The organism is Microbulbifer maximicatervae (SeqCode) (assembly GCF_056232625.1).
Window position 1 is genome coordinate 5,106,972 of record NZ_CP174324.1, and the last position, 57,671, is coordinate 5,164,642.

Annotated in this window: 48 protein-coding genes (2 of these 48 cut by a window edge); 29 read left to right on the top strand and 19 right to left on the bottom strand. The window is 49.0% G+C overall.

What is annotated here, in order from left to right; all coding sequences use genetic code 11:
• Both ACJJI6_RS22230 and imuA read right to left on the bottom strand, forming a co-directional pair.
• Window positions 1-1,065 carry the 5' portion of a Y-family DNA polymerase gene (locus tag ACJJI6_RS22230; RefSeq protein WP_475712078.1) on the bottom strand. Its footprint begins 441 nt before the window's first position, so 1,065 of the gene's 1,506 nt are visible here — the first part of the coding sequence; it begins with the start codon at window positions 1,063-1,065; its stop codon lies off the left edge, out of view.
• A gap of 21 nt (window positions 1,066-1,086) precedes the next feature.
• On the bottom strand, window positions 1,087-1,794 hold the full coding sequence (gene imuA, locus ACJJI6_RS22235) for a translesion DNA synthesis-associated protein ImuA (protein WP_475712079.1): 708 nt from the start codon (window positions 1,792-1,794) through the stop codon (window positions 1,087-1,089).
• Window positions 1,795-2,000: 206 nt separating this feature from the next.
• On the opposite strand from imuA, the gene dcd reads away from it, so the two are divergent.
• The 3 genes from dcd to ACJJI6_RS22250 are packed head-to-tail and all read left to right on the top strand — an operon-like array spanning window position 2,001 to window position 3,997.
• Window positions 2,001-2,570, top strand: a complete 570-nt coding sequence (gene dcd, locus ACJJI6_RS22240; RefSeq protein ID WP_282933840.1) for a dCTP deaminase — start codon at window positions 2,001-2,003, stop codon at window positions 2,568-2,570.
• A gap of 33 nt (window positions 2,571-2,603) precedes the next feature.
• The gene (locus ACJJI6_RS22245) at window positions 2,604-3,812 is read left to right on the top strand and encodes a BaiN/RdsA family NAD(P)/FAD-dependent oxidoreductase (protein WP_475712080.1); all 1,209 of its coding nucleotides are present in this window, start codon (window positions 2,604-2,606) and stop codon (window positions 3,810-3,812) included.
• Window positions 3,812-3,997: a hypothetical protein gene (locus ACJJI6_RS22250; protein ID WP_413662993.1), complete on the top strand. Its 186-nt coding sequence runs from the start codon at window positions 3,812-3,814 to the stop codon at window positions 3,995-3,997. The genes ACJJI6_RS22245 and ACJJI6_RS22250 overlap by 1 nt, the downstream gene beginning before the upstream one ends.
• A 197-nt stretch (window positions 3,998-4,194) precedes the next feature.
• Here ACJJI6_RS22250 and ACJJI6_RS22255 read toward each other — a convergent pair whose 3' ends face one another.
• Window positions 4,195-6,477, bottom strand: coding sequence for a nitric-oxide reductase large subunit (locus ACJJI6_RS22255; protein ID WP_475712081.1), 2,283 nt, complete (start codon window positions 6,475-6,477; stop codon window positions 4,195-4,197).
• Between the two features lie 767 nt (window positions 6,478-7,244).
• Here ACJJI6_RS22255 and ACJJI6_RS22260 point away from each other — a divergent pair.
• On the top strand, window positions 7,245-7,712 hold the full coding sequence (locus ACJJI6_RS22260) for an RrF2 family transcriptional regulator (protein ID WP_475712082.1): 468 nt from the start codon (window positions 7,245-7,247) through the stop codon (window positions 7,710-7,712).
• 446 nt (window positions 7,713-8,158) lie between these two features.
• Here ACJJI6_RS22260 and ACJJI6_RS22265 read toward each other — a convergent pair whose 3' ends face one another.
• The gene (locus ACJJI6_RS22265; RefSeq protein ID WP_108734168.1) at window positions 8,159-8,428 is read right to left on the bottom strand and encodes a YMGG-like glycine zipper-containing protein; all 270 of its coding nucleotides are present in this window, start codon (window positions 8,426-8,428) and stop codon (window positions 8,159-8,161) included.
• A gap of 148 nt (window positions 8,429-8,576) precedes the next feature.
• On the opposite strand from ACJJI6_RS22265, the gene ACJJI6_RS22270 reads away from it, so the two are divergent.
• On the top strand, window positions 8,577-8,786 hold the full coding sequence (locus ACJJI6_RS22270) for a DUF3820 family protein (RefSeq protein WP_282933831.1): 210 nt from the start codon (window positions 8,577-8,579) through the stop codon (window positions 8,784-8,786).
• Window positions 8,787-9,154: 368 nt separating this feature from the next.
• On the opposite strand, the gene ACJJI6_RS22275 is transcribed toward ACJJI6_RS22270, so the two are convergent.
• The 5 genes from ACJJI6_RS22275 to gltA form a co-directional block, all read right to left on the bottom strand.
• Window positions 9,155-9,703 carry a Tll0287-like domain-containing protein gene (locus ACJJI6_RS22275; RefSeq protein ID WP_282933830.1) on the bottom strand — a complete coding sequence of 183 codons (549 nt, stop codon included), beginning with the start codon at window positions 9,701-9,703 and terminating at the stop codon, window positions 9,155-9,157.
• A gap of 11 nt (window positions 9,704-9,714) precedes the next feature.
• On the bottom strand, window positions 9,715-11,067 hold the full coding sequence (locus ACJJI6_RS22280) for a cytochrome c3 family protein (protein ID WP_444911362.1): 1,353 nt from the start codon (window positions 11,065-11,067) through the stop codon (window positions 9,715-9,717).
• Entirely contained in the window at window positions 11,068-13,095 is a 2,028-nt protein-coding gene (locus tag ACJJI6_RS22285) for an FAD-dependent oxidoreductase (RefSeq protein ID WP_444917966.1), read from the bottom strand.
• A gap of 489 nt (window positions 13,096-13,584) precedes the next feature.
• The gene (locus tag ACJJI6_RS22290; RefSeq protein WP_413662988.1) at window positions 13,585-14,121 is read right to left on the bottom strand and encodes a hemerythrin domain-containing protein; all 537 of its coding nucleotides are present in this window, start codon (window positions 14,119-14,121) and stop codon (window positions 13,585-13,587) included.
• 317 nt (window positions 14,122-14,438) lie between these two features.
• A complete protein-coding gene (gene gltA, locus ACJJI6_RS22295; protein WP_413662987.1) occupies window positions 14,439-15,728 on the bottom strand; it encodes a citrate synthase in 1,290 nt (429 codons plus the stop codon).
• A gap of 439 nt (window positions 15,729-16,167) precedes the next feature.
• On the opposite strand from gltA, the gene sdhC reads away from it, so the two are divergent.
• From sdhC to ACJJI6_RS22345, 10 genes are all read left to right on the top strand, one after another.
• Complete coding sequence (sdhC, locus tag ACJJI6_RS22300; RefSeq protein WP_282933825.1) at window positions 16,168-16,542, top strand: succinate dehydrogenase, cytochrome b556 subunit; 375 nt, start codon at window positions 16,168-16,170, stop codon at window positions 16,540-16,542.
• Window positions 16,536-16,904: a succinate dehydrogenase, hydrophobic membrane anchor protein gene (gene sdhD / locus ACJJI6_RS22305; RefSeq protein ID WP_282933824.1), complete on the top strand. Its 369-nt coding sequence runs from the start codon at window positions 16,536-16,538 to the stop codon at window positions 16,902-16,904. The genes sdhC and sdhD overlap by 7 nt, the downstream gene beginning before the upstream one ends.
• Before the next feature lie 3 nt (window positions 16,905-16,907).
• Window positions 16,908-18,680 carry a succinate dehydrogenase flavoprotein subunit gene (sdhA, locus tag ACJJI6_RS22310; protein ID WP_282933823.1) on the top strand — a complete coding sequence of 591 codons (1,773 nt, stop codon included), beginning with the start codon at window positions 16,908-16,910 and terminating at the stop codon, window positions 18,678-18,680.
• A gap of 19 nt (window positions 18,681-18,699) precedes the next feature.
• On the top strand, window positions 18,700-19,404 hold the full coding sequence (locus tag ACJJI6_RS22315) for a succinate dehydrogenase iron-sulfur subunit (RefSeq protein WP_282933822.1): 705 nt from the start codon (window positions 18,700-18,702) through the stop codon (window positions 19,402-19,404).
• A gap of 211 nt (window positions 19,405-19,615) precedes the next feature.
• A complete protein-coding gene (locus ACJJI6_RS22320; RefSeq protein WP_282933821.1) occupies window positions 19,616-22,447 on the top strand; it encodes a 2-oxoglutarate dehydrogenase E1 component in 2,832 nt (943 codons plus the stop codon).
• A 46-nt stretch (window positions 22,448-22,493) separates the two neighbouring features.
• Window positions 22,494-23,693, top strand: a complete 1,200-nt coding sequence (odhB, locus tag ACJJI6_RS22325; protein ID WP_282933820.1) for a 2-oxoglutarate dehydrogenase complex dihydrolipoyllysine-residue succinyltransferase — start codon at window positions 22,494-22,496, stop codon at window positions 23,691-23,693.
• A gap of 65 nt (window positions 23,694-23,758) precedes the next feature.
• Window positions 23,759-25,201, top strand: coding sequence for a dihydrolipoyl dehydrogenase (lpdA, locus tag ACJJI6_RS22330; RefSeq protein ID WP_020412682.1), 1,443 nt, complete (start codon window positions 23,759-23,761; stop codon window positions 25,199-25,201).
• Window positions 25,202-25,362: 161 nt separating this feature from the next.
• Window positions 25,363-26,529, top strand: coding sequence for an ADP-forming succinate--CoA ligase subunit beta (gene sucC, locus ACJJI6_RS22335; protein WP_282933818.1), 1,167 nt, complete (start codon window positions 25,363-25,365; stop codon window positions 26,527-26,529).
• A 2-nt stretch (window positions 26,530-26,531) separates the two neighbouring features.
• On the top strand, window positions 26,532-27,404 hold the full coding sequence (gene sucD / locus ACJJI6_RS22340) for a succinate--CoA ligase subunit alpha (protein ID WP_108734154.1): 873 nt from the start codon (window positions 26,532-26,534) through the stop codon (window positions 27,402-27,404).
• A 472-nt stretch (window positions 27,405-27,876) separates the two neighbouring features.
• Entirely contained in the window at window positions 27,877-28,596 is a 720-nt protein-coding gene (locus ACJJI6_RS22345; protein ID WP_475712083.1) for a M12 family metallopeptidase, read from the top strand.
• A 113-nt stretch (window positions 28,597-28,709) separates the two neighbouring features.
• On the opposite strand, the gene ACJJI6_RS22350 is transcribed toward ACJJI6_RS22345, so the two are convergent.
• Both ACJJI6_RS22350 and ACJJI6_RS22355 read right to left on the bottom strand, forming a co-directional pair.
• The gene (locus tag ACJJI6_RS22350; RefSeq protein ID WP_475712084.1) at window positions 28,710-30,095 is read right to left on the bottom strand and encodes an MATE family efflux transporter; all 1,386 of its coding nucleotides are present in this window, start codon (window positions 30,093-30,095) and stop codon (window positions 28,710-28,712) included.
• 12 nt (window positions 30,096-30,107) lie between these two features.
• Window positions 30,108-30,674 (bottom strand): DUF2239 family protein, encoded by a 567-nt coding sequence (locus ACJJI6_RS22355; protein WP_413662983.1) that lies wholly within the window; start codon window positions 30,672-30,674, stop codon window positions 30,108-30,110.
• A 246-nt stretch (window positions 30,675-30,920) separates the two neighbouring features.
• Between ACJJI6_RS22355 and mtnP the strand changes: the two genes are divergently transcribed.
• Genes mtnP through ACJJI6_RS22385 form a run of 6 tightly spaced genes read left to right on the top strand, consistent with a single transcriptional unit; the run spans window position 30,921 to window position 36,292 of the window.
• On the top strand, window positions 30,921-31,820 hold the full coding sequence (gene mtnP / locus ACJJI6_RS22360; protein ID WP_444896422.1) for an S-methyl-5'-thioadenosine phosphorylase: 900 nt from the start codon (window positions 30,921-30,923) through the stop codon (window positions 31,818-31,820).
• A 5-nt stretch (window positions 31,821-31,825) separates the two neighbouring features.
• Window positions 31,826-32,773, top strand: coding sequence for an arsenosugar biosynthesis radical SAM (seleno)protein ArsS (gene arsS / locus ACJJI6_RS22365; protein ID WP_475712085.1), 948 nt, complete (start codon window positions 31,826-31,828; stop codon window positions 32,771-32,773).
• Window positions 32,774-32,805: 32 nt separating this feature from the next.
• Complete coding sequence (locus ACJJI6_RS22370; protein ID WP_282933814.1) at window positions 32,806-33,489, top strand: TVP38/TMEM64 family protein; 684 nt, start codon at window positions 32,806-32,808, stop codon at window positions 33,487-33,489.
• A gap of 7 nt (window positions 33,490-33,496) precedes the next feature.
• Window positions 33,497-34,972, top strand: coding sequence for a dihydrolipoyl dehydrogenase family protein (locus tag ACJJI6_RS22375; RefSeq protein ID WP_475712086.1), 1,476 nt, complete (start codon window positions 33,497-33,499; stop codon window positions 34,970-34,972).
• Window positions 34,972-35,646 carry a TIGR04283 family arsenosugar biosynthesis glycosyltransferase gene (locus ACJJI6_RS22380; protein WP_444907532.1) on the top strand — a complete coding sequence of 225 codons (675 nt, stop codon included), beginning with the start codon at window positions 34,972-34,974 and terminating at the stop codon, window positions 35,644-35,646. The genes ACJJI6_RS22375 and ACJJI6_RS22380 overlap by 1 nt, the downstream gene beginning before the upstream one ends.
• Window positions 35,639-36,292: a TIGR04282 family arsenosugar biosynthesis glycosyltransferase gene (locus ACJJI6_RS22385; protein ID WP_444907533.1), complete on the top strand. Its 654-nt coding sequence runs from the start codon at window positions 35,639-35,641 to the stop codon at window positions 36,290-36,292. Before ACJJI6_RS22380 ends, ACJJI6_RS22385 begins: the two co-directional genes overlap by 8 nt.
• 25 nt (window positions 36,293-36,317) lie before the next feature.
• Here the strand turns inward: ACJJI6_RS22385 and ACJJI6_RS22390 are convergent, their stop codons facing one another.
• Together ACJJI6_RS22390 and mltF are read right to left on the bottom strand one after the other, a co-directional pair.
• Complete coding sequence (locus ACJJI6_RS22390) at window positions 36,318-36,722, bottom strand: hypothetical protein (RefSeq protein ID WP_475712087.1); 405 nt, start codon at window positions 36,720-36,722, stop codon at window positions 36,318-36,320.
• Between the two features lie 94 nt (window positions 36,723-36,816).
• Complete coding sequence (gene mltF / locus ACJJI6_RS22395; protein WP_413662975.1) at window positions 36,817-38,295, bottom strand: membrane-bound lytic murein transglycosylase MltF; 1,479 nt, start codon at window positions 38,293-38,295, stop codon at window positions 36,817-36,819.
• A gap of 413 nt (window positions 38,296-38,708) precedes the next feature.
• Between mltF and purL the strand changes: the two genes are divergently transcribed.
• From purL to ACJJI6_RS22410, 3 genes are all read left to right on the top strand, one after another.
• Entirely contained in the window at window positions 38,709-42,575 is a 3,867-nt protein-coding gene (gene purL, locus ACJJI6_RS22400) for a phosphoribosylformylglycinamidine synthase (protein WP_475712088.1), read from the top strand.
• A 394-nt stretch (window positions 42,576-42,969) separates the two neighbouring features.
• Window positions 42,970-43,293 (top strand): TfoX/Sxy family protein, encoded by a 324-nt coding sequence (locus ACJJI6_RS22405; protein ID WP_282933807.1) that lies wholly within the window; start codon window positions 42,970-42,972, stop codon window positions 43,291-43,293.
• 203 nt (window positions 43,294-43,496) lie between these two features.
• Window positions 43,497-44,381, top strand: a complete 885-nt coding sequence (locus ACJJI6_RS22410; RefSeq protein WP_444917952.1) for an aldo/keto reductase — start codon at window positions 43,497-43,499, stop codon at window positions 44,379-44,381.
• Here the strand turns inward: ACJJI6_RS22410 and ACJJI6_RS22415 are convergent.
• The 3 genes from ACJJI6_RS22415 to ACJJI6_RS22425 form a co-directional block, all read right to left on the bottom strand.
• Window positions 44,378-44,878: a TrmH family RNA methyltransferase gene (locus ACJJI6_RS22415; RefSeq protein WP_282933805.1), complete on the bottom strand. Its 501-nt coding sequence runs from the start codon at window positions 44,876-44,878 to the stop codon at window positions 44,378-44,380. The two genes, ACJJI6_RS22410 and ACJJI6_RS22415, sit on opposite strands and share 4 nt — an antisense overlap.
• 74 nt (window positions 44,879-44,952) lie before the next feature.
• On the bottom strand, window positions 44,953-45,549 hold the full coding sequence (locus ACJJI6_RS22420; RefSeq protein ID WP_282933804.1) for an SLATT domain-containing protein: 597 nt from the start codon (window positions 45,547-45,549) through the stop codon (window positions 44,953-44,955).
• A gap of 192 nt (window positions 45,550-45,741) precedes the next feature.
• Window positions 45,742-46,419 (bottom strand): outer membrane beta-barrel protein, encoded by a 678-nt coding sequence (locus tag ACJJI6_RS22425; RefSeq protein WP_475712089.1) that lies wholly within the window; start codon window positions 46,417-46,419, stop codon window positions 45,742-45,744.
• 431 nt (window positions 46,420-46,850) lie between these two features.
• Here ACJJI6_RS22425 and ACJJI6_RS22430 point away from each other — a divergent pair, with 431 nt between their 5' ends.
• The 3 genes from ACJJI6_RS22430 to ACJJI6_RS22440 all read left to right on the top strand — a co-directional run bounded on the left by ACJJI6_RS22430 (window position 46,851) and on the right by ACJJI6_RS22440 (window position 51,472).
• Window positions 46,851-48,230: an SLC13 family permease gene (locus ACJJI6_RS22430; RefSeq protein WP_475712090.1), complete on the top strand. Its 1,380-nt coding sequence runs from the start codon at window positions 46,851-46,853 to the stop codon at window positions 48,228-48,230.
• Between the two features lie 84 nt (window positions 48,231-48,314).
• Entirely contained in the window at window positions 48,315-50,498 is a 2,184-nt protein-coding gene (locus ACJJI6_RS22435; RefSeq protein WP_475712091.1) for a S9 family peptidase, read from the top strand.
• Between the two features lie 305 nt (window positions 50,499-50,803).
• On the top strand, window positions 50,804-51,472 hold the full coding sequence (locus tag ACJJI6_RS22440) for a DNA-3-methyladenine glycosylase I (RefSeq protein WP_444896436.1): 669 nt from the start codon (window positions 50,804-50,806) through the stop codon (window positions 51,470-51,472).
• Window positions 51,473-51,540: 68 nt separating this feature from the next.
• Here ACJJI6_RS22440 and ACJJI6_RS22445 read toward each other — a convergent pair whose 3' ends face one another.
• Complete coding sequence (locus ACJJI6_RS22445) at window positions 51,541-52,329, bottom strand: SIMPL domain-containing protein (protein ID WP_475712092.1); 789 nt, start codon at window positions 52,327-52,329, stop codon at window positions 51,541-51,543.
• Between the two features lie 373 nt (window positions 52,330-52,702).
• Here ACJJI6_RS22445 and ACJJI6_RS22450 point away from each other — a divergent pair, with 373 nt between their 5' ends.
• Entirely contained in the window at window positions 52,703-54,925 is a 2,223-nt protein-coding gene (locus ACJJI6_RS22450; protein ID WP_475712093.1) for a hypothetical protein, read from the top strand.
• Window positions 54,926-55,061: 136 nt separating this feature from the next.
• Here ACJJI6_RS22450 and ACJJI6_RS22455 read toward each other — a convergent pair whose 3' ends face one another.
• Entirely contained in the window at window positions 55,062-55,670 is a 609-nt protein-coding gene (locus ACJJI6_RS22455; protein ID WP_444896439.1) for a class I SAM-dependent methyltransferase, read from the bottom strand.
• A gap of 639 nt (window positions 55,671-56,309) precedes the next feature.
• On the opposite strand from ACJJI6_RS22455, the gene ACJJI6_RS22460 reads away from it, so the two are divergent.
• Window positions 56,310-57,527, top strand: coding sequence for a hypothetical protein (locus ACJJI6_RS22460; protein WP_444907544.1), 1,218 nt, complete (start codon window positions 56,310-56,312; stop codon window positions 57,525-57,527).
• An 87-nt stretch (window positions 57,528-57,614) separates the two neighbouring features.
• Here the strand turns inward: ACJJI6_RS22460 and ACJJI6_RS22465 are convergent, their stop codons facing one another.
• A protein-coding gene (locus tag ACJJI6_RS22465; RefSeq protein ID WP_475712094.1) for an alpha/beta hydrolase crosses the window boundary here: on the bottom strand, window positions 57,615-57,671 show its 3' end. 876 nt of this gene lie beyond the right edge of the window; only the last 57 of its 933 coding nucleotides appear in the window; the start codon falls outside the window, past its right edge; its stop codon occupies window positions 57,615-57,617.

The following is a 57,671-nucleotide window of genomic DNA, read 5'->3' on the forward strand; positions in this document are numbered from 1 at the left end:
TGATCCCTGCTCCAAGGGGAGTAAATGCTTACAATTTAAGCTGATGGACTGCACTGGCTGATCAAGAGTTACTCTTTCCATTTGCAGCTTGGTTAGTGCTATTAAGCGTTGAGGGTCCAACTGCGGAGTGGAGAGTTCTACGGTTATTTCCTGAGATTTATTTTGGCCGAAATCCATATGCCAATTTAACTGTTGTGTGTAGAGCTGGCGTCGATGCAACTGGGAGCATAATTCCCTTAGTAGGCGACCGATAGGAAATAGCAGCTGTTCGCTATTATCCAAGGGGCTGGGGAAAAATAGCTCGCTGCGGAATTGTGCTGGGGGCTGATAACTACAGACTGGATCTTGGCGAGTCCCGTTCAGGCGTGCCAGGTAGTCCACAAATGGGCGACCAAAACGAGAGCCTACCTCAGAGAGTGGAATAGCGAGCAGTTGGCTTACCCGCTTGATACCACATGCGTAGAGCTTGGAAATAGTTTTGTTGTCGCAATTAAGGAGCTTGGATGGGGCAAAGCTAATCCACTGTCTCCACTGCTGAGGGCTGGGTGGAGAATCTGATCGCGCAAGCCAGTGCCGGTGTTCGGTCAGTTGGCTTAGCATATGAGCTGCACTGGGGCTGTGGCCGAGGCCCATCAGGCTGTGGATTCCCATCTGCTCAAGCTCTTCGCTCAGTTGCTTTATCAATGCTTTGAAGCCACCGTTGGCCTTTAGGCAGCCGCTCAGCTCCAGGAAGAGATGGGCGGGAGTGCTCTCACCATTGCTCAAAGGCCCTGCGGACTGAGGTGATACAAGTGGTGTAAAGCTGTATGCCCACTGGCCCAGTTGCTGTAACTCTTGTTGTTCCCGCTGGGAATCGCGTTGTAGCAGCTGTAAGTCTGCACAGAGAGCAAACGCAGTGGCAATACTGAGCCCGGTCTCAACGCCGCATTGAGATGCCGCTGGGTTTCTATTAATCACCAACTGTTTTTCAACCACAACTTGGGGTAGAGCCTCTTCTCCTTGTTGCTGAGCGCGGGTCAGAACCTCTAACGGAAGCCTGGGGAATTGAATACAAAGCCAGAGCATGGAGCTATCCCTCGAAACCGTTCAGTGCATTGGTTGGTCCCGTCGGACCAGTTTTGCTGCTCTTGCCAAATAGAGGTTTTGGCCAGAGTTTCCGCCCAATTGTTTTAAAAGCCTTAGCGCCAGCTCTCCTTCCCTGGGTGTGAGCTGTAGGCGCAAGCTCGCGGGTGAGGGGTTTGCTGTTTCACACTGAGGGCGAAAATGGAAGTGCAGACAGTCCCCATTGCGGGCAGCGAGCTGCAGGCGACGAAGATCTTTATGGTTCAGGGATTGCCGCCCCTGCCAGCTGAGTAAGGCACCACAGCTTCCGGATTGTAGGGATTGCTCGATCGCCCAGAGAGTATCCTTGGGGCCTCGGGGGTGCAGGATCAGCAGGTTCTCAAGGCGGATACCGCTGTTGGCTAATGAGGGCGCATAGGGGATATGGGGTGGATTGACCAGTATGACCATTTGCCCCCTCTGAGTGAGATTTGCCAAGGCCGGTAGTATTAGGGTGAGTTCACCGATACCCATCTGGTCCATGAGTAGCTCAGTAGTGGCCCCTCTTGGCCAGCCGTGGTTCGCTAGGAGGGCATCGAGGCTTGGATAACCACTGGCGATGCCGTTTCGCTGCCGTCGGGGTTCATTTGCTGCTTGCCAGATATCGGCTCTGGTGAGTAGCTGTGCCAGTTTCTGGTGTTTTTCCTGGCTGTCTAACTGATTGTTTTCTATGAAGTTTTCTGCGCTGCCCACGATTCCACCACTGAATTTTAGTCCGATCCGGCCACTATCTTCGTCTTGAGCTGTATGTGTATACAGTGATACTGTTAATTTATACAGTATCTATCCAGTGGCAACAAGTGAGAATTCATTGGATAGGCACTTTTTTGCACAGCCTAAACCGGCTATGATTCCGCCTCTTTAATTGAGCACTAATTATTCTATTCAGGGGGGACGGAGTGAGTATCAAGTCCGACAAGTGGATTCGCCGCATGGCAGAGCAGCACGGTATGATTGAGCCTTTTGAGGCCGGTCAGGTGCGTCATAACGATAATGGCGATCGACTCATCTCCTATGGCACCTCCAGCTATGGCTACGATGTTCGCTGTGCTCGTGAATTTAAGATTTTCACCAATGTTCACTCAGCGACAGTTGACCCCAAGACCTTCGATGAAAACAGCTTTGTGGATGTTGAAGGCGATCACTGCATTATTCCGCCAAACTCCTTTGCCTTGGCGCGTACAGTGGAGTATTTCCGTATCCCGCGCTCTGTATTGACGGTTTGCTTGGGTAAATCCACTTATGCCCGTTGCGGTATTATCGTCAATGTGACGCCACTGGAGCCGGAGTGGGAAGGTCATGTGACTTTGGAGTTCTCCAATACCACTAACTTGCCTGCGAAGATCTATGCCAACGAGGGTGTGGCACAGATGCTGTTCTTCGAATCCGATGAAGTTTGTGATGTGTCCTATGCAGATCGTGGTGGCAAATACCAGGGCCAGCGCGGCGTTACCCTGCCTCGCACCTGATCACCGGTCTTACTGCAGTACTATTTCCTACCTATGACAGAGGTTTCTACCAGCCAGCTACCTGAAAGCGTCGATGTATTGGTCATTGGCGCTGGGGCAGCTGGACTAATGTGCGCGGCTACAGCGGGCCAGCGCGGGCGCAACGTGTTGGTCCTGGACCACGCCAACAAAGTCGGAAAGAAAATCCTGATGTCTGGTGGTGGCCGTTGCAACTTTACCAATCTCTACACCAGTGCAGAGAACTTCTACAGTAATAACCCCCATTTCTGTAAGTCCGCCTTGGCTCGCTATAGCCAGTGGGACTTTATTGCATTGGTGGAAAAGCACGGGGTTGCCTATCACGAGAAAACTCTCGGTCAGCTCTTTTGCGACAATAAATCAAGGGATATTGTCGACTTGTTACTAGCGGAATGCCGTGCGGCCAAGGCACAGATCCGCACGCGCTGTAGCATTACTCAAATTCGAGCTTTGGGGCAGGGGTATAAGGTCGAAACCAGTATGGGGACGGTTACCTGTGAATCCTTGGTCGTGGCTACCGGAGGCCTTTCTATCCCCACCATGGGGGCGAGCGGGTTTGGCTATGAGATCGCTAAGCAGTTTGGGCTTGATGTAGTCCCAACTCGAGCAGCGCTAGTGCCATTCACTCAGCATAAACGGCAATTAGAGCGTCAGGGTACCCTGCCCGGCACCTCTCTATCCGTGACCGCTTCTTGCGCTGAAGGTAGTTTCCAGGAGCAGATGCTGTTCACTCACAGGGGACTGAGTGGGCCAGCGGTTTTGCAAATTTCCAGCCACTGGCGAGAAGGTCAAACGGTAATATTTGACTTGGCTCCAGAGAAAAATCTGGCAGAGTGGTTACCGCTGCGCCGACAACAGAGCCCGGATAGCCACTTACACAGCGTTTTGGCTGAGGTTTGGAGCAAAAAGTTAGTACAGTTTTTCCTGCAGCGAGCGCAAATTGTTAGCCGCCCTCTAAAACAGTTTGGGGAGGGGGAATTACAGCAAGCTGGGGAAAAGTTACAAAGCTGGAAATTGGTACCGGCGGGCACTGAGGGATATCGCACTGCTGAGGTAACATTAGGTGGAGTCGATACTGCACAGGTCTCTTCCCGTACTATGGAATGTAAAACCCGGCAGGGGCTTTATTTTATTGGTGAGGTTCTCGATGTAACCGGCTGGCTCGGCGGGTTTAATTTCCAATGGGCTTGGGCTTCAGGTCATGCTGCAGGAGAGGTGGCTTAATGGGAGATGTTATTCCTTTCAAAAGAAAAACCGCTTGGCAAAAGCACAAGGGCAGCACCCTGTGCAGGGAAGGTTTTCATAAATGGAAAGTGGTCACTGAGCGCAAGTTTGACGTAAAGCAGGGAAAGTTGGTTACTGAATATCGTTGTGAACGCTGTGGAAAAACGAAAATTAAACACTTGTAAATTTTCTCTCTCCAAATCCGATATTCATGGGGCAGTTCAATTAATAGTTAGGTAATTTACTCTCCCCTGTTAAGAAAATTGTCAAAACTCAGTGTCTTTAATACGGGTGATTACTGAGAAAAGATATTTTGGGGGCAGCAAATAATGCAACGTTACTGTTGAGTTACGCAGTAACGTTGCATAGGTTTATAAGTAGATTAAGAGACTGATTTGGTTTGCCCTGATAGATAGTCTACTGAACTGTGCCTCTTTAGGTTCAGCACGCCTTGTGTTACTTGCCATGTGATAGCCAGTGCACCGACGATAAACACCACATCACCAATAGTTCGTATCCATCTTAGAGTAACTAGCGTTCCACTTTGCATTAGGGTTTCACTGCGGGCATACCAAAGGCCTTCTGAAGCGCTCGCCATAAACTGGATAATACCGACCGGCAAAAGGCTGGTGAACAACATTAAAGCCAAACCTATATTCATCCACCAGAATGCCGTTTTCATCAATTTCTCGCTAAATATAAACTGGGGACGAATATATCTAAGAACGAGTAAACTAAAGCCCAATGCCAAGAACCCATATACTCCAAACAATGCACCATGGGCATGTGTGGCTGTGGTATTTAAGCCCTGAAGATAATATAACGCTATCGGTGGGTTAATGGTAAAGCCAAGTACGCCTGCTCCTAACATATTCCAGAAAGCAACAGCTACAAAAAACATCAAAGGCCATTTGATTTTCACCATCCAGGGTGCACGATTTTTTAAGCTATAATGATCCCAGGCTTCATAACCCAACAAGATAAGTGGGACCACTTCGAGTGCACTAAATGTGGCCCCTACCGCCATAACGGGTGTTGTCGTCCCTGAGAAATATAGGTGGTGAAAAGTTCCCGGTACACCCCCTAGTAAAAATAATGACGCTGAAGCTAGAGAAGTCACAGTCGCCATGCGTTTAGATACAAGGCCCATGTTGAAGAAGATAAATGCAAGCGCAGTTGTAGCAAAAACTTCAAAGAAACCTTCTACCCATAAGTGCACTATCCACCAGCGCCAAAACTCCATAACCGATATGTGTGTGCGCTCGCCATAAAAGAAGCCTGCACCATAAAATAATCCTATGGCAATTACGGAGGCGGCAAACAGGGCTAGCAGGTTTTTATCACCCTTTTGCTTTAATGCTGGAACAATACCGCGCAGCATTAATGCCAACCATAGTACGATGCCGGTAAATTTACCGATTTGCCATAGTCTACCAAGATCTACAAATTCATATCCTTGATGGCCCAGCCAAAAGCTGAGCTCTGGTGGCAGAGTTTGTGCAATGGCTAGATAATTGCCGACAAATGATCCAATAACGACTGCTATCAATGCCCAAAACAATATATCAACACCAAGTTTTTGGAACTTAGGATCTTTACCACCGTTGATGATTGGAGCAAGAAATAGCCCGGCAGCTAAAAATCCTGTAGCTATCCAAAATAGAGCAGCCTGTATATGCCAGGTGCGTACCAGGCTGTATGGAAACCACTCCGATGTCTCTATCCCATAGAATCCTTGTCCTTCGACAGTATAGTGGGCAGTAAAACCACCTAAAAAAACTTGGAAAGTAAATAGTCCTACTATAGCTAGTAAGTATTTTCCAAGAGCTTTCTGTGAGGGAGTTAATTTGAAGGTGCTGATTGGATCTTGCTTGGGGGCAGTAGGGTGTTTGTCTTCAGTGCGTAGGAACGCCCATGCCCAAACTAGGGCGCCAATGCCGGCAATCAATAAGACCACGCTAATAATAGACCAAATAATATTTTCGCTAGTTGGCTTATTATCAATTAATGGTTCGTGGGGCCAATTGTTAGTGTAGGTTGCGCCACCTGTTGAACGCTCGGTTGAAGCTACCCAAGAAGTCCAAAAGAAGAACTCAGTAAGTCGTGCTCGGCGATCAGCATCGGGCAGTGTAACCTCTTTCATTGCGTAATTTGCGCGGGTTGGCTGTAAAGCGGGATCACCTCCAAAAAGTGCATTATAATATTTTGCAGTTTTCTCTATAGCTGTGATTCTTCGCTTAGATAAAGTGGCAATTCCAGATTCTCTGTTATAGGTGTTGGTTCTATAATCTAATTTAAGGTCATACAGAAGTTTGTGTTTTTCTCTTTTGGATAAAGATTCATATGGGAGACCAAATTCCTCTTTTGCCGCTATTGATAACCAATTAATTAGCTCTCGATGTAACCAGTCAGCGGTCCAGTCTGGGGCTTGATAGGCACCATGCCCCCAAATAGATCCCAGTTGCATTCCTCCAACGGATTGCCAAGAAGTTTGACCATCTAAAATTTTATCTTTAGTGGTCAGTATTTTGCCATTTTCTGAGACAAAGGCGTCAGGTATCGGAGGTGCCTTCCGATATATTTCACTGCCAAAATATCCGAGTATTGAAAAGGTTACAGTTAAAACGCCGATCAATGTCCACCAAAGAGATTTGTAAGTTCTCATCAGAGTTATCCTTGCCAATATAAATTGGCTTTTTTAGCAATATGCTATTTAAACTATTAATTTTCGTATATCTCCCTAGGCTGCTTGTAAAACAAAACATCGTAAACATCGGGTATCTCTAATTTTTTGGAGTGGATCTATGATGCCTGATTGAGTGTTAATAGGTTTTAAGCCTGACTTTTCGCGTTCTTGCTTAGCTGCGTTGATCTCATGAGATTGGCCTCCAGTAGAGGCGTTAACTTGCAACAGAAAAAACATAAACTCTCCTTTTTCTTGCGTTGCTTGAATAAATCAAATTGAGAATGGGCTTCTCAAAATAATGTTTGGTCTTGTAAGACATTGAATTTTTAGGTGACCGATACCTTGTATTTGGGTAGTGAAAAATGGCCAATAATCGTTGTTAACCTGCCGCCCCTGGGTAGAGTTTGTGTAAGCGAATATATCGAAGTTCACTTCTTGGCCTCCTGAATTAATTAGCGGCCTTAAATTCAGGAAAGCAGCCCCTGACTTCAGAGCGCTTTCGCTCGAAATTCCTCTAATAGCTTTTGGGGCAGTCATAAATAGCACATTCGGCTGTAACCGTAGCCTAAGGGCTAGGTTGAACGAGCATTTGAGACTGAGCATTCTCTACCCCTTTATCTATACATGTATATGAGATACATCTTTTGCGCAGCAATTTACACCTAAATTCCAATGATGTAAACTAGATGCATCTTTAAATTTTCAAGGGATGAAAATTCTTGGCTTCACAATGAGGGACTTTGCCAATGAAGATCACGCAATTTACCGACTACTCTTTGCGAGTGTTGATGTACCTTGCTATACAGGATCGAGAGTTAGTAACCATCAGAGAAGTTGCTGAGCGCTACCAAATATCTAAAAACCACCTAATGAAGGTGGTACAAGAGTTGAATCTCAAAGGCTACTTGATTGCAACCCGGGGTAAGTATGGTGGCATTCGGCTAAGCCGAGCTCCTGAAGACATTAATGTTGGAGAGCTAGTTCGATTATTGGAGCAAGATACCGTGTTAGTAGAATGCTTTGGGACAAATAATCAATGTGTCATAACTCCTGCGTGTAGGTTAAAGAAAATGTTCGCCGAGGCTATGGAAAATTTTTTTATTTGTTTGGAGCAATACACCTTGGAAGACCTAGTATCAGGCCCGAGTCAGACTGACCTTATCAATATACTAGCTTTTCCTGCGAAAATTGAGAGGGCGCAGCAAGGTCCCTAGGTTAGGCTTATCTTATATTTGCTTGAGGGAGAAAAAGTACAGTTTTCCATTCAAAGCCTGGAAGATTCATACTCTAGGGCCTTTATTACATAAGGGGCTTTGTATCCCGCCAGATGAAAAGCCTATCTTCAATTTCCTCTCACCCTATATCAGGTAGCCACTCAATGCACGTTGGTCTGAGGGGGGATTGGGAGTGCTTCTTGGAGTAGGGAAATACTCAGCACAAATTTATTGCTCCTGCTCAAGCGTAATGCCTTTATCTGGGAGATGGTTGCTGAATATCGTTATGAGTGCCGTAGTAAAACGAAAGCGAGGATTGTGCCAATTTTGTCTTATAGGAACCAGTTTAATTGGGAGTCGGCTTCCCTGCCTGCCTCAGTAGTGCGAGTATCGAAGTGCAATGACACCCGCACTATACTGATTAGCAACTAAAAATAAGCAGCGAATTAATAACGATAGTAGCGACCGCGATAACGATAGTAATCTCTGCGCTTTCTTTCCCTATCATAGAGGTAGCCTGCACCGGCACCAATAACCGCACCTGCGGCAGTGCCACCAGGGCGCCCGCCACTGATCAAGGCACCTGTTACTGCGCCTATACCGACACCGGTGCCGATTCGGCGGTCAGTATCACTCATATTGGCGCAGCCCGTACCTCCAAGGCTTGCAGTCAATACTGCGGCCAAGCTGAGATATTTGATAGCTTTGATACGCATAGACACCTCTGTTACTGGAAGGTTGAGGTATAAAGAATCGGCGCAGGCCGACTATTTCGGAGCCAGTGTAGAGTCCGCATGCACTGGCAACAAATCCAAATTGGGAGTTTCATTCCCTTTTTTTGTCGATATTTAGGTGGTTGTTAAGGTGTTCGAAAAACAAGACTTGGTAGAACTGGCTCGACTCAAAATGCCATTTGGAAAATACTCGGGCCGGGTTTTAATAGATTTGCCTGAGGAGTACCTGCTTTGGTTCGCAAAAAAGGGGTTTCCAGAGGGGCGTCTAGGACAGTTAATGGCATTAGCCTTGGAGATAAAAGTAGAGGGGTTGCAGGGGCTTATTGATCCTCTGCGCTGATCTTTTAGTAGGTTTTCTCAGTATTGCAGTCACCTTGGTCGGTTTGCTCTGCGGGACTTTGACATTAATATAGTAATGCCTAGGTGTGCTTTGCGGAGCGAAGCCCAAGAAAAAGCGGGCCGTAATGGAGACTGGACTGACCCGGAAATAGGCCCACAGCGGGTAACCACTGGTCTGAATGATTTCAGCGAGGTAGTAGCGGGAGTAGAGCCAGTCAGCTTAAAAGAGGGAGCGGTCGAAACGAATTCGGCCGCCACTCTTTTAAATTATTCTAAACTCAGTTCTCACCGACTAATATCCGCCGGCAATATTTTGTGAGAGAGTTGCCCGACTCGAAAGTCGGACGCAGCTATCTATTGACTAACTGATTAGAGTGGGATTCGGATAACAACACCACCCATAGTGTGGCCCAGCTCAAAGTCAGTGCGCGGGCTGTCTACGTGATCGTTGTGACAGCTCACACAAGCAGGTGAAACACCTACATCCGCATATACTGCAGTGAAGTACTCGGTATCACCTAGTTTTTCGCGGCCGTAAAAGTTTTTCCCTGGGTTGTCGATTACGTACTGCAAGCCCTCTTTTTCCATCTCAGTGCGCGGTTTGTTTTGCTTGTTGATTGGCCACAGGGAGAGCAGGGCATAGTTAAAGCCAGACTCATTTTCGGCAACACGCTCAGCTCCCATACGCATCATCTGCGCGGGGAGTGGTAGCAATTTCTTATCTTGCCAGTGCTCATCAGCGTCAAGGATTTTCTCCTCGTTCTGCAGGCGGTTTACAACCTTGTTGGTGTAGTTGGCCCTGTCTGCTTCGATAACGGCAAAGATGGCATCCGCCATTCGCTCCGGAGCAACTCCCTGGTTTTTCTCACAGCCGGTGAGCAGTGCCAGTCCAGCGATAATACAAGCGGCAATACGCATATTTTCCCCTCCTATTGGGATTGATTTTGCTTGTTTTTGCTTTTGGTAATCCTTGCAATACGCTCGCGGATCAGCTCGAATGTTTCATGCTTCTCTGCGGGTTTATGCTTGAAATTATTGTTAATCAGAGTTTTGTCAGCCAGGGCAGCAAGGGAGAATTCGGCTCCATGGCAGCTCAGGCAAACGGGCATCATTTTTTCATTGGGGCGAAGGTTATGATTTTGATTATGGTTAACTACAACCTGTTCGCCATGGGTTTCCCGTGGTAAATGGCAGCTGGCACAGCTTACGCCACCCTCTGGGTTTGAATTCCAGGTATCGAAGTGAGGGGACTCTTTGTAAGAGAGACTGTGCTCATCACTGTGGCAACCCAGGCAAGCCTCTACAGCGGCAAATTGCAGATTTACTTCATGGGGCCCGTGACAACTGACACAGCTCAATTCATCCGTTGCGCTGGTATTCATGGGAAGGCGGGCCTGTTGCGGGGAGATGGCGCCGACCTGCTGGATAAAGCCCTCTTCCAGCTTGTTGGACATGCGCATTCCATGTTTTCCTTGAGTGAAGGATTCTTTTTGATCGCTGTGGCAACTAGCGCATTGCTCGACAATCTCAACGCTACTGAATTGCATTTGCCCATCGACGTGACAGCTGCTGCAGTTCACCTCTGTTTGTGCGTGAATACTCTGTGCCCAGACTGTTGCGATTTCTGCAGTCTGGCTAGAGCTGCTAATGTCTGCTTCGCTAACTTTTAAAGGGGCTTTATCTGAATGCTCATTTAGCCAGGACTGAACTGCTGTACGAGCAGGTAGCTTGGCAGTTTCCAATAGATCAGGTTGATCAACATGGGCGATAAGGAAGTCTTCATAGAGGGAGCCATTATCGTGATAGTTGTGGCAGCCCGCACTCGCGCAGGTTTCAAATCCCAGGTCTTTGTGACTACTGCGCTCTTCGGCAATATCGCTATGGCAGTGAAAGCAAAAGTCGCCCGCCAGGGTTACGCCCATCTCTCCTGTGATCTGTGGTTTGTGTTCAGTGTGACAACTTACACATAGCCGTGCGTCAAGAGTTTCCAGAAGTACAGCATTGCGCGGATCTAAAAATTTCTGCCGGGGGTGTGAGTCGTCTACAAGCTCCAGTTCTTCCGCATGGCAATTCAGGCAAGCTTGCTGAACAGCATCCTCACCGGCAAAGCCATCGGTATGGCAGGAAGTACAAGCCAGCTCAATTTGATGGTGACCGTGCGTGGCATCTCCACTGATAAATAGAGATTTATCGTCAACGTTAAGGTTGTATGCCACCGCAGAGCCGATAGCCAGCGTTAGCAATACACCGTAATGCCAGAATTTAAATTGATATGATTTCATCTAGAAGTAATAAACCGCAAAAATATGGTAGGCGAGAAGGACCGGTAAGGCCCAGAGCAGGGCATAGTGAACTCGGGACCACCATTTTCGGTGTTCGCGAAGTTTCAGGTCAGTCCAATGGTGGTTGCGCGCCATAAAAACGCCGACGAGAGAACCAGTTGCGGTTGCAGTTAGAAATACCAGCATCAATGCTAAATTCAGGTTTTCACCAAGGCGGAAGCCTGAATGTACAGCGAGTGCAAGTAGAGCGATTAAACCTGTAACGCTGTGTGCATAGCGCCAGTGATCGACATGCCCAAGGCTAAGTTTATTCCAACGTTTCCTGATACTGAGAGCGGCAGTAAACAGGCACATAGCGAGAATGGTATAGCCCGTAACCTGCTTCCAAAAATTGTCGTACCAGAGCTTTTCCCAAAAAAGTGCAGTCTGTACTGAGGGGGAAACTGGAGCTGGCGGCATCAGGAAAGCCAGGGCTATCAGGATTAATGACAGAACAGAAGTTATCAATATCCCCTTGGAGTGCCGCATTACCAAGTTGGGAGCTGGCACATCCAGAAGCTCAGCCATTAGTGGGCGGCAACTACCACAAACAGATCCGGCTGTTGTCGCTTGTTGCAGCTCATTTAAATTGCGCTTCCCAGCGGAAATAGCCTTGCATAATTCCCCTTTGGTGACAGAGTTACACTGGCAGACTAGATAACTATCGGGAAAATCTTTAATGCTATTGCCGCTTTTTTTGGCAAACACTCGCCCTTCGCTTTCAAAGTCTTTCAGTGTGCGCAGAGAGATTTTTTGCTCCTGTGCTACGGTCTGGCGCAATTCATTGGCTTCATCCCAGCTGCCAATATAAATGGCCCCAACGATGTATTCACCTTTGATAAATAAGCGTCTATAGATCCCCTTAAAACGATTGCGATAGACATGGCTCTCAACGCCCTCTTGCTGATTGAGGTTTTCCGGGGTTACCTCTCCCATTATTCCGCAGGGAATATGGGCAATTTTCAGCTGAATATCGGTATAAGTGCCGGAGTAGGGCTGCGAGAGAGATTTACCGCTATGGTTGCGACGAATATGTGAGCAGCAGCTTTCAGCTTGTTCGTAGCCCGGTCGGACCAATTGGTAGACTTTCTTGTCAAACTCAGCGCACTCGCCTACGGCGTAAATATCCGGGTCGGAAGTTTGCATCCATTCATTGACTACGATTCCGCGTTTAGTTGAAAGTCCGCTCTGTTCGGCCAGGCTAATTTCCGGCTTAATCCCAGTGCACAACACGATAGCGTCGACGGGAATTTTTTCGCCACTTTCAAAAGTGAGTAGGCGCTTGCTATCGCTCTCTTCAATGGATGTTAGGGAGTCCGAAATTTTTAACTCTACACCCAGTGCAGTGAGTGCGGACTTTAGGAACTCCTCTCCTTCTTCACCCAGGAGCCCGCTGAGCAAGTGTCCTCTGGATTGTAAAGTGATGTTGTTTTTAGGTGTTTTTAACGCGGTTGCAGCTTCAAGGCCCAGAGCACCAGCACCGATAACACAGATGTCTGCATTCTGCTCCCTTAACTCCAGTAAATCATTGGTGTTACGCAGACTTCGAAAAGGGTAAACACCAGGTAGATCCGCACCCGGAATCTTCGGAATAATAGGATTTGATCCAGTCGCTATTATTAGCTTGGAATAAGGTTGTATATTCCCTGCAGCATCGGTGACTGTTTTTTTGGAGCGATCAATAGAGACTATTTTACGGTCAATATATTCTGCTAGGCGGTGGTCACTTTGACTGAGAATAGGGTTATCAAGCTCCTCCAACTCTACATGGCTTGATAGATATTGAGAAAGTTTAACCCGGTTGTAGGGAGACTCTGTTTCTGCTCCATAGATAACAATTTGAGCTTCATCACAGAACTCTAATAATTTTTGTGCACAACGCACACCCACCGGACCAGTACCGATAATTACATAAATTGGGTAACTGTTATCATTAGTATGGATGCCGCTTGGTAATTGCTCGACAAGTGTGTCGTCTAGCTCAGTCATACCTCCCCCCGACTGCTTTGATTTTCTATTAGTCTTTGTATTTTTAATTTGTCTGCCAGATGGCCTGCTATTTTTCTTAGACTAATATCCCACTCTTTGGTGTTTTTTTGAATTCTAATCCCTATATGTTTAAACAAAATTAAATAAACGTCTAGTACCGATTAGAACATGACGATAGAGAATTGGGTGTAAAGTAAGGTCAGGTCGGAAAATAAGGCTGGATTTAACTGATGCGCACAGTTTTTTTGGGGAGCTAAATGTATCTTGCCCAAATTCGGTGCTTAAATTTAATTTGGCTGTGAAAAATTGGCGGGGTAAGGGGAGTGCTTTCCAGTTACTTTGTGACCGCTGAGCGGCCAAAAAATATGCGGCCCCGTCCTTGTGGGCTGCGGACTGTAAAATAGTATGCCTATTGTAAAGATTTGTTTCTTATCGGCATTCCTAGGTTAAATATCTCACTACTCCTGATAAAAAAACTAAACGTTGCTTTTAGGAGGGTTGGTAAAGGACGTAGAGTTCTTTTTCTTCTAGGGCAGTACGGCGAGTTAGCGCTTCACCGATTTTCTGATAATCCATTTTGAAGTCGCGAACCATTTCAGGAGTGAAGGCTTCGTGGTTATAGCGCTTGCAAAATTGCACAACAGCATTTGCAATTTCATTCATATCGGTGCGGAAATCTTTAACTACTTGCAGTGTGTGGGCATCGCCAGCCAGTGCTTGCTCCAGGTATACGTAAAAACGTACATTTTCTTTGATTAGATGGGCCTGGAAGCCAGATTTAAATTGGGTCAGTAGCTGCGACAGCTGGCGGTAGTTCTGCTTCTCATAACCCTCTGACCACATGCGCTGAAAAATACTGATCAGGGTGCGGTGATCGTCTTCAAGGGCTTTAATTAGAGTGGGATCGTAAGAGATTGTGCGGGCACCTTTAGCTCCTGCATAAGAGCTGCGAGTATATTTTTCCTCAAGGTCCGCCGCGTCTTCTGTTTTGTTACTTCGGAACATTCCAGAAATAAAACTAAGCATGAATTTAGTCTCAGTAAATTTAAAGGTTTGTTATTAGGTCTGATAGCGCCGCGAAGTTGGGGGTAACTTAAAGAAAGCAAAGCTATTTGGGTCCCGGCGGGCGTGGCGGATTTTACATTGGATGACAGTTGGTTTAACTGTTATGGAAGGGGCGAGTAAAGCAAAATTTTCAAAGTGGGACTTGTGTCACATTTTAGACCTTTGCTTTTTAATTTTTATCGAAATGCAGTTGATTATTGCCGGTAGAATCAAAATAAATTTAAATATCTAATTAATAAAAAAACCCGGCATAGCCGGGTTTTTTTAATTGCTTGAGCTTAGCGTTGCTCGAGCGGTACATAATCGCGCTGCGGGTAGCCGGTATACAGCTGGCGAGGACGACCAATTTTGTACGGATTGGAAATCATTTCATTCCAGTGTGCAATCCAGCCTGAAGTACGGCCGGTGGCGAAAATTACGGTGAACATATCGGTGGGGATACCGATAGCCTTCATAATAATGCCGGAGTAGAAATCTACGTTCGGGTAGAGTTTCTTCTCTACGAAGTAATCGTCCTCAAGGGCGATTTTCTCCAGCTTCTTGGCGATCTTCAGCAGAGGATCATTTTCTGCACCCATGGCGCCCAAAACTTCATCACAGATGCCCTGCATTACGCGGGAGCGAGGATCGAAGTTCTTGTAGACGCGGTGACCAAAACCCATCAGGCGGAAGGGGTCATTCTTATCTTTGGCGCGCTTCACGAATTCGTCGATACGGCTTTCGTCGCCAATTTCCTGCAGCATGTTCAATACCGCTTCGTTGGCACCGCCGTGAGCGGGTCCCCACAAAGTGGCAATGCCGGAAGAAATACAGGCGAACGGATTGGCACCAGAAGAGCCAGCCAGGCGAACAGTGGAGGTGGACGCATTCTGCTCGTGGTCTGCGTGCAGCAGGAAGATGATGTCCATTGCCTTGGCGACAACCGGGTCTATCTTGCTGGGCTCGCAGGGGTTGCCAAACATCATGTGCAGGAAGTTCTCGGAATAGCTGCGGCTATTGTCCGGGTACATGAAGGGCATGCCCTGGGAGTGCTTGTAGCACATCGCTGCCAGGGTTGGCATCTTGGCAATCAGGCGGTGGGCGGAAATCTCGCGGTGCTCTGGATTGGTGATATCCAGGGAGTCGTGATAGAAGGAAGCGAGGGCGCCGACTACGCCACACATCATCGCCATTGGGTGGGCATCGTAACGGAAGCCTTTAAAGAAGCTCACCAGGGATTCGTGAACCATGGTGTGAGACATAATGGTGTCTACATACTTCTTCTTTTCTTCTGCGTTGGGCAGTTCGCCATTCATCAGCAGGTAGCAGGTTTCCAGGTAATCGGATTTTTCTGCCAGTTGCTCGATGGGGTAGCCGCGGTGCAGCAGTTGGCCCTTGCCGCCATCAATAAAGGTGATCTTGGAATCACATGAGGCGGTAGATACGAAGCCCGGGTCGTAAGTAAATAAGCCTTTACTGGTCAGACCGCCGACATCAATAACATCGGGGCCGAGGGTGCCGGAGCGAACTGGCATCTCAAGGGCGCCGTCGATACCATCGACTGTGAGGTGCGCTTTTTTATCGGACATTGCGGACTCCTAAAAATGTTCTTATGCCGGCCTTTTCCCGCTGTTTTCGGGAGCTAGCGGCCTTTTGAGCGGGGCCAAACTTAAGTGCCGCGCCGCAAATTGTCAAACCAAAAGGAATGGACGACCAGTCTATTGGCGACAGGATATCCGGTTCCGCTCCATACTCGTAGAGTATTTGTCTAGATAATGCACAGGAAAGTCTGAGGAAATCCCGCGATTCCCGATTTACTACGCGATACTGGTGGGAACCCGGCGTAATCGCAGGCGTTCGTTGTGTTTTGACTAGTGAATGCCTATAATCCGCGCGGCTTGCGCCATGGTACGGCTACTTTGTATAAGGCTTCATCAGGTCGAGTGCAAAGTAATCAGCAAGCAGCTCGTCCCTCCATTGAAAAGCTAACGGGCGCCCGGTCGTTCAGGGCAACAAGGTGTTTTTCCTGTGAACAAAAACAGACCTGTCAATTTAGACATTTCCACTATAAAGCTTCCCGCTACCGCTGTGGTTTCCATTTTGCATCGTATTTCCGGTGTAGTGCTCTTCGTTGTTGTTGCACTACTACTGTGGATGCTCGATGTCAGTTTGGAATCCGAGCAGGGATTCGCCGAAATTGCAGCGGTATTTAACAGTATCCCTGCCAAGCTCATTCTCTGGGCATCGCTGGCGGCACTTATTTACCACATTCTGGCAGGTGTTCGTCATCTGTTTATGGATATGGGAGTAGGTGAAAGTCTCGAAGGCGGCCGTCGCAGCGCTGTGTCAGTGCTGGTGCTGGCTGTAATCCTTATTCTTCTGGCGGGAGTATGGTTGTGGTAAAAACAGTAACAAGCTTTGGCCGTAGCGGTACTTTCGATTGGCTCTACCAGAGAGTCACTGCGGTAATATTGCTCGCCTATACCCTCTTTATAGTGGGTTTTATCTTTTTTAGTAAAGACTTCGGCTACCAGGCCTGGTCCGAACTGTTCGCCCAGCGCTGGATGCGTGTTTTCAGCCTGGTTGCCTTGCTGTCCACCATTATTCACGCCTGGATTGGCCTCTGGTCCGTGGTAACTGACTACATCACCAACCGGATGATGGGCGGTAAAGCCACTGTTCTGCGCTTGTTCGTAGAAGTGATTCTGGCTGCCGTTGCCGTGTTGTACGCGGTGTGGGGCATTGAAATTCTTTGGGGTGTATAAGCAATGGCGAACATGCGTACTATTTCATTTGACGGGATTGTAATTGGTGGAGGCGGTGCCGGTATGCGCGCTGCCCTGCAGATGGCCCAGTCCGGCTATAAAACTGCGGTTATTACCAAGGTATTCCCGACTCGTTCTCACACAGTATCTGCCCAGGGTGGCATTACCTGTGCAATTGCCAGTTCAGATCCCAACGATGATTGGCGCTGGCATATGTACGATACCGTTAAGGGTTCCGACTATATCGGTGACCAGGACGCTATTGAATATATGTGTTCCGTAGGTCCAGAAGCGGTATTTGAGCTGGAGCACATGGGCCTGCCTTTCTCCCGTACTGAGGAAGGTCGTATTTATCAGCGCCCCTTCGGCGGTCAGTCTAAAGATTTCGGCCGCGGTGGCCAGGCTGCACGTACTTGTGCCGCTGCTGACCGTACCGGCCATGCACTGCTGCATACCCTCTATCAAAACAACGTTAAGCACAAAACCGAATTCCTGAACGAATGGTTTGCGATTGACCTGGTGAAGAACCAGGACGGTGCTGTTGTGGGTGTGATCGCCATGTGCATCGAAGATGGCGAAGTGGTTTATATCAAATCCAAAGCGACTGTATTCGCTACCGGCGGTGCCGGTCGTATCTTCGCTTCCACCACCAACGCACACATCAATACCGGTGACGGTGTCGGTATGGCCCTGCGTGCCGGTATGCCGGTCCAGGATATTGAGATGTGGCAGTTCCACCCCACTGGTATTTACGGTGCCGGTGTACTCGTGACCGAAGGTTGTCGCGGTGAGGGTGGCTACCTGATCAATAAAGATGGTGAGCGTTTTATGGAGCGCTATGCGCCCAACGCCAAAGACCTCGCTTCCCGCGACGTTGTGGCTCGCTCTATGGTTCTCGAGATTCTCGACGGCCGCGGCTGTGGCCCGGAAGGCGATCACGTATTCCTGAAGCTTGATCACCTGGGTGAAGAGCTGCTCAACAGCCGTCTGCCCGGTATCTGTGAGCTGTCCAAGACCTTCGCCCACGCCGACCCGGTTAAGGTGCCGATCCCGGTAGTACCTACCTGTCACTATATGATGGGTGGTATTCCCACCAACGTTCACGGTCAGGCTCTGACCCAGGACGCTGCGGGTAACGATCAGATTGTTGATGGCTTCTACGCCTGTGGCGAAGTTGCCTGTGTGTCCGTACACGGAGCCAACCGCTTAGGCGGTAACTCCCTGCTGGACCTGGTGGTATTCGGTCGCGCTTCCGGCCTGTTTATTGAGAAGTCCCTGCGCGAAGGTATCGAGCACCGCGAAGCTTCCGAGTCTGATCTCGAAGCCGCTATGGCTCGCTTGAATCACCTGGAAACCAATGAGAAGGGTGAGAAGGCTGCCGACCTGCGCAAAGAGCTGCAGGGCGTGATGCAGAACCACTTCGGCGTATTCCGTCGCGGCGACTTTATGGCCGAAGGTGTGAAGAAGCTTGCAGATCTGCGCGAGCGTATTGAAAATGTGCGCCTCGAAGACAAGAGCCGCGCGTTTAACACCGCCCGTGTTGAAGCGCTGGAGCTGCAAAACTTACTGGAAGTTGCCGAGGCCACTGCAGTTGCTGCAGAGACCCGCACTGAGAGCCGCGGTGCTCACGCCCGTGAGGACTTCCAGGAGCGCGATGATGAAAACTGGCTGTGCCACTCTATGTATTTCCCCACGGAAAAACGTGTTGGCAAGCGTGCAGTAAACTTCGCGCCTAACACTATGGAAGCCTTTGAACCGAAAGCTCGGACTTACTGATTCGGGAGCGGAATAGAGTATGTTGAAAGTAAGCATTTACCGTTACAACCCGGAAACCGACAAAGCGCCTTATATGCAGGACTATGAACTGGACACCAAGGGCAAGGACCTGATGGTGTTGGACGTTCTGGAACTGCTGAAAGCCGAAGATCAGACCTTGTCTTTCCGTCGTTCCTGCCGTGAGGGCGTTTGTGGCTCTGACGGTATGAACATTTCCGGTCGCAATGGTCTGGCGTGCACTACGCCACTGTCTGAAGCTGCCCCCAAGGGTAAACTGGTTCTGCGTCCGCTGCCGGGCCTGCCTGTTATCCGCGACTTGGTTGTGGATATGGAGCAGTTCTACGAGCAGTACAAGAAGATTGAACCGTACCTGCAAAACGATACCCCGGCTCCGGCCATCGAGCGTCTGCAGTCTCCGGAAGATCGCGAAAAGCTTGACGGTCTGTACGAGTGTATCCTGTGCGCCTGCTGTTCCACTTCCTGTCCGTCTTTCTGGTGGAATCCGGACAAGTTTATCGGCCCAGCTGGTTTGTTGCAGGCTTACCGCTTCCTGGCAGATAGCCGCGACCTGGCTACTGATGAGCGCCTGTCAAATCTGGATGACCCCTTCAGCGTATTCCGTTGTCACGGTATTCAAAACTGTGTCAATGTTTGCCCGAAAGGACTGAATCCGACGCGCGCGATCGGCCATATCCGCAATATGCTGCTGACCCGCGCCGTGTAGGGGATGCTGCGGCCGGTTATCGGCCCGCTGGGGTTCGCGCTCTGCGAACCCGGTGCCAGGTAGGGTGCCAAGCAAACGACAAAAAGCCGGTTCTAACCGGTAAAAAACTGAAAAGGGGAGGTGGCTTTGTGCGCCTCCCCTTTTGTGAGTGAAAGGAAAGCGCAGTGGCTCAAGAGAAGATAAGCACACTGCAATTGAGGTAGGCATCAACATGCACGAAAGTACCATGGAGCAGCTGTGGCGTAGCTCCCATATCTCCGGGGGCAATGCTGCCTACGTGGAGGAGCTTTACGAGACCTATCTGCACGACCCCAACGGTGTCCCCGAGGAGTGGCGCAATTATTTCGATAGCCTCCCCCGCGTTGAGGGCAGCAGCGATGTTTCCCACGCCGCTGTTCGCCAGCACTTTGAGCTGCTCAGCAAACACCGCGCGCGCCCGGTGGCCGCTCCCGGTGCGGCCGGCTCTGCCAATATTGAGCACGAGCGTAAGCAGATTAAAGTTCTGCAACTGATCGATTCCTACCGCCATCGCGGCCATAAAAAAGCGACCCTCGACCCCCTGGGCTTGATGGCTCGTGAACAAGTGCCCGACCTGCAACTGAGCTACCACGGCCTGACTGAGGGTGATTTCGATACCACCTTCAATACCGGTAGCCTGTTCCTCGGTAAAGAAGAGGCGACCCTGCGTGAAATCGTCGAGGGTTTGGAGAATACCTACTGTGGCAACCTGGGTGCGGAGATCATGCATCTCTCCAACCTGGAAGAGCAGCAGTGGTTCCAGCAGCGCCTTGAGCGCAGCCAGTCTAAAGCCAACTTCGGCACCGACATCCAGATTGAAATCCTGCAGCGCCTTTCCGCCGCTGAAGGCCTGGAGCGCCACCTGGACTCCAAGTACCCTGGCACCAAGCGCTTTGGTGTAGAGGGTGGTGAGAGCCTGATCCCGATGATGGACGCTCTGATCCGTCGCTCCGGCACCTACGGGGTGAAGGAAGTGGTGATCGGTATGGCCCACCGCGGTCGTCTGAATACCCTGGTCAATATCCTCGGTAAAAACCCTGCGGATCTGTTCCAGGAGTTTGAAGGCAAGAAGACCCTCGATACTTCCGGTGACGTGAAGTACCACCAGGGCTTCTCTTCCAACGTGATGACTCCCGGTGGTGAAGTGCACTTGGCCCTGGCCTTTAACCCGTCGCACCTGGAAATCAGTGCGCCCGTGGTAGTGGGTTCCGTACGCGCCCGCCAGGATCGCCGCAAAGATGCGACCGGTGAGAAAGTAATGCCGATCAACATCCATGGCGACGCGGCTTTTGCCGGCCAGGGTGTGGTGCAGGAAACCCTGCAGATGTCCCAGACCCGCGGTTACTACACCGGCGGTACTGTGCACATCGTACTGAACAACCAGGTGGGCTTTACCACCAGCAAGCGTGAAGATGCCCGCTCCACTGAGTACTCCACCGATCCCGCTAAGATGATCGATGCGCCGGTGCTGCACGTAAATGGCGACGACCCGGAAATGGTCGTATTGGCCGCGCTGTTGGCGGTGGACTACCGCTACGAATTTAAGAAAGATATCGTTATCGACCTGGTCTGCTACCGTCGTCGCGGCCACAACGAGACCGATGATCCCTCTGGTACCCAGCCGCTGATGTACCAGACTATCCGCAAGCACAAGACTACCCGCACGCTCTATTCCGAGAAGCTGGTGGGCGAGGGCATCCTGGACAAGGTTGCCGCAGACAAGCTGGCCAACGATTACCGCGACAAGCTGGATGCCGGTGAAGACGTTGCTACCGGTCTTGTGAAGAAGCCGGACTCCTCCATGTTTGTGGACTGGAGCCCCTACCTGGGCCACGACTGGCAGGTGCCTGCAGATACCGGCTACGCGCTGCCGAAGCTGCAGGATGTCGCCACTCGCATGACCAACGTGCCCGATGGTGTGGTAATGCAGCGCCAGGTCTCCAAAATTTATGAAGACCGCCGCAAAATGGCCGGTGGCGCCCTGCCTCTGAACTGGGGCATGGCGGAAACCCTGGCTTACGGTACTCTGCTGGAAGAGGGCTTTATGGTCCGCTTTACCGGTGAAGACGTGGGTCGCGGTACCTTCTCCCACCGCCACGCGGTGGTTCACAGCCAGAAAGACGGTCAGAGCTACGTGCCTTTGCAGCACATGTTTGAAGACCAGCCGCCTTTCTATATCTACGACTCGCTGCTGTCCGAAGAGGCGGTGTTGGCGTTTGAATACGGCTACGCCACCACGACACCAAAGTCCCTGGTGGTGTGGGAAGCCCAGTTTGGTGACTTCGCCAACGGTGCCCAGGTTGTAATCGACCAGTTCATCACTTCCGGTGAGCACAAGTGGGGCCGTATGTGCGGCCTGGTAATGCTGTTGCCGCACGGCTACGAAGGCCAGGGCCCAGAGCACTCCTCTGCACGCCTTGAGCGTTTTATGCAGCTGTGTGCGGAGCACAATATCCAGGTGTGTAACGCCACTACCCCAGCGCAGATCTTCCACCTGCTGCGTCGCCAGGCGGTGCGCCCAATGCGTCGTCCTCTGGTGATTATGAGTCCAAAGTGGATTCTGCGTCACAAGCTGGCCACTTCCAGCCTGGAAGAGCTGGCAGAAGGTCGCTTCCACAACGTGATCCAGGACCAGGGCGTAGATCCAGACAAAGTGAAGCGTGTGGTTCTGTGTTCCGGCAAGGTTTACTACCACCTGCTGGAAGCCCGTATGGAGCGCGAACAGGAAGATGTGGCGTTCGTACGAATCGAGCAGCTGTACCCATTCCCGGACGAAGAGTTTGTGGAAGCGGTTTCCGCATTCAAGAAGATCAAGAGTGTTGCCTGGTGTCAGGAAGAGCCCATGAACCAGGGCGCCTGGTACTCCAGCCAGCACCACTTGCGTCGCCTGTTGTCGGAAACCCATCCGAAGCTGGATCTGGAATATGTGGGCCGCGCCCCATCCGCAGCACCTGCGGCGGGCTATATGTCCACGCACCTTGAAGAACAGAATAAGTTCATCAACGAGGCGCTGACCGTCAAATAACCGGCGGCAGTAATAAGTGAAGAGTCAATCTCAGGAAACAGAAAAAATGACGATCGAGATTAAAGCGCCAACTTTCCCTGAATCAGTTCAGGACGGAACTGTCGCCACCTGGCATAAACAACCTGGTGAAGCTGTGTCCCGCGATGAACTGATCGTGGATATCGAAACCGATAAAGTTGTGCTGGAAGTTGTTGCACCTGCCGATGGTGCCCTGACTGAAATCATCAAGGGTGAGGGCGATACCGTTCTCTCCAATGAGGTGATTGCCAAGTTCGAAGCGGGCGCTGGCGCAGCTGCTGCCCCGGCGGAAGAAAAAGCAGAAGCTCCGGCTGCCGAAGCCGCAGCTCCTGCGGCTGGCGACAAAATTGCTATGCCATCTGCCAAGAAAATGGCTGCTGAGAAGGGCGTAGACCTGGCCGGTGTTGAAGGCACTGGCAAGGGTGGCCGCGTTCTTAAGGAAGACGTAATGAAAGCGGGCACTGCGCCGGCTGCCGCTGCTGCACCTGCCGCCGCTGTTGCTGAAGTTGCGGTTGCTCCGGGTGAGCGCGTAGAGAAGCGTGTTCCTATGACCCGTATGCGCAAGCGTATCGCTGAGCGCCTGCTGGACGCTTCCCAGTCCACCGCCATGCTCACCACCTTTAACGAGGTGAACATGAAGCCGATTATGGATCTGCGCAAGAACTACAAAGACCTGTTTGAGAAGACCCACAACGGCACTCGCCTGGGCTTTATGGGCTTCTTCGTAAAAGCTGCAGTAGAAGCGCTGAAGCGTTACACCGCAGTGAACGCGTCTATCGACGGCAACGATATCGTTTACCACGGTTACCAGGATATCGGTGTAGCGGTTTCCTCTCCGAAAGGCCTGGTTGTGCCGATTCTGCGCAATGCGGAGAACATGGGCCTGGCGGATATGGAAAACAATATCCGCGATCTGGGTGTTCGCGCCCGGGATGGCAAACTGTCTATCGAAGAGATGACTGGCGGTACCTTCACCATCACCAACGGTGGTGTATTCGGTTCCCTGCTGTCCACTCCGATTTTGAATCCACCGCAAACCGCAATTCTGGGTATGCACAAAATCCAGGAGCGCCCGATGGCGGTAAATGGCAAGGTGGAAATCCTGCCGATGATGTACCTGGCGCTGTCCTATGACCACCGTCTGATCGATGGTAAGGAAGCGGTTGGCTTCCTGGTAGCGATCAAGGAAATGATCGAAGATCCAGCGCGTATCTTGCTCGAAGTTTAAACAATAAATCTTGGGGCCTGCGGGCCCCCTCGATCACACTGCATTAGAAATATCTGGAACTGATCATGTCCGAAAAATTTGACGTAATCGTAATTGGCTCCGGTCCTGGTGGTTATGTCGCTGCCATCCGTGCCGCTCAGTTGGGCTTGAAAACGGCTTGTATCGAAAAGTGGAAAAACAAGGAAGGTAAATACGTAAATGGCGGTACCTGCCTGAACGTTGGCTGTATTCCTTCCAAGGCACTGCTGGACAGCTCCTGGAAATACCACGAAGCCAAAGATGCTCTCGACGTGCACGGCATTGAAGTCGGCAAGGTCAAGATGGATGTGAGCAAGATGATCGAGCGCAAAGGCGAGATCGTTAAGAAGCTGACCGGTGGTGTAGCAGGTCTGTTCACCGCCAATAAAGTGACCTCCATTTTCGGCACCGGCAAATTGCTGGCGAACAAGAAAGTGGAAGTAACCGACGACGAAGGCAACAGCACCGTCTACGAAGCTGAAAACGTCATTCTGGCTTCCGGTTCTGTACCGGTAAATATTCCGCCCGCTCCGGTAGACAACAAAATTATTGTCGATTCCACTGGTGCTCTGGAATTCACTGAAACTCCAAAGCGTTTGGGTGTTATCGGTGCCGGTGTTATCGGTCTGGAGCTGGGTTCTGTATGGAACCGCCTGGGCTCCGAAGTGGTTGTTCTTGAAGCGATGGACAAGTTCCTGGCGATCATGGACCAACAGGTTGCCAAAGAGTCCCAGAAGATCTTCAAGAAGCAGGGCCTGGATATCCGCCTCGCTTGCCGCGTAACCGGCTCCGAAGTGAAAGGCGAAGAAGTGGTTGTTACTTACCAGGACAAAGATGGTAAAGAGCACCAGGAAACTTTCGACAAGCTGATCGTTTGCGTTGGTCGTCGCCCTTACACCGAAGGCCTTCTGTCTGAAGATGCCGGTGTGAAGATGGACGAGCGTGGATTCATCTATGTCAACGACCTGTGCATGACTTCTGCACCGGGCGTATGGGCGATTGGTGACGTGGTACGCGGCCCAATGCTGGCACACAAGGCCTCAGAAGAAGGTGTTGTGGTTGCCGAGCGCATTGCTGGCCAGAAGCCGATGATGAACTACGACGTGATCCCCAACGTTATTTACACTCACCCGGAAATCGCTGCGGTTGGTCGCACCGAAGAGCAGGTGAAGGCCGATGGCGAGCCCTACAACGTAGGCAGCTTCCCGTTTGCTATCAACGGCCGCGCTATGGCCGCCAACGATACCCAGGGCTTTGTGAAAATCATTGCTCACGCGGAAACTGACCGCGTACTGGGTGCCCATATTGTTGGCCCGTCTGCCGCAGACTTGGTTCAGCAAGTGGCGATCGCGATGGAATTCGGCTCCAGTGCTGAAGACATCGGTATGACGGTATTTGCGCACCCGACTCTTTCCGAAACTGTGAAAGAAGCGGCGCTGGGAGTGAACGGCCATGCGATTCACACCGTAAATCGCAAGAAGCGCAAGTAAGAATATTTTTCGATTTCGGGGCACTAATTATTGATTAATTAGCGCCCCGGTTTCATTTGTGGAATTTGAAATTTGCAACGACGGAAATTTTAAATTTCTCTTTCAGGTGCAGAGTGATCTGCAATTAGTAAACACATTTTATATGTGAATTGGTATTGACTATGAACTTGCATGAGTATCAGGGCAAACAACTGTTTGCGGAATACGGATTGCCGGTTTCCAAAGGCATTGCAGCGGAAACCCCGGCAGCGGCAGCAGCAGCGGCTGACGAAATTGGCGGTGATAAGTGGGTAGTAAAGGCCCAGGTACACGCTGGTGGCCGCGGTAAGGCTGGCGGTGTAAAGCTGGTAGATTCCAAGGCAGAGATTGAAGAGTTTGCCAAGAAGTGGCTGGGCGAGCGTCTGGTAACTTATCAAACAGACGAAAATGGCCAGCCGGTTTCCCGTATCCTGGTTGAAAGCTGCACTGACATCGACCAAGAACTGTACCTTGGCGCTGTTGTTGACCGCTCCACCCGTCGTATCGTTTTCATGGCTTCCACCGAAGGCGGCGTTGAGATCGAGAAAGTAGCGGAAGAGACTCCAGAAAAAATCCTGAAAGCCACTATCGATCCGCTGGTAGGCGCTCAGCCTTACCAAGCGCGCGAGCTGGCTTTCAAACTGGGCCTGAACCCGACTCAGGTTAAGCAGTTCACCAAGATCTTCCTCGGCCTGGCAAAAATGTTCCAGGAAAAAGATCTGGCCCTGCTGGAAATCAACCCGCTGGTAATCACCACCGAAGGCAACCTGCACTGCTTGGACGCCAAAGTGGTAATCGACAGCAACGCGCTATACCGCCACGCTGACCTGCGCGAAATGCACGATCCTTCCCAGGAAGATTCCCGTGAAGCGCACGCTGCCAAGTTCGACCTGAACTACGTAGCTCTCGATGGCAACATCGGCTGCATGGTAAACGGTGCTGGTCTGGCCATGGGTACCATGGACATCGTAAACCTGCACGGCGGCAAGCCAGCTAACTTCCTGGACGTTGGCGGCGGCGCGACCAAAGAGCGCGTTGTTGAAGCGTTCAAGATCATCCTGTCTGACGAGAACGTAAAAGCCGTACTGATCAACATCTTCGGTGGTATCGTTCGCTGTGACATGATCGCCGAAGGCGTTGTGGGCGCAGTAAAAGAAGTTGGCGTTAAAGTACCGGTTGTTGTACGCCTGGAAGGTAACAACGCAGATCTGGGCGCCAAGGTTCTGAGCGACAGTGGCCTGAACATTATCGCGGCTACCAGTCTGACCGATGCGGCTCAGCAAGTGGTTAAAGCTGCGGAGGGTAAATAATCATGTCAGTATTGATTAACAAAGACACTAAAGTAATCTGCCAGGGCTTCACCGGCTCCCAGGGTACTTTCCACTCCGAGCAAGCGATTGCTTACGGCACCAAGATGGTTGGTGGTGTAACTCCGGGTAAAGGCGGCCAGACTCACCTGGGCCTGCCAGTATTCGACACCGTTAAAGAAGCGGTAGAGAAGACCGGCGCTGAAGCTTCCGTAATCTACGTACCTGCGCCTTTCTGTAAGGATTCCATCCTGGAAGCGGCCAACGCTGGTATCAAGCTGATTGTTTGTATCACCGAAGGTATTCCGACTCTGGATATGCTCGACGCTAAAGTGAAGTGCGACGAGCTGGGCGTGCGCCTGATCGGCCCGAACTGCCCGGGTGTTATCACTCCGGGTGAGTGCAAGATCGGTATTATGCCAGGTCACATCCACAAGCCGGGTAAAGTGGGCATCGTTTCCCGTTCCGGTACCCTGACCTATGAAGCGGTTAAGCAAACCACCGACTACGGCTTTGGCCAGTCCACCTGTGTGGGCATCGGTGGCGACCCCATCCCGGGTTCCAACTTCATCGATATCCTGGAAATGTTCCAGAACGATCCGCAGACCGAAGCAATCGTTATGATCGGTGAGATCGGTGGCACTGCTGAAGAAGAAGCAGCTGCTTACATCAAGGAAAATGTTACCAAGCCTGTAGTTTCCTACATCGCTGGTGTAACTGCTCCTCCCGGCAAGCGTATGGGTCACGCGGGCGCGATCATCTCTGGTGGTAAAGGCACTGCCGATGAGAAATTTGCTGCTCTGGAAGATGCTGGTGTTAAAACCGTGCGCTCCCTGGCTCAGATCGGCGACGCTCTGAAGGAAATTACTGGCTGGTAAGTAATTGCCAACTTTTAGTTTTCAAAAAAGCCACCCATTGGGTGGCTTTTTTTATGGCTGTATAAAGTTGGGTCAAATTAGGCAGGGTTGCGCTGGGCTCCCCCAGTAAATATTTTTACCTATCTTTACATTTTCATGGTGTTTACAGCTTTATCTGTTGTTAAGTTTTCTTTTTTTCGCTGAAAGTTGATTTTCATTCTCTCTTCATTTTTGTACTTCTATCTATAGGTCACGTAAGTCTGCGTTTTGTAAGGCTTTTCTTGTGGTTCCTAGCTCTTTTGGTTGCTTGCTGAAAATATTTTTTATTACAGAAATCGATTTTGGTTTTGGTGTTTGGAAAAGGTTTTTTGTGATCTCTCCCCTATTTTTTGTTTTCTATTTCTGTCGGGTGAGTTTTGACTTGCCGAATTTGGTGCGGCAGTGTTGGTTCTCGTTATGGCAGCGAAAATAACTTTTCAGGAGGTGCGTCAGCATGGGGCTAGCTATAGATAAAAATATTCGAAAAATATCCTATAAGATATACTTTGGTGGATTTTCTTTGGATAGGAATGAAGAGGTAGGTGGGGTTTGGCCGAATGGTGTGGTGAAATATTATGTGCCCTCCAATTTAGATTCCGGTTATGTTAATTCGGTAAAAAAGGCTATGTCTCATTGGGAAATTTGCATTTATCGAAAGTTCAGATTTGCAGCGATTAAGTTCCTGCAGGTTGGAGCGGTAGGTCGTGGAGTGGTTACCATTAAGGATGACCGCAGTAGTGCGACGGTAGGGTTTACCAATAAAACCGATCAATATTGTGGCGTAGATTGGAAATCCAATAGAGCTGCGATTGCCTCCCTTCCCCATGAAATCGGTCATACACTGGGTTTGGCCCACGAACACATGCGTGCCGATGCCCCTCTGTCAGTGAAGAACACACTGGACTCCCTGCAGCAGCAAACTCGGGTGCAAACCCTCACCAGGTTTTTAACACACAATTCTGCTTTTGATGGAAACTCCATCATGATGTATGACGACCAGGCAAGGGCACTGGGGATTGTAAAAAACACTCGTGAGGGAGGCTGTAAAATATCGGCCAATCAGGTGAATAGTTCTACCTGGAATCCCAGTGCTGGGGATCTGGATATGCTTTCATATCTCTATGATGGCAATCGTCAGACCTTGCCCCATTCTTTTGCTGGCCCCTTGGGCTAAGGGGCGGGAGGCGTAACTTTAAAAGGGAGTCAAAGACTCCCTTCAATTTATAAATCTTAAGTGAATTTTTAAGCGAGGTAATCAGCAGCCACGAATTTCGGCAAAGAATTTACTTAAGCAGATGCCCGGGAAGTGTATAAGCCATATTTATTCCCCAGGTTGCGACTACGGTGATAAAGTACAAAAACTGTTAAAATAAGCAGCATCAGTTCTGCAACTGGTCCTGCATACCAGATCCCCACTTCACCAAACATCAACGGTAAAATCAAAATTAATGGCAGTACAAAAATATAGGTTTTTGTCACCCCGAGAATAGCTGCACGTTTGGCGTCACCAATGGCCTGGAAAAATGTGCTGATCATCATCAGTGGTCCCGCCAAAAAGTAGACAAGCGTCATCATCGGCAGGATACGTGCAACCTCTGCAATAATTTGCGGGTCGCTGACGAACAGGGTTCCCAAAGTGTCTTTTAGTAATAGCACGCCAAGCTGTAATACCAGGCAATAAGAAAAGGCTATTGTCAAAGCTAGATTGATACTGCTGTCGGCACGGGACCAGCTTTTAGCACCAAAGTTACTGCCTACGAGGGTTTGAAATGCCTGGCTTAATCCGAGAAGAGGCAGGAAAATAAAGGTCATGATTCGGGTAGTAATGCCGTAGGCCCCCACCGTTGTATCGTAGTTGGTACTGCTCCAGGCCTGGATACTGAAAATTACAGCGATAGATGTGAGTGATATACCGATGTAGCTCAAGCTGGACGGGAGGCCTAAAGATAGGTACTCAGGCCAGAAATTCCGTTTAATCGAGAGTCGGATAATTTGCATATCAATCACTGGTTGGCCGTAATGACGGTAGCCTGCAATTATCAGAAGGGCAATTGTCTGTGCCAGGGCGGTGCCATAGGCAGAGCCAGCCACACCCATATCCAGGTGGGCGATAAAAATATAATTGAAAATAATGTTGAGCATAACCGATGATAGGGAAACCACGGCCATTAGAGATAATCGCCCTTCGCATCGTAAAGTGTCGGAATTCACTGAGCAGATAAATAGCGTTGGTGAAAGAAATATCAATATTGTTAAATAGGTGTACCCCATCTCTGCAAGGTCTACCGAGCCATTGGCAATCAATAATGTTAATTGTTTGCCTCCAGCTAAAAAAAGCAATATTAATAAAATGCAAACAATTAGTGCTAGTGTAATGGCTTGAGAGAAGGCCTTCTTCGCTTTATCTATATCCCTTGCACCAAGTAATCTGGCCTGGACGCTCGAATATCCACTGGAAATCAATGAAGAAAGCGCTATCAGAAACATAAACACTGGAAAGGTCAAAGTCACTGCAGCTAGTGCCTCGGCTCCTACATACTCCCCCAGGAAGTAGGCATCCAATAAAGTAAAAGAACCGTTTACCAGCATTATTAGAATAATAGGCGCAGCCGTTTTAAAGAAAACCGGCAGCAAGTTCCCACTAACAAATATATTGTCTTGTTGTTCACTCATAGTAAGTCCGTTTTAAAGTTTGCCGCTATGCATCTCTGCAATCTCTTCAAATTTACTGAATACTAGCTTTTTGAGATCACTCGGCCATGAGTGGATGGCTTTTTTAAAGCTGATCCTACTATTCCTATACAGAGCACGACTGGCTTCCTCGAAGCCTGGAGTATCCCCTGCAACTAACAACATGAACTTATCCAGTTCCTGTTGTTTGCGGGTGATGCGCTCTTCAGGAGAAACCTGTTTTTGTGCCTGCTCAACCAGCTTACGAAGTGTGACGGAGGCACCGCCGGGCTGCTGACTCAGCCACTCCCAGTGGCGGGGAAGCAGGGTAATCTCCCTGGGAATAACTCCTAATTTGGGACGTCCGCGCTTGGCCTTGTGAGTCGCGGTATCTACAGCTGATACTGCCAACACCTCCTCCGTGTCCCCATGCCAATCCACTTCAACCCGTTTACAGCTTTGGGCCTCGAAAACAATGGGTTCATGGTTTGCACCCATATTTTTCACTTGGCGAATAACGACCTCCAGTGTCCCTCGGGCGATGATCTGTTGCTGATCGATAGCGATATAGTCGGTGCTCAAAGTTTTGCTCCTTATTTACCCGGATTAAATATTTTTATCCGGGTAAATATAGTTCGTCGGTTAGTTAACCTGCAAGTGTAATTTTCTGCCGAATGGCGATATTCGAAGCGGCATTAGTAAAGAACGAGTTTTTCTGGCTGTGCTTGCCTGCTGGCGCTCGGTGGTTAATAGCTGCTCATTTATGAGTGATATACACGGTCAGCGAGCACTCCTATACTGCCGAAAACCAATTGTTTAGGAGCGAATATGACCAGGGCATTGATTGGGGTGATTGGAGGAAGTGGTCTTTACGATATGCCGGGGCTGACTGAGGTGGAGGAGGTCCATATCGACACTCCCTTTGGCAGGACTTCGGACGCCATTGTCTGCGGTAAGCTCGCAGGTGTACCAGTAGCTTTCCTGGCCCGTCATGGTCGCAATCATCACCTGATCCCCTCCCAAGTACCTTATCGGGCAAATATCCATGCCCTGCGCCAGCTCGGCGTGCGCTACATCCTGTCTCTCTCGGCTGTGGGCTCCCTAGAGGAAGAGGTACGGCCGCTGGATATGTTAATCCCCGATCAGTTCATTGATATGACTCGCCGGCGGCAGAGTACCTTTTTTGGAGATGGCGCGGTTGCCCATGTGTCCATGGCCGATCCAGTATGCTCTGCTGTCGCTGATAGTTTGGCGCGTGCTTTCACGCTGACCCAGGCAGAGCAGCCAATTGAGTTACACCGAGGCGGCAGTTATATCTGTATCGAGGGCCCACAGTTTTCCACCCGTGCCGAGTCCCACTGGTATCGCAGTATGGGGGCGTCGGTTATCGGCATGACCAATATGCCTGAGGCCAAGTTGGCCCGGGAGGCACAAATTGCCTACGCCACGCTGGCTATGGCTACTGACTATGATTGTTGGCACCCTCGTGAGGAGGCGGTAACCGCAGAGGTAGCGATTGCGAATCTTCAACAAAATGCCATGCGCGCCCAGCAGATTGCGATGGAAGCCATACGTATATTAGGCGCTGAGCAACCGGAGTCCTCCGCTCATACAGCGCTGTTGAGCGGTCTGGTGACTCCCCTCGAAGCTATGCCTGAGGAAACACAAGCTGTAATAAAACCACTGCTCGCTCCGACAGAACCGGAGCTTGAAGAAATGGAGCAGTGATATCGATGCGTGAGACCTTACCCCTGCTGGAGCTATCGGACTTCCCCTCTCTGCACCGAGGGGCCATTGAGACCTTGCAGGTCAATATTGGCTACCGTTGTAATCAGCGCTGTTTACACTGCCACGTCAATGCTGGGCCTAATCGAACCGAGATGATGTCGGACGACAATTTGGCGCTGTTATTGGAAGTTCTTACGGTCCGTAAACCCCGTGTGCTGGATGTGACTGGTGGGGCCCCGGAATTGCACTGGGGCTTTCGATCCCTTGTAAGAGGGGCGCGAGAGCGCGGAGTACATGTAATAGATCGCTGTAACCTGACAGTTCTTTTTGAGCCGGGCCAGGAAGATACTGCTGAATTCCTCGCTGAAAACCAGGTTGAGGTCGTTGCCTCCCTGCCGTGTTACTCAATCGATAATGTTGATAAGCAACGAGGTAAAGGGGTATTCGATAAGAGTATTGCGGCGCTACAAAAATTAAATGCATTGGGCTATGGCAAGCCCGGCAGTGGCTTAGAGCTCAACTTGGTCTATAACCCCCAGGGACCCTTTTTACCCCCGGAGCAAAGTGCTTTGGAGGCGGACTACCGAAGAGAGTTGGCGAACCACTTCTCCATTGAATTTAATCATTTGTTCGCTCTCGCCAATATGCCAATCAAGCGTTTTGGTTCCATGTTGGTTTCCAAGGGGCAGTTTCACGATTATATGGCGCTACTAAAAGATAGTTACAGTGCGGATAATCTCGCTGATGTTATGTGTCGCAACTTGGTTAGTGTCGATTGGCAGGGAAACCTATTTGATTGTGATTTTAACCAACAACTCAACATGCCTATTCCTGGCCGATTACATTTGCGAGATTTAATCGAGGTGGATCTGAAGGGGGCGGCAATTTGCGTTGCAGATCACTGTTACGGTTGTACAGCCGGGCAGGGCAGTAGTTGTGGTGGGGCTCTCTAGCTTTTTGTTATGGCGGATGGAACCTGAAAACGATGAGTAAAAAAATCCTGCTGGTAGCCGCCATTGTTGTATTGGTGGTGGCTTTCTACGTGCTTGATCTGCACCACTGGTTGAGCCTGGAAAAGTTAAAGGATGGAGCGGAGGACTTTAAGCGCTGGCAGATGTCGTCGCCGCTTTTAGTCGGATTTTTGTTTCTGGTCTTCTATATTTTGGTGACTGGCTTATCACTTCCCGGGGCAGCAATTCTAACTATTGCAGCCGGCGCATTGTTCGGTCTTTTCTGGGGTACTGTAATCGTTTCTTTTGCTTCCAGTATCGGTGCCACCCTGGCCTTTTTAATGGCTCGATATTTATTCCGAGACTATATTCAGGGGCGTTTCTCAGAGCGGCTTCAAGTCGTCAATAAGGGAATTGAGCGGGAGGGGGCATTTTACCTTTTTGCGCTGCGATTGGTGCCGGCTTTCCCTTTTTTCCTAATTAATATCTTGATGGGGCTCACCCATATTAAAGCTTGGACTTTCTACTGGGTTAGTCAGCTCGGGATGCTGGCGGGTACGATAGTTTACGTAAACGCGGGAACTCAATTGATGAGAGTGGAAAATCTCAAGGATATTTTATCTTTACCGCTGTTGTTATCTTTTGTTCTCTTGGGTGTATTTCCCTTAATTGCAAAATATGCGCTCAACTGGCTTAAGCGCAGGCGTCAGGCTGGATGATCTAATTATGCAGAAACCTAAGAAGTTTGATCGTAACTTAATTGTCGTTGGTGGTGGTGCGGCGGGCCTGGTTACGGCTTACATCTCTGCGGCGATAAAAGCAAAAGTCACTTTGATCGAAGCAGGTAAAATGGGGGGAGATTGTCTCAATACCGGCTGTGTACCCAGTAAAGCATTGATTATGTGTGCGCGACAGGCCCATAGGGCAAGATGTGCGGGCGAATTTGGGGTTGTACTCCATGAGCCAACAATTAATTTTCCCCGGGTTATGCAACATATCAGGGAGTCGATTAAAACTATTGAACCCAATGATAGTGTGGAGCGCTATAACGAGCTGGGGGTTGAAGTGCTCAAGGGAACTGCAGAGCTTATCGATCCCTGGACAGTTAAAACCCAATTAAATAGTGGAGGGGAGAAAACCCTGACGGCAAGGGCTATTGTACTAGCCACTGGCGCCGAGCCGAGTGTTCCGCCTTTTCCTGGGCTCGATCAAGTGAATTACCTCACCAGTGATACTTTATGGGAGCGGTTTTCTCAGTTAAAAACCCCTCCCCACAGGCTGGTATTACTGGGTGGGGGAGCTATTGGCTGTGAGCTGGCACAAGCCATGGCCAGGTTGGGTTCGGAAGTGGTTCTGGTGGAGAGGTCCGACACTATATTATTGGAGTTGGATGCTGACGTATCTGCGGCCGTCGCTGAGGCGCTTACTCTGGATGGCGTTAAAATTTTGACAGACCACGAAGCTGTTGAGTTTGAAGATGTTCCTGATCGAGAAGGAGGCATACTCATTGTAGAAAATAAGGGCGATAGGGTTAAGCTCGAGTTTGATGAGGTGATACTAGCTCTCGGCAGAAAGGCGAAAGTAACCGACGAAGGTCTCGAGAACCTGGACTTGCTGGATAATGGCAGGTTGAAACTTGATGGCTACCTGCGAACTCGCTATCCACATATCCTTGCAGCTGGGGATGTGGCAGGGCCATACCAATTTACCCATATGGCCTCACACCAAGCTTGGTATGCAGCGGTAAATGCCCTTTTCGGTGACATTAAAAAATTTGCCGTAGACTACTCTCTGGTTCCCAGTGCTGTATTTGTCGATCCGGAAGTGGCGACTGTAGGCCTTTCTGAAAAAACTGCTAGTGAGCAGGGAGTGAATTACGAGATAACCCGCTATGATATCGAGCATTTGGACCGAGCTATAGTCGATGGTGCGCGGCGAGGATTTGTCAAAGTCCTTACGGTGCCGGGAAAAGATAAAATACTAGGTGTTTCTATTGTTGGGGAAAATGCTGCAGAATTAATTGCGGAGTTTATTTTAGCGATGAAGCATGGGTTGGGGTTGAATAAAATTCTCTCAACCATCCATATCTATCCGACCATGAGTGAAGCCAATAAATTTGTCGCGGGCAATTGGAAACGTGCTCACGCACCAGCAGCTATTTTACGTTTCTTAGAGGTTTTTAACCGCTGGAGGCGCAACTAATGCAATTCAGTGTGATAGTTCCTCTATTAAATGAAAAGGAACACATAGCCTCTTTACTGGAGCACTTGCAGCAATTGAGCGTGCAGGAAGATTGTGAGGTTATTGTCGTAGACGGCGGCAGTACCGATGGTAGTGTTGAGACCCTAGAGCAGTCTGGTTTGCAGCTGGTCCACGCCACTCGGGGTAGGGCGGTTCAGATGAATGCCGGTGCGTTAATGGCTAAAGGTCAGTGGTTAGTGTTTTTGCATGCCGATAGCCGTCTACCCGCAGATGCCCTCAAGTCCATCACAAACCTCGAAAAGGAGAATGCCCACTGGGGGCGTTTTAATATTCAAATTGTCGGACACAGTTTTTGGTTTCCCTTGATTGCGACTTTAGTTAATTTACGCTCTCGTTTTAGTGGTATTGCTACAGGGGATCAGGCCATTTTTGTGCGCCGTGGTTTGTTCGAAACTATCGGTGGATTCCCTGCGCAGCCGTTGATGGAAGATATTGAGCTGAGTCGCCGTTTGCGCAGTTATTACTGGCCCTATTGTTCTCGTGAAAAAGTAGAAACCTCAGGGCGTCGCTGGGAAAAGTACGGCGTATTGAGAACCATTTTATTGATGTGGCGATTGCGTTTTGATTACTGGCGGGGCGTATCAGCAGAGAGTTTGGCAAAACGCTATGAGTAGTTTTCTATTGCCGCCCATGCGTCTTGTAGTGATGGCTAAGGCTCCGTTGCCAGGGTATGCAAAAACTCGGCTAATTCCTACTTTGGGAGAGAAGGGCGCAGCCGCTCTCGCATTACAGTTATTGCAGGATACATTGGCAGAAGCGGTTAAGGCGAATCTGGGCCCTGTCGAGCTGCATGTTGCGCCTAACTCCAGGCACCCTTTTTGGCAGGAGTTCAAGTTGCCTCAGGGGGTAAAGCTATACAGCCAGTCAGAAGGTGATCTCGGTCAGCGCTTGTGGCGGGCTGCGAAAAGTTCTTATGCCGCTGGCCAGGGGCTCTTTTTATTGGGGACAGATTGTCCGGCATTAAATGCAGAAAGACTCCGAGCCGCAGCTGTGGCGCTAGTGCACACGGACTCTGTTATGTATCCCGCAAATGATGGTGGCTACACCCTGTTGGGCTTGAAGTACCTGCATTCTCGCTTGTTTGAAGATATATGTTGGAGTACTGAAGTCGTTGCCCAGCAAACCCTGGAGCGATTACTGGAATGTGATATGCGCTGTCAGCAATTGGATGTGCTTGCGGATATTGATGAACCTGAGGATTTGCAGTTTTTACCTAGAGCTCTTTCGATGAATCTGGCAGATTTTCGGGAAGCAGATTAAAAGCAATTGAGAGTAAGGAGTATTTCTAGCTTGAACCAGGAAGTGCTGGCTCTAGCAATATAACTTCCCGCGTGACCTGCCAGCGCCCATCTTCATACACCAAATCTATCGCCAGTTTTAACAGTTGCTCCTGGCCAGCCAAATTATTTTTCCGCGAGAAGATTACTAAAGCACTGTTTTCATTTGCCACTATGTGGTGAATTTTTTTCCAGTCGTTGAGAGGTAGTTCACCCGCGTCACGCTTGGCTTTAAACATATTGATGAAGGCCGTTTTGTCTGCCACCGTGACCCGGTCCGAAGGGTCTAGTATGAAGACCTGCATTTCCCGGTGGTAGACACTTTCCAGTTCGTCTTCTCTGCAGTACACCCCGGCCTGCACGAGGTAGTCAATAAACTGCTCGATCTCTCTTACCGTATCTGGATTATCCATCGCTCAGGCACTCCAATCGGGACCAGATGAATATAGATTAAGGTGGAGATATTTGGGGCTTTCTTCGGCCAGGCTAAGCTGGCCTAGAGGGGGATTAGAGAGCGGGGGCGGCGCTGGCTTCGGAATTCACTGCGCTGTTCTCAGCAAGGATCCCGCCGTTTTCATCATTGGCTGCGGCCAGTCGTTGTTCCTCGATGCGGCTACTCCAGCTCAGAAGGGCTTGATAGTGGCGGATATTCTGTACATAAGTCACCGGTTCCCAGCCTCGGGCATAGCCGTGTTTGGTGGTCTTGTAATACTGACGCTTGGCCAGAAGGGGCAGGTGTTCGCGCACATCGGGCCATAGATCTGGATTGCCGCCCATTCGTTCTGTCAGTACCCGGGCATCCTCAAGGTGGCCATAGCCTACGTTGTAGGCAGCCAGTGCCATCCAGGTTCTGTCGGGTTCGCGAATGCGATCCGGCAGTTTGTTGCGGATTTGTACGATATAGCGGGCACCACCCTCAATGCTCTCTTCGGGGTTTAGGCGGTTTACACCGAGATCTTTTGCGGTGTTCAGAGTCAGCATCATCAGGCCGCGTACACCGGTGCGAGAGCGGGCGCGCGGATTCCAATAGGATTCCTGGTAGCTGAGGGCCGCGAGTAAGTGCCAGTCGAGGTCATATTGGTCGGCAACCTTTTGCATGGTGCCGCGCCACTGGGGCAGGCGCTCGCGGCTGCGCTTGGCAAAGGCCTTGGCGCCGCCCACATTTAGGTCGCTGACGTGGCCGAAAAATTCTTCCCGCAACTGGGCAATCATGCCATTGGTATTGGCGCGCAACATAAAGCGGCGTGCACTGCGATAGAGGCTGTCGTCATCACTTTGTGGGAAGGCCCAGGAAACCGGCTGGAACTGTGTGAGGTTGAACGCAACCGCGGTGTTTGGGTAAAGGCCACGGTGAACTGCATAGGCGTTGGAATCGACAATTGCATAATTGTATTTTCCTTCCTGCACCATCTCTACCAATTCCATGGCGTCCACGTCGGAGACTTCCTCCCAATCCAACTCAGTATAGCGGGTGGAGAGTTTCTTCATTTCTTCTGCGTGAGCGCTGCCCGCGATGACGGCGACCTTTTTTCCTTCGAGATCGCTAGTTTTGCGCGGCCGCTGTTCGCCAACTCGGTAGATAACCTGTTGGCGAATCTCAAAATAGGATGGGGTAAAGCGGACTTGTTCGCGACGCTCTGGAGTTACCGTGAGGCCGGCAGCCGCGAAGTGCGCACCACCCTCCGGGTCGCGCAGCTGATCGAACATTTCGTCCAGATCGTGCACGTCGCGAATTACCAATTTCACCCCCAGCTCCTCAGCAAATGCACGCAGCATGCCGTATTCAAAGCCCGTCGGGTTGCCGGAGGCGTCTTCGTAATAAGTGGTGGGGCCGTTTTGTGACAGGACAACCAATTCACCGGTGGCTTTGACACGCTCGAGTGTATTCGGTGCTTTACTGGCAACCAGCAGGGAGGCGCAGCAGGATAAGGCGATCCCTTTGCACACACGGCGGACGTAGCGCAGCATACGGCTTTTCATCATCATAGGCTGTCCTCTCTAGCTAGTCCGTTGGTTTTTTTGCTGTTGTGCCTAAGGCCCTGTATGTCGATTTCGCTCTCAAATACGAGGGCAAAATTTGACGCAGTCCGCCAATTTTACATTATTTGACGACAATCTGCCCAGTTTGTCTTTTGAACACTGTGATCTGCGCGCTTGCAAAGCATTACAGACTTAGGTAGGCGAACCTGACTTTGATACAAAGTTGGTATATTTACAGACAAGCTTGCTGCTCTTTTGAACATTCAGGTTACTAATTAGTTCATGTGTACCCAAGTGTCGGGCGGGTGTGTTGGAGTGGCGATGCTTCAGGTACAATTGCGCCTCTCAAATTTCCGGGGCCTTGTGCGAAATCCCATTCGCGCAATCTTTCTCATTTAGACAAGAGGCTATCTCCCGCAATGTTAGTTCTGCGTGGTGCTCCTGCACTGTCGAAATTCCGCCATAAAAACCTGCTCAATCAACTGCGCGCGCTGCAACCGACCATCGACGATCTCTACGCTGAGTTCGTTCACTTTGCAGACAGCGACTCACTGGATAACCAGGAGATGGCCCTGCTGGAGCGATTGCTCCAATACGGCCCAACCGAGGAAAAACACGAGCCGAAAGGCGAGTTGATCCTGGTAGTGCCGCGTCCGGGCACAATTTCTCCCTGGTCTTCCAAGGCTACTGACATTGCTCATAACACTGGCCTGAACAAAGTTCATCGCCTGGAGCGTGGCATCGCCTACTACGTTACCGGTGTCGAGTTAACCGAAGCTGAACGCCTTGTGCTGGCCTCCCGCTTACACGATCGTATGGTTGAAGCGGTATTCACCGATTTTGCTCAAGCTGAGCAATTATTTGTAGAAGAAGCGCCGCGCCCGTTGCGCGGTGTGGATATTCTCGAGGGCGGTCGCGAAGCTCTGGAAGATGCCAATGTCACCTTGGGCTTGGCCTTGGCCGAAGATGAGATTGATTACCTGCTCACCAGTTTCCAAGAGCTGGAGCGCAATCCCACAGATGTAGAGCTGATGATGTTTGCCCAGGCAAACTCCGAGCACTGCCGCCACAAGATCTTCAATGCCTCCTGGACCATCGATGGCGAAGAAATGCCGCACTCCCTGTTTGGCATGATCAAGAATACCTACCAGAAGGGTGGTGACAATGTGTTGTCCGCCTATGCGGATAATGCAGCCGTCGTTACTGGTAGCGAAGCGGGGCGTTTCTACCCGGATCCTGACAGTAAGGAATACGGTTTCAGCACTGAAGCCATTCATCTGCTGATGAAAGTGGAAACCCACAATCACCCTACCGCGATTGCTCCTTTCTCTGGTGCTGGTACCGGGGCCGGTGGTGAAATTCGTGATGAAGGTGCAGTTGGCCGTGGCTCCAAACCAAAAGTGGGCCTGACCGGTTTTACGGTTTCCAACTTGCGCATTCCCGGCTGGGAGCAGCCTTGGGAAGCCAGCTATGGCAAGCCTGAGCGTATTGTTACCGCTCTGGATATTATGACCGAAGGCCCGATCGGTGGTGCAGCATTTAACAATGAGTTTGGCCGCCCGAATATCTGCGGTTACTTCCGTACCTTTGAAGAAAATTTCGATGGCGAGCGTCGCGGCTATCACAAGCCGATCATGTTGGCTGGTGGTTACGGCAATATCCGCGAAGAGCATGTAGACAAGCCCGAGTTTTCCCCTGGCGCCAAACTGGTAGTGCTGGGTGGCCCGGCCATGTTGATTGGCCTCGGTGGTGGTGCAGCCTCCAGTATGGCCAGCGGCTCCAGCTCTGAAGATCTGGATTTCGCTTCAGTACAGCGCCAAAACCCGGAAATCGAGCGTCGCTGCCAAGAGGTGATCGACCAGTGCTGGCAGTTGGGTGAGAGCAACCCCATTGCCTTTATCCACGATGTGGGTGCGGGCGGTTTGTCCAATGCTTTCCCCGAGTTGGTGAAAGATGGCGGTACCGGCGGTAATTTTGAACTGCGCAATGTGCCCTGTGATGAGCCGGGTATGAGCCCGCTGGAAATTTGGTGTAACGAGTCCCAGGAGCGCTATGTACTGGCAGTGATGCCGGAAGATCTGGAGCGCTTCGAGCAAATCTGTGAGCGTGAGCGCGCGCCTTACGCCGTTGTTGGTGAAGCTACCGAAGACAAGCACCTGCTGTTAAATGACAAGCAATTCGAATCCAAGCCTGTAGACCTGCCGATGTCGGTGTTGTTCGGCAAGCCGCCGCGCATGCACCGTGAAGCAGAAACTCGCCAGGTGGAAAGTAAGGCATTTTCCACAGTAGATATCGACCTGAATGAAGCGGCTGAGCGGGTGCTGCGCCTGCCCACAGTTGCTAGCAAGAGCTTCCTGATCACTATCGGTGACCGCACTGTAACCGGTCAGGTTTCCCGCGATCAGATGGTCGGTCCCTGGCAGGTGCCGGTGGCTGATTGCGCGGTAACTACCGTTGCCTATGACAGCTACGCCGGCGAAGCCATGTCTATGGGTGAGCGCACCCCGGTGGCATTGCTGGATGCACCGGCCTCGGGCCGCCTGGCAGTGGGTGAGGCAATTACCAATATCGCCTGTACCCCAGTGAAGCAACTGTCCGATATCAAACTCTCCGCTAACTGGATGTGTGCAGCGGGCCATCCGGGTGAAGAGGAAAAACTTTATCGAACCGTAGAAGCGGTGGGTATGGAGTTGTGTCCTGAATTGGGCATTACCATCCCGGTGGGCAAAGACTCCATGTCTATGCGCACTGCCTGGGAGGAAGAGGGCGAGCAGAAATCGGTTACTGCACCGCTGTCTCTGGTAATTTCTGCCTTTACTCCGGTAACTGATGTCCGCAAGACAGTGACACCGCAGCTGCGCACCGATAAAGGTGAGAGTGAGTTACTGTTTATCGATCTGGGTGCCGGCAAAAATCGCTTGGGCGGCTCCTGTCTGGCGCAGGTATACAACGAGCTGGGTGACAAGCCCGCAGACCTGGACGATGCCAAGAAGCTGAAAGGTTTCTTCGAGGTGGTACAGCAGGCTCTGAATGAAGACCTGATCATGGCCTACCACGACCGCGCTGACGGCGGTCTATTTACAACCCTGGCGGAAATGGGCTTTGCCGGCCGCGTGGGTATGGATGTGGAAATCTACGAACTGGGTGAAGACCCGATTGCGGCGCTGTTCAGTGAAGAGCTGGGTGCGGTATTGCAGGTTCCCGCCTGTGAAGCGGATATGCTGGTACAGCGCTTTGCCGCTGTGGGTGTACCCACCCACAAGATCGGTTACCTGAACAATAACGAACACCTGTGCATCACTAATAACGGTGTTGAAATCTTCAAGCGCTCCCGTGCTGAATTGCAGCAGATCTGGTCGGAAACCAGCTATCGTATCCAGTCCCTGCGTGATAACGCCGAGTGTGCCGAGCAGGAATTCGCTGCAATTGCCAAAGAAGACCCGGGCCTGACAGTAAACCTCACTTTCGATATCAACGACGATATCAGCGCACCCTATATCGCTAAAGGTGTTCGCCCGAAAGTTGCTGTACTGCGAGAGCAGGGTGTGAATAGCCAAGTGGAAATGGCGCACTCTTTCTACCGCGCTGGCTTTAACGCTGTCGACGTACATATGAGTGACATCCTGTCTGGCCGTGTAGCGTTGGATGAGTTCAAAGGCTTGGTGGGCTGTGGTGGCTTCTCTTATGGCGACGTACTGGGTGCCGGTGAGGGGTGGGCTAAAACCATCCTGTTTAACGATCGTGCCCGCGATCAGTTTGAGGGCTTCTTCAATCGCAACGATACCTTCGGCTTGGGGGTGTGTAACGGTTGCCAGATGTTCTCAGTGATCAAAGAGCTGATTCCAGGTGCGGATCACTGGCCGCGCTTTGTGCGCAACCTCTCTGAGCAGTATGAAGCGCGCTTCGCACTGGTAGGCATTGAAGACTCACCTTCCGTGTTGTTTAAAGGTATGGCGGGTACTTACATGCCGGTTGCCGTTGCTCATGGTGAGGGGCGAGTGGAGTTTGCTGACCAGCAGGCGCTGGAGAAGTGTGAAGCTTCCGGCACTATCGCGATGCGCTACCTGAATAACAAAGGGGAAATTACCCAAACTTATCCGGCCAACCCCAACGGCTCGGTAAATGGTATTACCTCCCTGAGTTCTGAGGATGGCCGCGTGACTATTATGATGCCGCATCCTGAGCGTGTTGCTCGAGCTGTCAGCAATAGCTGGCATCCAGATGAGTGGAAAGAAGATTCCGGCTGGATGCGCTTGTTCCGCAACGCGCGGGTGTTTGTCGACTAAGACAAGTCATTCCCTCGGTTTTTGCCTGCCGAGGTACGCGTAAAGATTGTGGTGGCCGTTTCAGGTCACCACAATCTTTAGTAAAAATAGAAATATTTCTGTAATATTTTTCAGCCCTTTCATTTCTTGGCGTATTTTTTCCCTTCCTTAAAGTAGAAACTTCAGCTACTGCTATACTTAAACGATTATTCGAAATAACGTTTTTGCTATGGTGCAGTTATCTGTTGTATTTGCAGTTTACTTGCTCATTGCTCCATCCAATGTCTTGTTGGGATTAGGGTTCACATTTAATTCCGCTCGATTCTTTTCAAATTTCATCGTTTTTAACCTTTTCAGAAAAAAGCAGTTTCTGAGGGGGTATTCCTGCCTGGTAAAAGTGATTAAGGAGAAAACTATGGCGTACAGCGAAACTCTGGCTGAAAAAGTGCGCAAATTACTTCAGGGAAATGAAGGCCTCAGTGAAAAGCAGATGTTTGGAGGTCTCGCTTTTATGTTGAATGGCAATATGGCCTGTGGGGTTGTTGGAGAGGAGTTGATGGTCCGGGTTGGGCCTGATGAGTATCAAACTGCGTTGGCCGAACGCTATACCCGGCCTATGGATTACACCGGGCGCCCCTTAAAAGGCATGGTGTATGTGGAAGAAGATGCTGTCGCAGAGGATTTGGATAACTGGGTCAGTCGTGGAGCGGTATTTGCGGGCTCACTTCCTCCAAAATAATTGCTTATATTCACTGAACTTAGAAAATTAGTTTCTTTTTATTGCATGGTGAGTGATTAGCAGTCAGGAGTTGGCGTGAGTTCGCTGTTTTCTACGCGTTGACTTCTGTACGGCCTACACTCAGCGAAATAAATGTGACCCCGGTTCTATTCCCTCTTGGTCCTTGCTGATTTACCGCTCAGTAGTCTGAAAGGATATTGATTATGTATTTTCTCGAATTGAATAACGGTGTAGAGATACCTCAGCTCGGCATGGGAATGGCTGCGATTGGCAGCTGGCAGCAGGATGATGAGTATGTAACAGAAGTTATTTTGAAAGCCATGTCTGTGGGATATCGTCATTTTGACACAGGATCGGTCTATGGAAATGAGCGAGCTCTGGGAAGAGCGATCAAAGAATCCGGCTTAGCGAGGGAAGAGCTTTTTATTACCAGTAAAGTTTGGGATACGGAGCAGGGAACCAATAAAACTCACGATGCATTTGCCCGTAGCCTTGAGCGATTGCAGCTGGAATACCTGGACCTATATCTGATCCATTGGCCTATGCCGGCCTATACCCGGGAGACCTGGGGTGCAATGGAGGCGCTTTACCAGCAGAAAAAAGTGCGGGCCCTGGGAGTGTCAAACTTTCGTAAATCTGATATTGAACAACTGGCGACTTTCTCGGAAGTGCGCCCTGTTTGTAATCAAATTGAACTGCATCCCTATTTCACTCAGCAGCCTTTAGTAGATTATTGCCAGTTCCATAAAATTGCGATTTGCAGCTGGTCTCCTTTGGGGTCGGGATCTACATGGAGCGGTGTCGAGGCTCATGAAAAACCTCTCATAGATCCAGTAATTGTGGATATTGCGAAAAATCACGGGGTGACTTCGGGGCAGGTTATCCTTAAGTGGAATATCCAGCAGCATCGCATAGTTATTCCCAAGGCGGAAAGCCTGGATCACATTCGCAATAACTTCTTATTATCTGATTTTAATTTGAGCAATGCGGAGATCCAGGCAATTAATGGATTGAACTGCAATAAAAGGTTGGGCGGTGATCCCGACTATGTTAATCAGAAAAACATAATGGTCAAAGTGCCCGACTAAATTTTTTCCAGCAAAGCATAGGTCGCTATAGCACAGGCGGAAGTAACATTCATTGAGGAATTGATACCCTGCATAGGTATGTGTACCACAGCATCTGCCAGCTCCAGAAGTTCGGGGTTGACCCCATCCTTTTCAGAACCCAATACCAAACATATTTTATTCCCTTTGGAAACGGGGGTATCTTTGAGTTCGACGCTATTTGAGGCAATCTCCAGGCAAATTAATCGATAGCCCTTATTTTTTAAGGTTTGCGCGATATTGACTGCAGATGAGTGATATTCGTAGGGAACGTACTTTTCTGTAGACCGGGAAACTTTCCGAATTTTGGAATTAGGTGGAACCAGGCTTTCACCAGTTAAATAAATTTTCTCTACGCCGAGTGCATCTGCGATACGAAATAGGCCGCCGACATTGCTCGGTGTACCGATATCGGTGGCTAAATAGCATAATGGGTAAGTGTCTGTGCTGGGTTGATGACTACTGTGATCTGTCTGCATTTTTCGGTTTGTTACTATAGGAAGTGGGGAAGTTACCACTTCCCCAGGAAAGTACTGCGGTATTGATGGGGGAGTTAGTGGCTGCTCTCTGCGATTTCGAGAGCCTCCTCGGCGACTCTTTGCGCAGCAGCCTGGCGATTACGCATCTGCTCTACCAGAGAGGGCTCCCGGTTGGCCTTTTGATTCTGGATATGCACCGCTTGCCTGTATACCTTATCTGACACAATAAACTCTTCCGCTCGCTGGTTGATTTCGCTGTAGCGTGTATTCAGTTCTGAGATCTTCTTGGATAGATGTTCAAGATCCAGGATATCGTCGAAGTAAAGGGCGATCAGCCGCTCGCACTCCCTGGCGATTGCAAGGTACTCGTTGCCTACCTGCCGGTGTCCCTCATAGTTCTTTTTAAAATTGAAGAAAGTTTGCACACCGCCCAATAGCGCGGCCAGCAGGGCCAGCGCCGCACCACTCCACTTGGTCCAATCAGGCAGCTCCGCATTGATCAAGGAGAAGAAAAGCGAACCGAGGAATAAGTTGACGACAACGATGGGCACCCCGCAAAGCACATGCAAATTGCGCCCCTTCATAGAGGCTCGAAAGTGGCTGTGTTTGCACAGGTGAGCATTCCAGCGGAGCTTCTCCAGGACTTCCACGGTATTGGGTATATTGCTCATGATTCCTTTCCGCCCCCATTCTACTACTAGCTATTGTGGGCGATAGTTTGACGGATGCCAGCGAGATGTACAGGGGAGATGACCAGATTCAAAAGTTTGGACTACGGGGGTGGCTCTAGATGTTCCGTTTTAAGCCCTGGGAAGAGGTATGTGGGTACTCACTTCCTCCCGAGGCCAAATGCTTTACAGGAATTAGAAGCTGTAAATGATTCCCAGTGCAGTGAAGTTAGCTTTCTCATCTTCTATTTCAAAGATGGTGTGCTCAAGGCCAATATCCCAAGTGCCAGTAGACCAGGATATTTCTGCACCATAGTAGGGATTACTGCTGCTCTCTTTCTCAGCATCCCAATCTCCAGACCAAGAGTCGCTTTCTGACTCCAGGAGCTCTCCACTTGGGGAATACCAGCTGCCGGAATAGGCGTAACTAGCTGTGCCACCAGAGGTTTTGCGCCATTGGTGAACTCCAAATCTGGCGCTTGCGTTTAGGTGTCTGTGCAATTGTGCCGTAAATGCAGTGCCAAGGCTGTACGATTTATACTCGGTTTTAGCGTGGCTAGCAGAAGAAACATCTACGATATATTTATAGCCATCAATGTCATATTCACCTTCATCGTGCAGTTCATATCTAGATTGCTGCTCTAGGCTACCCAGATCAGTCATTCCTACTTCAATAGCAATATACTTATTGATGCGATAACCAAGAGTAAATCCATAACCAGTAGAGTCTAAGTCTTCCTTGGTCACATAGGCGTTATCGGAGGAGTCGAACTGTGTGAAACCCAGAGAAGCCTTCAGATAGAAAGGCTGTTCTTCGGCGTAAATACTGGAACTGAATAACGCGATAACAGCGGCGATAGCGGTGCGTTTCAAGGGGTACCTCATATACTAACTGGTCGCTTTTTATACTAGTCCTCACTTTAGGATGGCTGAGCATCTATTTAGTGCGGACTAAAAAGCTAAAAATAATGGAGTGTCATTATTGTATATTTTTACCTATTTTTCTAAAAGTGTCCGCTGATAGATTTTCTTATTTGATGGGCTCTACTCAATAAGTGGTTACTTGCTTGCATCACAATGTGAAGGTTAATACTGTGAGTGAAAATTAAGCAGTTATGTTTACTCCATGTTGCTCCTAAACGCTTATAGAATTTCTTCCTCTGAAGTACTGCGCAGACCGCCTACTTTCTTGTATTTTGTATACCTGCCTGAGATGCGTTAACAGTTGCCTTTACTGGCCTGAACCTACAATCTCAGGAAATATAAACTTATAAAAATCAACCCTTGAGTTGTTGGGGGCAGGTATGTCGATTGCGCGGCAGCACTTTATAGTTTTGGGGCCTCTTTTTGCTGTGGCCTTCTATTTCTTTGTATCAGCGTTGGGAATGCAGTATCTACCGGCAGTCACTGCTGCAATTACCTTGTTAACAGTGATCTGGTGGATAACGGAAGCACTTCCAATCCCCGCAACGTCACTGGTGCCTTTTGTCCTCTTGCCTCTATTTGGAGTGGCGGATCATCGGGAGGTGGCAGCTTCCTTGGGAAGTCATGTCATTCTGTTACTGATGGGGGCCTTTATTTTGTCCAAGGCCCTGGAGAAAAGTGGGGCCCACGAGCGCCTTGCCCTGTATATGTTGCGTATTGTGGGCGTCTCCAGCGGCCGCAGGCTGGTGCTCGGATTTATGCTGGCAGCAGGCTTCCTGAGCATGTGGATTTCCAACACTGCTACCACATTGATGATGCTGCCTATAGCCCTGGCAATTCTCAGTAAGATCGACAACGAACGCTTAAGTATTGCCCTGATCCTGGGTATTGCCTATGCCGCAAGTCTGGGTGGGGTAGGTACTCCTCTGGGCACGCCGCCAAATGTGATTTTTATGGGAATATACGAGGAAGTAACCGGACGAGAGTTTAGCTTCCTGGGCTGGATGAAAATAGGAGTCCCAGTTGCTTTGGTGACGCTGCCCATTATGGCCCTCTGGCTGACCCGTCATGTGCATCTGAAAAATGACATTGAGCCCCCTCAAGTGGGAGAGTGGAGGCAAGAGGAAAAGCGAACCTTAATGGTTTTCGGTGTGGCAATTCTCCTATGGGTTACTCGCAATGCACCGTTTGGCGGTTGGAGCGAATTGATAGGTATTGATGCTGCCGGTGACGGAACCGTGGCTCTAGCAGCCGTTGTCGCTATGTTTCTAGTGCCTAACGGTAAGGGAGGGCGCCTGCTCGATTGGCAAACCGCAGAGACGATCCCCTGGGGAATGCTATTACTGTTTGCCGGTGGTATAGCGCTAGCAAAAGGTTTCTCCAGTTCCGGACTGAGCGATATGCTCGGCAACGGTCTTTCTTTCCTGACGGCGATGCCACTGTGGTTGTTGTTGGTCATTCTATGCCTTAGTGTGACCTTCTTGACAGAGATAACCAGCAATACAGCTACGGCAACTCTACTTATGCCAATTTTAGCTGTAGCCGCCACTTCAGCGGGTTTTGAGCCCATGGTGCTGATGATACCTGCGGCGATGAGTGCCAGTTGCGCATTTATGCTGCCTGTAGCTACAGCGCCTAATGCGATTGCTTATGGAACCGGTAAAGTACGTATACAGGATATGGTTCGAGAGGGCGCGATACTTAGTGTGACGGCATCGCTGATAATAGCGGGGATGAGCTGGTTGATCCTTGCTGGTTAGTGTTTGTCTATATCATAGCCAGCGTGAGATGTGCATAAGCAGGCGAATGGATAAAAGAAAAATAGATAGGGGAGATAGAGTTCGATGAATAAAACCACAGCAACACTGTTGCTCACCCTTGGTTTAGTAGGGTGTGGCGAGACAGAAAATAACCAAGTAGCAGAGGACAAAACCTTGTTTAGCGAACAGGCTTCCGCTCCTGTAGCCAAGAAGGTGCCCCATAAAATGGTTATGCATGGCCATGAGCGCATCGATAATTACTACTGGATGCGCGACGATGAACGTAAGGCGCCAGATGTTATTGCTCATCTGGAAGCAGAAAATGCTTATACCGATTCGGTAATGAACCACACCAAAGAGTTACAGGAATTACTCTTTGAGGAAATGACTGGCCGTCTGGAGAAAGATAAATCAACGGTCCCCGTTTACTATAATGGTTATTGGTATTACAGCCGCTATCTTCCCGAGAAAGAATACGCGATCCACGCGCGACGTAAAGGGACCCAGGAAGCACCTGAAGAGGTTTTGCTGGATGTGAATATGCTGGCTGAAGACCACGGCTACTTTAGTGTAGGGCGCCTGGCGGTTTCTCCCAGTAATCAATTGGTAGCATATCCTGAAGATAGTGTTGGGCGCCGTGTTTACACGATTCGCTTCAAGGACTTAAAGACTGGTGAGATGCTGCCAGATAAATTGGAGAATGCTTCACCAGTTGCCGTTTGGGCAAACGATAACCAAACTGTCTTCTATATCAATAAAGACCATCAAACTCTGCTCGGCTATCAGGTAATGCGCCATAAGTTGGGCACGCCACAGAGTGAAGATGTTGTTGTTTACGAAGAGATGGATAAGGCTTTCTATACGTGGATTTCCAAATCCCGGGATGGGGAGCTGATACGCATTCACCACAGCTCTACAACTAGCAGTGGCCAGTCAATCCTGGACGCAAACACCCCTCTCGCGGATTTTGCTCCCTTATACCCCCGGGAAGAGGATCATGAGTATTCAGCGCTAAAGTTAGGGAATGATTTTTATATCATGACTAACTGGCAAGCTGAAAACTTCCGACTTATGAAGGTTGCCATGGATGACGCAGCAGATAAGTCTAATTGGCAGGAAGTCATACCTCATAGTAGTGAGGTTTTGTTGGAAGATTTCACTTTATTTGATCATCATCTGGCAGTAATAGAACGAAAAGCGGGGCAAACGGGTCTCCGAATTATCAATTTAGAGAATAATAAAGACTTTCAAGTCGGGTTTAATGATCCAGTATATAGGCTGGGCTTGAGTTCAAACCCAAACTTGGACTCAGAGAGTGTTCGAGTATCTTATTCGAGTTTAACGACACCAAATAGTGTCTATGAAGCCAAGCTAGATAGTGGCGATTTGGAATTGCTTAAACAAGACAAGGTTCTGGGTGGTTTTGACCCAGAGCACTATCAGAGCGAAGGAATCCTGGTAGCTGCACGCGATGGTGTTAAGGTGCCAGTATCTTTGGTTTATCGTAAAGATAAATTTAAGAAAGATGGCTCTAATCCATTACTGCAATATGCCTATGGCTCATACGGTAGTACCGTTGACCCCTGGTTCCGCTCTTCAGTAGTGTCTTTGCTTGATCGTGGTTTTGTATTTGCTATTGCCCATATTCGTGGCGGCCAAAAGTTGGGGCGTGCCTGGTACGAAGATGGAAAGATGTTCAATAAAAAGAATACTTTCACTGATTTTATCGACGTTACCAAGGCGTTGGGGAAATTAAAATATGGCGCCCCTGATAAGATCTTTGCTTCAGGTGGTAGTGCCGGGGGGCTGTTGATGGGGGCGGTAGTCAATATGGAGCCGGATTTGTACCGGGGAGTTACTGCGGCGGTGCCATTTGTTGATGTGGTAACTACCATGCTGGATGAGTCAATTCCCCTGACTGTTAATGAGTATGACGAGTGGGGCAATCCTAATAATAAGGATAGTTACGAGTATATGCTTTCCTATTCTCCCTATGACCAGGTGAAAGCTCAGGATTACCCCAATATGTTGGTAACCACTGGGCTACATGATTCCCAGGTGCAATACTTTGAGCCAATGAAATGGGTGGCAAAGTTACGCGAATTGAAGACCGATGAAAATCAGTTGTTATTCAATACCAATATGGAAGCAGGTCACGGTGGCTCTTCGGGTCGTTTCCGTCGCTATAAGGAGACCGCTTTACAGTATGCATTTTACCTCGATTTACTTGGGTATAAAAATGGAGAGACTGATAAGAAGGTTAAGTAATAAATCTGTTATGCTTATTTTAGAGATATAGGTCTGATTATGGGTAGCTAATTATTCTTTATATTTCTACTTAAGTATCATGTAAATAAAGGGGAGCTAGCTTCCCTTTATTTGTTGGGGAAGTTGAAATGTCCTTTTCTTTTTCAGCTTTCTGAAATATTAACTTCTAGAGTCAGTTGGCTTTTCGCGTTGTTTAGGTAGGATAAATACGCACCACCTTGTTAGTATTCCGCTAAAAATCCAAATACTTTGAATTTCTATTTATAGGCGTAGAATGGAGATAGATTTATTGGAAGGTCTGAATTATGCGTGAGTTCGCCGCCATTGAGGCACCTGTAATTGATCGATTTGGAGGGTTAGATGGACTTCAGTCGAAGCTGGTGAAGCCAAAGCCTGCGCAGCTCTTGAGAGAGATACACGACAGTCAGTGGTTGTCATCGGCATCCCGGGCTGTTTTTCAAGCCGGTTTTAGTTGGAAGGTTGTTGAAAAAAAGTGGCCAGATATAGAGAGGATCTTTTATGGCTTTGATGTTTCGTTCTGTCGTTACTTACCGGAAGAGGCGTTAGATGATCTAATGCGGCAGGAAGGTATGATCAAGCACTGGACTAAAACTCGCTCCATTCAGAGAAATGCAGACTTTTTCTGGCATTTATCTAATGAGCATGGAAGTTTGGGAGCGTATTTCTCTAGCTGGAATACAGACAACTATATTGAGAATCTTCTGTACTTGCGTAAAGGTGGTGATCGACTCGGCGGTAAGACTGCCCAAGTATTTCTAAGACGAATGGGAGTTGATACTTTGGTTTTTGCAAGTGATACCATTCGAGCCTTAATCCGAGAAGGGGTTGTCGACAAGTCTCCCTCCTCCAAGAAAGACTGGGCTGCACTAAAAGCAGCCATCGAAACTTGGCAGTCCCAGTCAAATCGTAGTTTGAATGAGATTAGCCAGATATTATCACTTTCGGTAGGTTAAACAACTGGGGTATTTAGTTGGTAGAAGTATCTATTTCACTCCTACCAACCTGAATGCTTGATCGAAAGTTAATCGGCTGTAGCTGACGGCACAACCTGAAAGTCCACGGACAACGAAGCCTCATACTGAACTTCGTCGAAGGAGCTAACCTCTGTTTCTATATATGCTTCTGAAAAGCTATCTTCAAATTTACTTTTTCGAGTTCTGGAAGCAGTAACGATAACCTCTTCTATTGCTCCAGCTCCCGCTGTCCCATGATAGCCGATATTATTTGTACGGACATTAACTGGTGTTAACTGAATGCTCAGGGTTCTCTCATAGTCAGCTTTTTGTTCCATGATTTTGGCTAGTGCCTTAGATCGGACCTTTTTTGTATATTCAGATACTTCTGAATGCTCAAAAGAAGTACTCACTATTTCTATTTCTTTATTTTCATCGGTTAGCCTTGCGATAGACTGTAAATGTCCCTCCTTGTTAATAGTTATTGCGACCCTGTTAATAACTTTATAGCTGGAAGGATTTTTGCCTAGCCAACCAAATTGTGGGGAAGATGAAAATTTTGAATTTTTAATCTTAGCTCGGTCTATGCCAGCCTTTATCAAGCTCTCGGTTAATTGTTCACGCAAAGAACTATTGTTAGCAATGGCGTCTGATAGGAGAGGCTCTTCAGTGGTGACAATAATATTGACTATAGCCTGGTCTGAATAAGCCGTTTCTTTTGCACTGCCGTGGAGAGTCACAACTCTTGATGTTGGGTAAATTAGGTCGCGTAAGTCCTGGGGGGAGCCTTTAATCTCTGGGGTTGCCATTGAAAGGCTGGGAATGAGTAGCGAAGCTAAAAGAGCAAGTCTTTTCATATTGACACTTCCAAACTGTGAATAAATGACAATCTATCAGGAAACTGGCTTATTGCCGATCAATAGCACTATATCGGCTTTCCTAGTTTCTATCCAATTGTTGCAGCTGAAACAGTTCGTTGTAGTTGTATATTAGTAAAGTATCGCCCAATTACCATTCATGATACGACTATTACTGCTTTGGTATTTTAGTACCGTTTATCGCTGCAAAATTACCACTTATCGGTCTCAGCCAGGTTCTAAAACCAGTTCACAGACAATCGATTGCATCACTTTAAAGTGCGCACTTGGTCATCAATTGAGGATAAAAATTCAATGGATGACAGCAAGCAATAACAAATTATCTTAGTGACATACGAGTTGGGCAGAGCTGATGGGTTTACTGATAAATAAGAAGTTAATAGCGCTTTCTTTGACGGCATTGCTGGCCGCGTGTGGAGGTGGTGGAGGGAGCTCCTCTTCGGATTCGGATAACCCCTCTTCAGATAGTAGCGGTAGTGGTAATAATAGTGGCGGTAGCGGTAGCGGTAGCGGTAGTGGTAGCGATCAGGGTTCGTCCGGCAGCGATGATAATCCGATCTCGGATAATGTGGGCACTACAGTTGTGGTGGGAGACGTAGAGCATACAGATTTAGGCTTCGCCTCTTTGACTGCCATTGACGTAACTTTGCCAGAAGGTATGAACAATGCCCGTGAGGTTTACCAGATGGCACACTATATAGCGCGAACTGACGGGGAGCAGGATGAAGAGGATATTGATATCCCGATTCGTAGTTATACTGCGACCTGTGCAACAGATACCGATACTCCGAGAATGTTTGTTTCCACTACTTTGTCAGAGGGGGACACTGCTGCGGATACAACTCACGGTTCTATTTATGAGCTACAGTATGATCCGGATACTTCCAGTTTTGAGCCAACAGGTAATGCAACGCTGTTAAATCAGTGTTATGAATCCCACGGTGTGGCTGTAAGCTCTGATTGCTCCACAGTAGCAGTTCTATGCAATACAGATTATCAAGCCAATGAGCGTTATGAGGTTGAAGCTGACCTTGTTGAGCAATACGGTTCAACGTGGATGAAAATGGAAGATAACATTGACACCATTGAATCCCGTATTGCGAATGAAATTGGTCTTCTGGTTGCGACCAATCACGGTAAATATATCGACTTCTTTACTGAACACCCTACGCTGACGTTTGACGATTTCCTTGCCGGTTTGGAGGCAAACTTCCCGGATACTGATTTTGGGGATTCGCCATCCTTTACCACTATTAAAGGGTCCGATATGCAAGAGGAGATGGAGTATATTATTTCCAGTCTTTCCTCTGGCGACTATGACGATTTACTGCAGCACATTCGAGATGCCAGTTACAGCTATAACGAGCAGATTTGGCTGCTAGAGTGGGAAAATCAGCCTTTAAGTGAAGTTCCTGATGCTTACGTAGTAAATAAAATGCACGGTGGAACTCATCTTGGCGCACAAGAGCTGATTTATGTTGAGGATGACAGCCAGGGTCGTAGTAGCTATGGTTTCTCAGTTTCTGCACGGGTATTTGATGGAAATGGGAGTTCTCACTATTCGGCAGGCTTAACGGTTATTGACCGTAATAATTGGTCCCTGGATATGAGCAGCTCAGATAATCGCGGTTGGTATTGGGCCTGCGGCGATGGTCATGTAGTAAACATTCGCTCATTCTATAATCCAGACAATGAGATGTTTGGTGCAATTTGTACCAGTGATTGGAACGACTGGATAGGTAGCACTCATGGGCAACTCGGAACCATTGCAGTGAAAATGGAAACTTCCAGTTCGTCTACAGAAGGGCGCTTTAATCACTTCGTACCATCAACGTCTGCGATGGTATCAAATGGTGGCGGTCATACTGTTGTACCAGTGGATGCCAATACGAACCTTTCTTTGATTGTCTCGCCTAAATATATTGAAGATGCGGATATGGATCGCTTTCTCCAGGACGAAGTCGGTATTGATCCATCTGGGGAAGGCCCGTTTGATGATGATTGTGCAGATTACGACACCACAAACTGTTTCCTGTCCTACATGAGTTATAACTATTGGGAAGATGACGATAGTTTCTCCACAATAACAAGGCAGGGACTTTATTCCGGTGATGCATTAGACTCCAGCTCTTTAACCCGTATTGGTATCGCCAAAGTCAGCTCTACCGGTAGTATGGAAGGCCAGGGTTTTAATTGGTTGGTTGAGGATGATGATTGCCAAATTAGTGATCCACAACTTATTGATTTAAAAAATGGACGTTACTTATTTGGGTATGCAAAGTTCCAGTGCATTTCTGATAACCTTGCCTATAACCGTATTTATGCCGACAGCGGCTCTAAAAGATTATTAGTGCCAAAAGCCTTTTATGTAATGGAAGTCGATGCAGATCTAAACGTACTTGAAGGGCCAATTGAGTTACCTAATTATGGATGGGGTGGTTTGGATGAACCTATGTACTTAGGCGATGGAAAAGTGGCTTGGACTTATATTAAAAACCCCACCTATGACAACTATGTGAGTGGTCAGCAAAATGTTTGGCAGGCTATGATTTACCACTCAAATAGCGTTAATTAATTTTTTCTCCTGAACTGTTGTAATGATACTGGGAGATAAATTTGGTAAGGGGCTCCCCCTTACCTCCCTCCTACTTTTTTTACTGGAATTCGTCCTGATTCCTGAAATATGGCCACGTATATGGGGAATAAAGAACTTACTTTTTTGCTATCAAAAAAATTGATTCTTTACTAGGCTGCCACTCCTGATCAATAAAAAAACCAACTCGTGTAAGCTTGTCTAAAAGCTCCTGCCTGTCAATTTTGTGGACATAAGGGGCCAGGTTTATGCGTTGCATCACTGGGATCAAGAATCGCCAATTGCTTTTCTTAATTAATACAGTGCTTGATACAAATATGCCCCCGGGTTTTAATAAATTGTAAACTCGCGCGATAGCACCATCTATATCCTCGATAAGGTGCAATATATTTAACCCTAAGATGGCGTTAAAACTATCTGGTTCGAATTTTAGTGAACCTAAGGTGCCTTGTTGAAAACTTATATTTTTAATAGCGGCACTTTTTACTTTTTGCTTGGCAATATCCAGCATCTTCTCGGAAATATCAGTGGCAGTTATACTGTTTACATAGGATGAGTGATGAATGGCGGTGCTACCGGTACCGCATCCGAATTCCAATACAGACCAGTCTGCCTGCAAATATTCTTGTGTTATAGCCAGTTTTCTCTTGTAACTTTTTAAATCTTTTATAGGGCTTTTGGCATAGCGCGCTGCAGTTTTATCCCAAAACCTTTTTGGCTCTATCATTTTTCCCTTCCTATCGTAGATGTTCAATGAGTATGCATTCGATCGGTGGATAACCTACTACTAGATGATTACCTTTTGATTTTAAGTATATGTAGTATATTTCCCGAGTCGTTAGACTCTAAAAATTATCTCCGTAGAGGTGCTCATATATTTATACCTTGTAATTCTTGCTGCATGTTTTAATTTAGTGCCACAATTTTTTATGGAAAGGGTGCATAACGTGTCATAGGTATATCGATAGAAAAGTGGCTACGATACTTGTGTGCTACGATAGGGGTTGATCAAAATTTAAACGATTTCAGCCTTTTCTTTACGTAAGTTATTTCTTCGAAAAGATAGCTTGCTCCAAAAGTTTTTTGGAAGTGCTCACTCACCTTTAGCTTCATCAATACTGTGACCTAGAGCGAAGTCGCGGTTCTTAGTTTTTGCAAACTATGTCACATTCATCTAAACCTCCATTTCTTTATGACTGAAAAGTCATATTGCTTGTCGCCCTAAGATTCTATTTGGCGCTATTAGTCATATTCTTGGCACTAATTAACCGGATACCTTTCGCAAGCCATAAAACAGTCTCGGCAACATAAAAAGACAATTTAATAAATTGGGACCAAGCCCGAGCAAAAATAAAAGGACATCACAATGACACTTTATCAACGATTGGGTGCGAGCTTCTCTTTACTATTAGCGGGGCTTTTGGGATCAGCCTCTGCAAGTGCGGATAACTGCTACATCCTGGTTCATGGCCATGGTACTGAGGGCCATATCAAGCAGCGTACTAACTCCCAGGGTAATCTTGAGCAGCCGGCTTTAGATTATTGGAGTGAGGCCTACTTCGATGAATACGCGGGTAGTGACTTTATTGAACAGTTGCGTGTAAATGGCGGCAATTACGGTGTGGTTGGTTACAACTCCACCGATGAGGGCGAGATGCCCTACTGGCATGACGGCACCGCGGGTGAAATCGCTCGGCAGATAATCGCTATTCGCAATGGCGAAGGCGATGATTATGAGCATGAAAACCAGTGTGCTGCCGATGACACTTTCTACGTGATCGCCCACAGTCAGGGCGCCACCCAGATGATGTACCTTGCGGGCAATGCCGTACCGGGGTCCCCTTACTATAACCGTGCTTACAACCAGCTGGATTCCAATACTGTGACCGAAACCTCGAAGGTTTGTACTGGCTCCTGGTTCTGGAAAAGCTGTAAGACGAAAACCGAAACCGTTAATGTCGCAGGCCTGAATGATAGCTACGCAGTTGAAGTGGACTTTGATACTGCCATTAGCGGTATCGCGGCAATCTTTACTACTGGTGGTGCAATCACCGGTACTGAGGGGGTCGATCGACTGTGTAACGGTAGCTGGATCGAAGATTTGATCAACGATTGGTTTATCGGTCGCGAGTGCGCAGCAGTACGTTACCTGCAGACTAATGATGTCTATGCTGTACGCAACTATGTCGGCACCAACCTGGCTGCACCGGTTTATACCATTGGAGGCTACGCCGGTTTCCCAGGTATTGAGAGTGCTAGCTCTTTGCTGTTGGGCGGTGAGGACGATGGTTACATCAATTTGGCTTCCCAGATGAACTGCTCTGGTTCTGCTAAGCGCAACTTGTGGTCAAATCTGAAGGAATACAAGACCTTCCTGGGCATCGCTTACGGTAGTGCTATCTTCTCCTGCGATAATGACAACAAAGGGACAGCGCGTTCCTATAACCTGGCGAGCATTTATACCGACCATGATGCTCAGCGTAATGGCGGTATCATGGCCCCAGACTACACCGGTATCCCCGATGGCCTGAACTGTGGTGCCGGTAAAAATACGGCTGGTCGTATTGCTGCCTGTACAGAGTAATTGGCTCATCGTTTTAAAAAAGCCCGCTTTTAAGCGGGCTTTTTTAGTTTGCGGGAATCACATATTTACTTCTATTAATTTTTAGCTCTAGTGATCCTCTACCACTTGCAAATTGTTCTCTGCTTTCACACGAGATATTTCGAT

Coding starts and splice junctions, on each gene's coding strand:
- ACJJI6_RS22245 (WP_475712080.1), top strand. CDS start 2,604: ATGACAGAGGTTTCTACCAGCCAGCTACCTGAAAGCGTCGATGTATTG.
- ACJJI6_RS22250 (WP_413662993.1), top strand. CDS start 3,812: ATGGGAGATGTTATTCCTTTCAAAAGAAAAACCGCTTGGCAAAAGCAC.
- ACJJI6_RS22255 (WP_475712081.1), bottom strand. CDS start 6,477: ATGAGAACTTACAAATCTCTTTGGTGGACATTGATCGGCGTTTTAACT.
- ACJJI6_RS22260 (WP_475712082.1), top strand. CDS start 7,245: ATGAAGATCACGCAATTTACCGACTACTCTTTGCGAGTGTTGATGTAC.
- ACJJI6_RS22265 (WP_108734168.1), bottom strand. CDS start 8,428: ATGCGTATCAAAGCTATCAAATATCTCAGCTTGGCCGCAGTATTGACT.
- ACJJI6_RS22275 (WP_282933830.1), bottom strand. CDS start 9,703: ATGCGTATTGCCGCTTGTATTATCGCTGGACTGGCACTGCTCACCGGC.
- ACJJI6_RS22280 (WP_444911362.1), bottom strand. CDS start 11,067: ATGAAATCATATCAATTTAAATTCTGGCATTACGGTGTATTGCTAACG.
- ACJJI6_RS22285 (WP_444917966.1), bottom strand. CDS start 13,095: ATGACTGAGCTAGACGACACACTTGTCGAGCAATTACCAAGCGGCATC.
- ACJJI6_RS22290 (WP_413662988.1), bottom strand. CDS start 14,121: ATGCTTAGTTTTATTTCTGGAATGTTCCGAAGTAACAAAACAGAAGAC.
- gltA (WP_413662987.1), bottom strand. CDS start 15,728: ATGTCCGATAAAAAAGCGCACCTCACAGTCGATGGTATCGACGGCGCC.
- sdhA (WP_282933823.1), top strand. CDS start 16,908: ATGGCGAACATGCGTACTATTTCATTTGACGGGATTGTAATTGGTGGA.
- ACJJI6_RS22315 (WP_282933822.1), top strand. CDS start 18,700: ATGTTGAAAGTAAGCATTTACCGTTACAACCCGGAAACCGACAAAGCG.
- ACJJI6_RS22320 (WP_282933821.1), top strand. CDS start 19,616: ATGCACGAAAGTACCATGGAGCAGCTGTGGCGTAGCTCCCATATCTCC.
- odhB (WP_282933820.1), top strand. CDS start 22,494: ATGACGATCGAGATTAAAGCGCCAACTTTCCCTGAATCAGTTCAGGAC.
- lpdA (WP_020412682.1), top strand. CDS start 23,759: ATGTCCGAAAAATTTGACGTAATCGTAATTGGCTCCGGTCCTGGTGGT.
- sucC (WP_282933818.1), top strand. CDS start 25,363: ATGAACTTGCATGAGTATCAGGGCAAACAACTGTTTGCGGAATACGGA.
- sucD (WP_108734154.1), top strand. CDS start 26,532: ATGTCAGTATTGATTAACAAAGACACTAAAGTAATCTGCCAGGGCTTC.
- ACJJI6_RS22345 (WP_475712083.1), top strand. CDS start 27,877: ATGGGGCTAGCTATAGATAAAAATATTCGAAAAATATCCTATAAGATA.
- ACJJI6_RS22350 (WP_475712084.1), bottom strand. CDS start 30,095: ATGAGTGAACAACAAGACAATATATTTGTTAGTGGGAACTTGCTGCCG.
- mtnP (WP_444896422.1), top strand. CDS start 30,921: ATGACCAGGGCATTGATTGGGGTGATTGGAGGAAGTGGTCTTTACGAT.
- arsS (WP_475712085.1), top strand. CDS start 31,826: ATGCGTGAGACCTTACCCCTGCTGGAGCTATCGGACTTCCCCTCTCTG.
- ACJJI6_RS22370 (WP_282933814.1), top strand. CDS start 32,806: ATGAGTAAAAAAATCCTGCTGGTAGCCGCCATTGTTGTATTGGTGGTG.
- ACJJI6_RS22375 (WP_475712086.1), top strand. CDS start 33,497: ATGCAGAAACCTAAGAAGTTTGATCGTAACTTAATTGTCGTTGGTGGT.
- ACJJI6_RS22380 (WP_444907532.1), top strand. CDS start 34,972: ATGCAATTCAGTGTGATAGTTCCTCTATTAAATGAAAAGGAACACATA.
- ACJJI6_RS22385 (WP_444907533.1), top strand. CDS start 35,639: ATGAGTAGTTTTCTATTGCCGCCCATGCGTCTTGTAGTGATGGCTAAG.
- ACJJI6_RS22390 (WP_475712087.1), bottom strand. CDS start 36,722: ATGGATAATCCAGATACGGTAAGAGAGATCGAGCAGTTTATTGACTAC.
- mltF (WP_413662975.1), bottom strand. CDS start 38,295: ATGATGATGAAAAGCCGTATGCTGCGCTACGTCCGCCGTGTGTGCAAA.
- purL (WP_475712088.1), top strand. CDS start 38,709: ATGTTAGTTCTGCGTGGTGCTCCTGCACTGTCGAAATTCCGCCATAAA.
- ACJJI6_RS22405 (WP_282933807.1), top strand. CDS start 42,970: ATGGCGTACAGCGAAACTCTGGCTGAAAAAGTGCGCAAATTACTTCAG.
- ACJJI6_RS22410 (WP_444917952.1), top strand. CDS start 43,497: ATGTATTTTCTCGAATTGAATAACGGTGTAGAGATACCTCAGCTCGGC.
- ACJJI6_RS22415 (WP_282933805.1), bottom strand. CDS start 44,878: ATGCAGACAGATCACAGTAGTCATCAACCCAGCACAGACACTTACCCA.
- ACJJI6_RS22420 (WP_282933804.1), bottom strand. CDS start 45,549: ATGAGCAATATACCCAATACCGTGGAAGTCCTGGAGAAGCTCCGCTGG.
- ACJJI6_RS22430 (WP_475712090.1), top strand. CDS start 46,851: ATGTCGATTGCGCGGCAGCACTTTATAGTTTTGGGGCCTCTTTTTGCT.
- ACJJI6_RS22435 (WP_475712091.1), top strand. CDS start 48,315: ATGAATAAAACCACAGCAACACTGTTGCTCACCCTTGGTTTAGTAGGG.
- ACJJI6_RS22440 (WP_444896436.1), top strand. CDS start 50,804: ATGCGTGAGTTCGCCGCCATTGAGGCACCTGTAATTGATCGATTTGGA.
- ACJJI6_RS22445 (WP_475712092.1), bottom strand. CDS start 52,329: ATGAAAAGACTTGCTCTTTTAGCTTCGCTACTCATTCCCAGCCTTTCA.
- ACJJI6_RS22450 (WP_475712093.1), top strand. CDS start 52,703: ATGGGTTTACTGATAAATAAGAAGTTAATAGCGCTTTCTTTGACGGCA.
- ACJJI6_RS22455 (WP_444896439.1), bottom strand. CDS start 55,670: ATGATAGAGCCAAAAAGGTTTTGGGATAAAACTGCAGCGCGCTATGCC.
- ACJJI6_RS22460 (WP_444907544.1), top strand. CDS start 56,310: ATGACACTTTATCAACGATTGGGTGCGAGCTTCTCTTTACTATTAGCG.